This window comes from Parasphingomonas zepuensis, assembly GCF_036663735.1.
Lineage (GTDB): Bacteria > Pseudomonadota > Alphaproteobacteria > Sphingomonadales > Sphingomonadaceae > Sphingomonas.
Map to the genome: position 1 here is coordinate 166,825 of NZ_JAXOJO010000002.1, position 57,671 is coordinate 224,495.

Here is a 57,671-nt window from a genome sequence, read left to right on the forward strand (position 1 = left end):
GCGCTTGCCGCCGGAAGCTTGCGCCGCCGCGGGCGGCAGGCTGGATCCGGTATCGCGGCCACGGTTGTTGCTGTTGAATATCGCCATCAGATCACGCCCCCAGTTTCGATTCCCGCGAATCGACTGATACTTATCATAAGTTACAGATGCGACGCAGTATCGATCGCCCGATTTTCATCGATCTCCCAATGCCCGACATGGCGTTGAGGACGGGTTAAGAACGCGGCGGTTGCGTGCTGGCCCCGGCTGTGTTCCATTGTCGGACAACGACAAACGCCCGGTAAGGCAGGGGAAAGGGGAGAGGATGGCGACAGCCGCGGTCGTGCGGCCGGCGATTTGCGCCGGTGCATGGCCCGCCCGTGATCGGGCATCCTCTTCGTGGCCCCGTCCAAAATGCCGGCACCCAGCAGGAAAGGAGCAGCATGATGGCCGACAAGAAGAGCAGCACAGACAAGAGCACGGGTGAAAAAGTGAAGGATGCGATCGACGAGAAGATCGTCGATCCGGCGAAAAAGGCCGGCGATGCGATGCGCGCCGCGGGCGCCAGGGTCGCCGAGGGCGGCTCGACCGTCAGCACGAAGCTGATCGACCAGGCAGAAAACAACGCCCGCCAGGCCTTTGCCGCGCTCCGTGCAGCGGCCGCTGCCAAGGACTTGTCCGAGGTGATGAAGGTGCAGGGCGATTATCTGCGCGAGCAGGGCTCCCGCAGCATGAGCCAGGCCCGGGAGATCGGCGAACTGATCATGCAGATCGGCCGCGAGGCGGTGCAGCCGCTGAAAGGCAAGGACTGAGGATCGCGCCCCCGGCGTCCGGCTGGCTATTGGTCGCCGGGCGCGCGGTGCGGCGTCGTCACGCGCGCGACATCATGGGCCAGGATCGCCAGGTCATGAGTCCTGCCGTCGGCGTCGCGGACATGGTCCTTGAGCAGGGCCTCGGCGCGGAAGCCCAGGCTCTCGAACAGCATCACTGAACCGATCTGGTCGGGCGTCATCTGCGCTATCAGTTTCTCCACGTCGCGCTCGACCGCCACGGAATAGATCGCTTCCAGCAGATCGCGGCCGATCCCGCCGCCGCGCTTGCCCGGCGCCACGAGCAGCCGGATCTCGCCGACATGCGCGCTCCAGCCGAGCGGATCGCGCACCAAAGCCGCGGTGCCGACGAAGCGCCCCTCATCCTCCGCGATCAGGCTGTCGATCCAGCCATCCTCGATCGCTGCCTGCCACGCTTCGATGACGCGTGGATGGCGCAGGTCGCGGCCCAGGAAAAGCAGGTCATGCTCCGGCAGGGTGTTGGCGAAGGCGAGCATCGCGTCGCGGTCGCCCGGCACGAACCGCCGGATGTGATGGCTCATGTCGACCGCTCTCCCCACCGTCCGACCCGTTCCGGCAAAAAGCGCGGGCGCTGGTCGTCACGCAACCGTCATCCTTGACTGGCCGGGGCCTCCCGTCAAGCAAGCGCCGTACGGCGATCAGTCGGTGGTCGTAGGCCGCGGCCCCGCCGCCGTGGCGTCGAGCGTCGCATCGCCGCCCAGCACGCGGTATAGAGTGACGAGGTTGGTCGCCGCCGTCAGCCGCGTCGAGACCAGCTGCTGCCGGGCCGAATAGAGCGAGCGCTGTGCATCGAGGCTCTGCAGGAAGGTCGCGAGCCCGCCGCGATATAGCGCATCCGACAGGCGGTAATTGTCCGCCGCCGCGTCGGTCAACGCCACGGTGGCGCGTGTCTGCTCATTGATCGTCCCACGCCGTGCGAGCGCATCGGAGACTTCGCGGAACGCGGTCTGGATCGCCCGTTCATATGTCGCGAGACTGGCGTCGCGCTGCGCCTCGGATAGGCGCACATTGGCGCGGGCTGCCCCGGCGTTGAAGATCGAATAGCTGGCGTTCGCGCCGGTCGAATAATTGAACGCGCCGTCGCTGAACAGATTGCCCAGCGCCGTGCTGGCCAGGCCGAGCACCGCGGTCAGCGAGATGCGCGGGAACAGCGCCGCCCGCGCCGCGCCGATCTCGGCATTGGCGCTGCGCAGTTGATATTCGGCCTGCACCACATCGGGACGGCGCAGCAGGATCCCGGAATCGAGCCCCGCCGGCAGTTCAGCGATCGTCTTGCCGGCCTCGTCGATCGAGCCGGGCAGCAGCGCCGGGTCGATCGGCGCGCCTACCAGCAGCCGCAAGGCGTTCACGTCCTGCGCCAGGCTGGTCGTCTGCTGGGCCAGATCGGCCTGCGCGCCGGCGAGCACGGTCTCGGCCTGGCGCAGATCGGTCCGCGGCGCGATCCCGCCCTCGAGCCGCGCCCTGGTCAAAGTTACGCTACGCTGCGCATTCGCCGCGGTATCCTGCGCGATGACGAGCAGGCTCCTGTCCGCCGCATAGGTCAGCCAGCCCGTCGCGATATCGCCGACCAGCGTCAGCCGCGTCGCACGCGCCGCGGCCTCGGTTGCGAAATAGCTGTTCTGCGCGGCGGTGCTCAGCGACCGGAGCCGTCCGAACAGGTCGAGCTCGAACGCCGTGATGCCGCCATCCACCGAGTAACTGGTCCGCGCGCCCGTATCATTGCCATTGTCGGAACGGGTGACGCCCGCCGACGTGCCGATCTCCGGCAGCAGTTCGGCGCGCTGGATGCGATATTGCGCCCGGGCGGCGGCGATGTTGGCGGCGGCGATGCGCAGGTCGCGATTGTTGACCAGCGCCTGTTCGATCAGCGCCTGCAGCCGCGGATCGCGGAAGATGTCGCGATAGGTGACGCTGGGCAGCGCCGCTTCGCTCTGCCGCAGATAGGCGTCGCCGGCGGGCCAGGACGGCGGCACCGGCAGCTCGGGCCGGACATAGGTCGGCGCCATCGAACAGGCGCCGAGCGAGGTAATGGCCAGAAGGGCCGTAAGCTTCCACTTCCCCGTTCGTCCTGAACTTGTCGAACGACCGTTCTTCTTTTCGACGCTGGAAGAGAAGTGCAGGGCTTCGACGAGCTCGGCCCGAACGGATTGTAGAACGCGCATCAGGCGGTGCCCCCTTCGGGTTGCGCGGGGGGTGCCGGATGCTCGTGATGCAGCCGCGCCAGCACGTCGCGCGTGCCGCGGCGGACTAGGACGAAGAACAGCGGGATGTAGAAGATCGCCAGGATCGTCGCGGTCAGCATCCCGCCGATCACGGCGGTGCCGATCGCCACGCGGCTGTTCGCGCCGGCGCCGGTCGAGATGGCCAGCGGCAGCACGCCGAAGATGAAGGCAAGGCTGGTCATCAGGATCGGGCGAAGCCGGATCCGCGCTGCCTCCAGCGCTGCGTCGATCACGCGCTTGCCCTTTTTCTCGGCCTGCTCGGCGAATTCGATCATCAGGATCGCGTTCTTCGCCGCCAGCCCCATCGTCGTCAGCAGCCCGATCTGCAAATACACGTCATTCTCCAGCCCGCGCAGCGTCACCGCGAACACCGCGCCGACCAGGCCGAGCGGGATGACCAGCAGCACCGCGATCGGGATCGTCCAGCTTTCGTACAGCGCCGCCAGGCACAGGAACACGACCAGCAGCGAGAGCGCGTAGAGATAGGGCGCCTGGCCGGAGGACAGCCGCTCCTGGAAGGACAGGCCTGCCCAGGCCACGCTGGTTCCCGGATATTGCGCGGCCAGCGCTTCCATCCGCGCCATTGCCTCGCCCGAGCTGACGCCCGGCGCCGCCTGGCCCTGCAGCTCATAGGAGGAGAAACCGCCGAACCGGGCGAGCGACGACGGCGCCGTGCCCCAGGTGATGTTGGCGAAGGACGAGAAGGGCGTCATCTGCCCGCTCGATCCTCGCACGAACCACTCCGCGATATTGTCCGGCGAGGCGCGATATGGCGCGTCGCCCTGGACATAGACGCGTTTCACGCGGCCGCGATCGTTGAAATCGTTGACGTAGCGCCCGCCCCACGCAGTCGAGAGCGTGGTGTTGACGTCGGCCTGGTTGAGCCCGAGCGTGCTCAGCTTCTGCGGATCGACATCGACCTTCAGCGTCGGCTGGTCCTGCAAATCGGTCGGTCGTACCGCCTGCAGCATCGGGTCGGCCCGCGCCGCAGCGAGCAGCTTGTCGCGCGCTGCCTTGAAGTCGGGGCGGCTCAGCCCGCCGCTGTTCTGCAGCTCCATCTGGAAGCCGGCCGACTGGCCGAGCCCGCGCACCGCGGAGGGAACGGTCGAATAGAATTCGACGTCGCGCAGGCCGCTCAGTGCCTGGGTCGCGCGTCGCGCGATCGCCTGCGCGCTGCTGTCCTTACCCTTGCGTTCCGACCAGTCCTTCAACGCGACGAAGCCGCGCCCGGTATTCTGGCCACCGCCGCCGCCGCCGGCGACGACCATCAGCGCCGACGTGTCCGCGCCTTCGGTCGTCATGAAATATTTCTCGATCTGGCGCTGCGCGATCTGGGTCTTCCCGATCGTCGCGCCCGGGGCGAGGTTGTACTGGATGCTCGTCGTGCCCTGGTCCTCGGTCGGCAGGAAGCCTGTCGGCAATTTCACGAACAGGATCGCCAGGATCGCGACCGTCAGGGCGTAGATGAGCAGGAACAGCAGCTTGCGATCGACCACGCGGGACACCGCATGCTGATATTTGTCCAGGCCGCGTTCGAAATTGGTGTTGAACCAGATCTTGGCCTCTTCCAGCCGCTGCTGGATCCACCGGATCCAGCCATGTCGACTCTCGCGGTGTTCTTCCCTGCGCTTGAGCATCGTCGATGTCAGCGCTGGCGTCAGGACCAGCGCGACCACCACGGACAGCACCATCGCGGAGACGATCGTGATCGAGAACTGGCGGTAGATCACGCCGGTCGATCCGCCGAAGAACGCCATCGGCAGGAACACCGCCGACAGCACCAGCGCGATCGCGATCAGCGCGACGGTGATCTCGTTCATCGATTCGATCGTGGCGTCGCGCGGGCTCATGCCGGGATTCTCGTCCATCAGCCGCTCGACATTCTCGACCACGACGATCGCGTCGTCGACCAGCAGGCCGATGGCGAGCACCAGGCCGAACAGGGTCAGCGTGTTGATGGTGAAGCCGGCGATGGCGAAGATCGCGACGGTACCGAGCAGCACCACCGGCACGGCGATCGTCGGGATCAGCGTCGCGCGCCAGCTCTGCAGGAACACGAACATGACGATGACGACGAGGATGATCGCCTCGACCAGCGTCTTCACCACTTCCTCGACGGAAAGCTTGATGAACTCCGTCACGTCCTGCGGGAAATCGAAGGCGAAGCCGGCGGGAAATTTCTTCGCCTGGCGCGCGATCTCGGCCTTGACCAGCTCGGCCGTCTTCAGCGCGTCCGCGCCGGGCGCCAGGCTGACCGCGATGCCGGCGCCGGGATGGCCGTTGATCCGGCTGATCATGCCGTAATTCTCGGCACCCAGTTCCACGCGCGCGACGTCGCGCAGGTGCACCGCCGATCCGTCGGGCTGGGTCTTCACCACGATATCGGCGAACTGGGTCGGGGTCGACAGGCGGCTCTGCGCCGTCACGGTGGCGTTCAGCGCCTGTTCGGGGTTGTTCGGCACGCCGCCGATCTCGCCCGCCGCCACTTCGGTGTTCTGCGCCTGGATCGCGCTGATCACATCGCTCGGCATCAGGCTGTAGCTCGAAAGCCGCTCCGGATTCAGCCACACCCGCATCGCATATTGCGATCCGAACACGTTGATGTCGCCCACGCCCTCCAGCCGGCCGATCGGCTCCTGCAGGGTGGAGACGAGATAGTCGGATACGTCCTGGTTGGTGCGCGTGTCGGTCGTGTCGTAGATCGCCGCGACCATCAGGAAGTCCGGATTGGACTTGGTCACGGTCAGGCCCTGCTGCTGCACCTGGGCTGGCAGGCGGGGCAGCGCCTGCTGGACCTTGTTCTGCACCTGCACCTGCGCGATGTCGGGGTCCGTGCCCTTGGCGAAGGTCGCGCTGATGTTCACGCCGCCGCGCGAATTCGAATTGGAACTGAAATAGAGCAACCCGTCGATGCCGGTCAGCTGTTGCTCGATCACCTGCGTGACGCTGTTCTCGAGCGTTTCGGAGGAGGCGCCGGGATAATTGGCGCGCACGTTGACGTTCGGCGGCGCCACGTCCGGGAACTGCTCGATCGGCAGGGTGAACATCGCGCCCAGGCCGGCCAGCATGATGATGATGGCGATGACCCAGGCGAAGATCGGCCGGTCGATGAAGATGCGGGAAATCACGAGTCGGTCAATCGCGCTTCTGGCCGGTGCCTTGCGGCGCGCCGATGCGCTCCGGCTGGCTCGCCGGCACCGGCCGTACGACCTGATTGGGCAAGGTCTTGCCCACGCCCTGCACGATCACCTTGTCGCCGCGCGAAAGGCCGGAGGTCACGACCCAGTTGGTGCCGATCGGCCGGGTCGCGGTCACGCTGCGCTGGATCGCCTTGTTGTCCGGCCCGACGACGAACACGGTCGCATTGCCCTTGGGATCGCGCGACACCGCCGGCTGCGGGATCAGGAAGGCATTGTTGTCGATCGATTGGGCAAAGGCCGCCCGCACGAACATGCCCGGCATCAGCAGCCCCTGCGGATTGGGGAAGCGCGCGCGCAGGGTGACGGTGCCGGTCGTCTGGCTGACCACCACTTCGGAGAATTCGATCGTGCCGGTCAGGCCGTAATCGCTGCCGTCCTCCAGCTTCAGGCGCACCTGCGCATTGGCCGGCGTATGCCCGCCCGAGGCAAGCTGGCGGCGCAGCTTGAGCAGGTCGGCGCTCGATTGCTGGATATCGACATAGATCGGATCGAGCCGCTGGATCGTGGTGAGCGGATCTGCCTGGTTGGTCGTCACCAGCGCACCGACGGTGAACAGCGATCGGCCGATCCGCCCGCTGATCGGCGCGGGAACGGTGGTGAAGCGCAAATTGATCCGCGCGGTGTCCAGCGCGGCGCGGTTCTGCGCGACGGCGGCCTCGGCCTGGCGCGCCTGGGCGACGGCGTCGGTATAATCCTGCTTGGCCACGGCCTCGATCTCGGCGAGCGGCTTGAAGCGCTCGGCCCGGATGCGGCTTGCCTCGGCGCTGGCGGTCGCGCTGGCCAGGTTGGCCTGTGCCTGGTTGGCCGATGCACGATAGAGGCTCGGATCGATCTGGTAGAGCGGCTGCCCCTGCTTGACGAGCGTGCCCTCGGTGAAGAACCGCCGGTAGATCACGCCCGACACCTGCGGGCGGACTTCGGAACTCTCATAGGCGGTGGTGCGCCCCGACAGCTCGGTCGTGATCGCCACACTGGTCGGCTGGATGACGAGATAGCCCACCTGGGGCGGGCCCTGCGGACCACGGCGACCGCGGCCGCCCTCCTGCGTCTCGCCCTTGCCGCAGCCGGCAAGCAGCGCCAGCACGGCAAGCGACGCCAGCGAGGAAATACGCGCAGAGTAAGGCGATAACACGGTCATTCGTTCTCCATCGCCTCAGCCCGCCTGCACCGCGCGCTGGTCCCCGCGCAACACTGCCAAACATCGCCTCAGCCTGTGGTACCTGTCCCGCGATCGGCGATCGGGGAAATGCTTTTTGGTAGGATCCTATATCCTATCTAAGTTTCGCGATGGAAAGCCCATCCGCCTTGGCGCGATCCTTGGTCGATTCCTCGCTGCGCTTCAGCGCCTTGGCGATCGCCTTCAGCGCCATGCCCTTCTTGGCGAGCGTGTGGAGCTTCTGGATCTCGTCGCTGGTCCAGGGCTGGCGGTGGCGTTCGAACCGGTCCTCGCTCATGCTGCCTGCGCCTTGCGCTTGAGGGTGACGAGCGCCTGGTCGAGCGCCGACAGGAACCGCGACCGATCGGTCTTCGCAAAGGGCGCCGGGCCGCCGATCGCGTCGCCGCCGGCGCGCAGATCGGCCATGATCGCCCGGGTCGCGACGGCGGCGCCGATCGAGCTGGTGGTAAAGGGGCGGCCAGTCGGCGCGATCACGGTGGCACCGGCCTTCAGGCACCGGTCCGCCAGCAGGATATCGGTGGTGACGACGACGGCGGACGCGTTGGCGCGCTCCGCGATCCAGTCGTCGGCAGCGTCGAATCCGTCGCTCACGATCACCCGCTCGACGAGCGGATGGACCGGGATGCGCATGATGCTGTTACTCACGATGGCCACTGGCACCTCATGGCGAAAGGCCACTTTATAGACCTCATCCTTTACGGGGCATGCGTCCGCATCGACAAGGATTCGGATTGTCGCAAAGTGTGTCAGCGCCGTTACTCCCGTTCATCTTCGCCGCGCGCGCGCTCGATCCCGACGATCTCGATCGCATCGCTCGTCCCGTTATAATCGATCGTGTCGCCGGCTTCGGCGCCCATCATCGCCTTCACCAGCGGCCCGGTGAAGGCGATGCGCCCGGCCGCCGGATCGGCCTCGTCGCTGCCGACGATTTGTATCGTACGCAGCGCACCGTTGAGGCGAAAGGTCACGCTGGTGCCGAACGCCACTTCGCCGCCGTCGGGCTCGGGCGCGACGATCGCCGTCGTCTGGCGCGTGTTCCAGTAACGCAGCTCGCGCTGCAGCACCGCGCGCGCCGTCTCGTCGGCTTCGGCTGCGATCGCCGCTTCAAGCGCCGCCACCTGCTTGTCCATAAGAGCCAGGCCGCGGCGCGTGACCAGGTTCGGCCCGGGCGGCAGCGGTAGCTCGAACTTCGGTTCCTTATGTTCCTCGTCGCTCTCGCGGCGGAATGCGACGCTCACGTCAGTCTCCCAGATTCAATGCGGCGGCCCCAGTGCGGCCGGTCGCTGAATCTTTCAACCATCCGAGCACGGCATCGATCCGGGCGAGCCGCCGCATGTCGCTGTGCGTCACCAGCCAGAAGCTGCGCAGGATGTTCACTTCGCCCGGAAAGATCATCGTCAGTCCGGGATCCTGATCGGCGATGAAGCTCGGCAGCACCCCGATTCCGGCGCCGCTCGCGATCGCGCGATATTGCACGTTGATGCTGGTCGACCGCAGCGTCGCATCGAGCCCCTGCGCCACTTCGCCAAGATAGTCGAGCTCGGGCGAATAGAGGAATTCGGGCACGTATCCGATCAGCGCATGGCCGCGCAGCGCCTCGATCTCCCCGATCGGGCCATGCGCGGAGAGATAGGATGTCGCGGCATAGAGCCGAAGCCGATAATCGGCGAGCTTGGCCGCGATCAGCCGCCCATGGCGCGGCCGCGCCATCATCACCGCGACGTCCGCCTCGCGCTTTGACGGATTGAGGAAGCCGGACGCGGTGACCAGGTCGAGCCGGATATCGGGATGCCGCGCGCGAAACGCGGGCAGGCGCGGCGCCAGCACCCAGGTGGCGAAGCCCTCGGCGACGCTCAGCCGGACATGCCCGGTCGCCTGGTTGGAATCCCCGCCGACTTCGCCCAGCGCATGCAGCGCCGTGCTCTCCATCGTCTCGGCATGCGCGAACAGCGCCTGGCCCTGCTCGGTCAGCCGCCGCTCGCCCGCCTCGATCTCGAACAATTCGGATTTGAGCGCCGCCGCCAGCCGCCGCAACCGCCGCCCGACCGTGGTCGCATCAAGCCCCAGCGCCCGCGCCGCCGGCGCCAGCTGCCGCGATCGCGCCACCGCCAGGAAAATCCGCAGGTCGTCCCAATCGAACATCCGTGATCCCGCCACCGATATGGGCATCCGCGCAAACCACCCGTCCGTCACCCCGGACTTGTTCCGGGGTCCACCGTGCCACGTACGCATAGCCCGAGCGTATGCGGCGCAGTGGACGCTGGAACGAATCCGGCGATGGCGACAGGTAACTCCAAACGACCGGCACCCTGCATAATTGCAGCGCCTCCATGCACCCTGAGCGTCTTACCTGCAAATTTCCGAGCTTGCCCCAAGCGAACCGCCATCCCTGACGCGATGCCTGGCGCACCTTCGAGATGGGTAGATCCCGCCACACCGTTCGGGCTGAGCGTGTCGAAGCCCTGTTCTTCTCGCCTAAGGCGCGCGCTCCGGTCCTTTTTGTGTTTTTTCTCAAAACGGTGATATCCGGGTGAAAGCGTCGTGCGGGGAGCGATAGTCGGGCGAACGAGTATCGTCGATCGAGCGCTTGATCGTCTCGTCGAGGCTGCGATCCGGGAGCGAGCCCAAGCCAAGGCGGATGCCGAGAGGGATGACCCGGTCGTCAAAGACAGGTGGTTCCGGGAATATGTCCGCGCCCGTGATCTTATGGCCTGGAACGTGAATACCAGGCGAAGCCATATCGCCGCCCGGATCTGGAAAGAAGAGGTTGGCCCACTGGAAGCCAGCTATCCCGAGTTCATTGCTGAATATGATCGGCGATCCAGCGACGCTGGCTCCCCATAAACGAGGCGTCCAATCTGCCCCATCGGCAGTTCCGCTGACAGTCCACTTAACTATCTCGTTTCAGCCCAGGCTCGCGGGGCTTGAGGATGCGGCCCGCCTCCCACCGAAACTCCAGGATCGACGGAACGGGAAAGCGACGCGCCTGCTCAGTCCGCTAATTCGCTGTCGGATGTCACGCCTCCGCTTGCAGCGCAGCACTGCCTGCCGCGACGCCGCGCCAGTAATCATTAGCGGCAGCGATCGTGGCGAACTCAACCGCAATGACGTGGCTCGCCGCGATCAGGCCGAACGGATCATGCGCATATTGCGACCGCCCGTTCTGCAACACCTCCAGCTGATGTTGCATTGCGTGAACCGAGTGTCGGGCGAGCATCATTGCCAAGGCCCGTCCTTCCTCGGGTGAGGACGTCAGCAATGAGTTTCCGGGAACCAGCGGCGTCGTGGGGACCTCGGTCATGGTGTATCCTTTGCTGAAGGTGGCGTTTGGGGAACAAGCATCAATTTTCCCGGGGGAGCGGTGCCCGTTTCGATCATGGCGTGGGCACGGCGTGCGTCCGGCAAGCCGAGCACCTCTCCGATACGGGTCTGCAGATCGCCGGTGGAGAAAAGGTCGGCGAGCTGGACAAGCTTGTGGGTCGTGACCGCGACGAGCATGAACTGCGCCCGCACCTTATGGCGCCGCGCAAGCTCTCGATCCGGCTCCCCGACCGAAGAGACGAGCACGCCGCCGACGCGCAACCATTCGAAAGCACTCTCCAGCGCGACGCCGCCGACCGTATCGATTACCGCGTCGATCTGGCCCATGAATCGCGCGGGTATGCCAGCGCCCGCGTCAACTGCGATCGCCCCGGCCGCGGTTATGCTTGCCAGCTCCTGCGTGCGGCCGGTCGCCACGACTTCCGCGCCGGCCAAAATGGCCAGCTGGACCGCATAAGCGCCGACATTCCCCGCGCCGCCGATCACCAGCACGGTCTGGCCGGCCTCTACTCCGGCATGCTCGAACAACATCTGCAGCGCAGTGCAGCCGATAACCGGCACGGACGCTGCTTCAATCTCGCTAAGCTGGTTGGGGCGCGCGGCGATCATGCCGGCGTCGGCCAGCGCATAGTCCGCATAGGCGCCGGTAAATCGGGAATTGGTCACGCCATAGATCGGCGTGCCGAGCGCAAAGCCGGTTACCCCCTCTCCGATAGCCTCGACGGTACCTGAAAGGTCCGCGCCCAGCGTCAGCGGCAGAGGCTGCGGAAGAACGCTGCGTCCCGATCGCACCCATATGTCCCAGGGGCCGACGCCGGCTGCGGCGACCCTCACGAGCACCTGGCCCGCCTCCGGAACAGGTCGTGGCACCTCTTCGTAAATCATCGCATCCAGCCCGCCGAACGCGTGCACCCGGACGGCCTTCATCGCGGAGACCCCGCATTATCGCGAACCGATACCGGCCGTCCTTCCAAGATGCTTGTCATCCAAATCTCCTCGGCGAAGCTGGATTGTAGATCGGCGCCCAGGCTTCTTCTTTGCCGGGACTGCGTTCCTTTATTCCCAAATTGCTGAGTTTGCGGACGACCCAAAGAGCAGATGCGTCGCTTCCACTTTGCTGTCAGGATGACGGCCGCGATGAATCTCTATGATCATGGTCAACAGAAATACGGCGCGGGCGTGCTCGACACGGCGTTGGGATGTGCCTGGTCCGGGGTCGGTGCCGAATTGCGGCACCACCCCGCCGGAGATATCGCGGCCTTCGACCTCGCTCAGACCGAGATTGGCATCGCCATCGACAGTCATCCCAATGCAGTGGTTGCGCGCTGTGGCAATGGCGTCCGGCAGCGAACGGTCGTGACCCGCGGCACGATCTGGACCTGCCCGGCCGGCGTGCGCGAAGAGGAAATCTCTCTGTACGAATGGCACGACTGCCTCCACATATACCTCCCATCCTCGCGCTTCGACGATGTATCCCAACTGGTGGGCGGCGCAGCAATTCGTGCCGATCACATCCGGTATCTGGCGGACATTGACGACAATCTGATCCGGCAGGTTGGAAAGACCCTTCTGGCCGAGTTACGGGCACCCACCGCAGCCGGACGGGTGCTGGCGGAGTCGCTTGCCCTTTCGCTCACGGCGCGTCTGGTACAGGCATATTCGGATCCCGGCATTGGTCGGCTTGATCGGCTGCGGACCAGTCACGGTCTCGACGATCGGCGCCTGCGCCGGGTCCTCGAATATATGGCCGCGCATCTGGAAGAGGAACTGGGCATCGAGGATCTTGCTGGCGTGGCTTGCCTCAGCCCGTTTCATTTCATCCGGATGTTCCGCAATCGCGTCGGCACGACGCCGAGCCGCTATCTCGGCCTGATGCGCCTTGAGCATGCGAAGACGTTGCTGACGACCGGCGATAGGGCGCTCTTCGATGTGGCCCTGTCATGCTGCTTCTCGTCCCAGACCAATTTCACCCGAGCATTTCGGCGCGCGACTGGCATGACTCCGCAGGAATACAGACGGTCATATTCCTGAGCAGTTGCGCGACAACATCGATGCTTGCCTCCTCATGTGATTCACGGCTGATCGGGGTACAATGCGTAGTCGCCATCCTCGAAGAACACCGTCTCGCGACGGTTGTCTGGCTGCGCCGCATGGTACGGGATGCCAGGGGCGATGCGCCGGAGGTCGGTCATTTGCAGATGCTAACCGCGCGCACCGCAAGTAAAGGGGGTGATACACAGTCACCGTTATGCGAAGATCTGGATGACAATCCAATATCTTGAAGCTGGTATTAACCAAAGTAAATAACAATTAAATGGACACAAAGTTATTATTTGCTTTTGGAATATCGCAGTAACATTCTGCAAACATCGCTCTGTTTGATGCGCTGAAATACTGAAGCGCGACGGTGAGCGAGGCGGAAGGGTGGTGTAGATGCGAATAGCCAGCAATCGAGATTTGATTCCCGCGCGATCGCCGCAGCACCCGATCTTGATCTGCCTATCGGGCGATTCAAAAATAGCAAAATCGCTCCTTGGCCGGTCGGCGATTGCCCGCAGGCTCTGGGTCATGTCGGCGGTGGCAAGTCTGTCGCTTGGAGCCGGCGCCTGCGGTAGCGGCGGCGTGAACAATGTGGGCGCGGCCGTCACACCCGAAATTGCGGTCGACGCGCCTCCCGGACCACCGCCTGCCTTGCCGCTTCAGGTCATCGCTGGAGACCCGCCGTTCCCGGTTTCGGCGCGCTATGCCACGGCCCGATCCATCGCTGCAGATGCCCGAGTGGATCTAAAAATGTTCGCGCAAGCGCAACATTGCTGGCCATCGGTGCGACCGGATCCGACACTGGACAAGCAGTTCGCCGCCTCCATTTTGGCCAGTGCGTCCGAGCCATCGTCGCCCAGGTGCCTTGCGGAACCGGCGGCGGTGAAGCGCTTTGCCGAGCAGGTAAGGCAAAATGCCTTCGATCGCGGGCCCACTGCTCCGCCCTCGATTTTCGAGGCGTTTGTATGGGGATCTTCCTACGGAAAGATCGCGGGCGAGGCCTGTGCCGGGAAGCTGCCCGCCGCGCCCGTAGCCGAATTCAAACGCCGCTGGGAATCGGATGTTCGTATCCAGCGCACCGGCGACCCGACGATTGATGGCGCCTTCGCGACCATTCTCGAAGACCCGCGCTTCGTCGATGCCATGGGATCGATCAGGGTCGTGTTGGTGCAGTCGAACGCCAACGTCATGATCGTCTATGATCTGGATACGGCTTGTACCGGCGATAAGCCGGTCTGCTCCGTCCCCGCTCCGCTGCACGGCTGTCCTCGCGGAACAGAAGCCGATGCGCGCGAAGGGCTCGCCCGTACGGTTACTAATGGTAAGACGGGATATTTCCCCAACGCGAATGACTTCTATACCGACTATCCAATCGGCCTGGAAACGCCCGGGTTCACGGTCGGCGATGAGCGGCGGATCACCGGCGCCATTTGTCACGGCTTTGGGCGCGTACGCGAAACTAGGGCAAAACAACCTTGGAGGCTCGAGCAAGCTCGGGCTGCCGCCTGTTTGTTGCGGGTGCTAGGGATTGCGGGTACCCGCGAACGCTTCGAATTCACCGATATGTCGGCCGCTGATTTCAAGCGCCGTATTCCGCGACTGATCGACTTCAATGTCGAGCGGGCGGCTATTTCGCGTCGAGCATTCGACGTCCTCCGTTCAATCTACGCCACCAAGAAAGGAGGCTAGCGATGACGCGGGCGGATGGATTTCCCGTGACAGTCGACCCAACTCATCCGTTTCGGCCCAGGCTTGAGCAGATGGAGGATGCGGCCGGTTTCCCGTTCTAGCCCGGCGATAAAGGCGCGCGCCCCCCAACCGGCCGCCTTTTCGAAGGCCGACGCGCCATCTGCGGCGTGCCACATCTGTGGCACAGCCTATGGCGCGTCGCCCCTTCGCGTTCAGGCCGTGCCCCAAACCTCCGCGGCGACATCCATCACCAGGCGCATCTTCGCCGCCTGCTGGTCAAATGCGATGTCGTTACCATGGACGGTCGATGAAAAGCCGCATTGCGGCGAGAGCGCCAACTGGTCCAGCGGGACGAAACTGGCCGCTTCCTCGATCCGGCGCAGGATATCGTCGCGGGATTCGAGCGACCCCAATTTGGTCGTGACCAGGCCCAGCACCACCGTCTTGCCCTTGGGCACGAAGCGGAGCGGCGCGAAATCGCCTGAGCGGACATCGTCATATTCGAGGAAGAAGGCGTCGATATTCAGTTCGTTGAACATGATCTCCGCGACCGGCTCATAACCGCCCTCTGCGGCCCAGCTGGACCGGAAATTGCCACGACAGAGATGCACCGCGGTGAACATGCCGTCGGCAGCCCCCGCCAGCGCATCGTTGATCATGCCGGCATAGTGGCGCGGGAGGGAATCGGGATCGAGCCCGCGCCGACGCGCATTCTCGCGCTGCGTATCATCGCACAGATACGCCAGGTTCGTATCGTCGAGCTGGAGGTAGCGGCAGCCCGCATCGGAAAGATCGGCGATCTCGGCGCGATAGGCGGTCGCCACATCCGCGAAGAACTCCGCCATGTCGGGATAGGCCGTCTCGCTGATTCCTTCCCGGCCCGCCCGAAAGTGCAGCATCGTCGGCGACGGAATGGTGACCTTGGCCGTTTCGCTGGTCGCGCCGGCCAGGAACTCGAAATCGGCGCGCTGGATCGGCTTTGCATGAGCGACCTTGCCCGTCACGACCATGCGCGGCGGGGCGAAGTTGATGGCCTTGCCGGCGGCATGCTGGAAACTCACTTCCATGCCGCCCTCCTGTTCGATGCCGTCGAGCTGCAGCAGGAAATCGGTGTGGAAGAAGGTGCGCCGATATTCGCCGTCGGTGATCCCCTTCAGGCCCAGACCTTCCTGAAAGGCCACCACGTCGCGGATCGCAGCGTCCTCGACCTCACGCAAAGCGGCGGCGTCGATCTCGCCGGCGGCGAAGCGATCGCGTGCGGCGATCAGAGCGACGGGACGGAGAAAACTGCCGACATGATCGGCACGGAACGGAGGATTGGACGACATCGAGAGCCTCTTGTTGTGTGAGATAACGAATGCCGGGTGCCTTTGGCAGCTTACCGATAAGCTCGTCAACAGTGATATAAAGATATCTTTATATCTTTAATAGACCATAATCGGCGCGAGCGGCGCGCGGCTGCCCGATCGTCCGGCGGTGCTCGTACGTGCAAGCGCAATGATGATGGCGGCTCACTATCCCGACGCCGGTCCCAAACCCCGCACGTCCTGCATAATTGCAGCCCCGAGCTGCACCCTCCACACCTTGCCTGCAAAATTCCCAAGCGTAAGGGAGAAGCACAAAAGTTTTGGGAAAATTGGATATGCGCCTCATCGATCATCACGTCGCGGGCCTCTCGGGTGGCGGTTCGGGCCGCACCGGCGATGTGTTCAATCCCAATACCGGCCAGGTCCAGGCGACCGTCAATCTCGGCGACCAGGCCGTGCTCGATGCCGCCATCGCCGCCGCGCAGCAGGCGCAACCCGCCTGGGCCGCGACCAACCCGCAGCGCCGCGCCCGCGTGATGTTCAACTTCAAGGCGCTGGTCGAACAGAACATGGACGCGCTCGCCGAGCTGCTCTCGTCCGAACACGGCAAGGTCGTCGCGGATTCGAAGGGCGATATCCAGCGCGGGCTCGAGGTGATCGAATTCTGCTGCGGCATCCCGCACGTGCTGAAGGGCGAATATACCCAGGGCGCCGGCCCCGGCATCGACGTCTATTCGATGCGCCAGCCGCTCGGCATCGGCGCCGGCATCACCCCGTTCAACTTCCCCGCGATGATCCCCCTGTGGATGTCGGGCGTGGCCATCGCCACCGGCAACGCCTTCATCCTGAAGCCGAGCGAGCGCGATCCGAGCGTGCCGGTGCGGCTCGGCGAGCTGTTCCGAGAGGCCGGCCTGCCCGAGGGCATCTTCCAGGTCGTTCACGGCGACAAGGAAATGGTCGATGCGATCCTCGATCATCCCGCCATCGCGGCGGTGAGCTTCGTCGGCTCCTCGGATATCGCGCACTATGTCTACAGCCGCGGCGTCGCGGCGGGCAAGCGCGTCCAGGCGATGGGCGGCGCCAAGAACCACGGCATCGTCATGCCCGATGCCGATCTCGACCAGGTCGTCGCCGATCTGTCGGGCGCTGCCTTCGGCTCGGCTGGCGAGCGCTGCATGGCGCTGCCGGTGGTCGTACCGGTCGGCGAGAAGACGGCTGTCGCTCTGCGCGAGAAGCTGATCCCGGCGATCGCAGCACTGCGCGTTGGCGTGTCGACCGACAAGGATGCGCATTACGGCCCGGTGGTCAACGCCGCGCACAAGCAGCGCATCGAAAACTGGATCCAGACCGGCGTCGATGAAGGCGCCGAGCTGGTGGTCGACGGCCGCGGCTTCGAATTGCAGGGGCATGAGAAGGGCTTCTTTATCGGCCCGTCGCTGTTCGATCACGTCACGCCCGACATGCAGGCCTACAAGGAAGAGATTTTCGGTCCCGTGCTGCAGATCGTCCGCGCCGACGATTTCGAACATGCGCTCCGCCTGCCGAGCGAGCATCAGTACGGCAACGGCGTCGCCATCTTCACGCGCAACGGCCACGCCGCGCGCGAATTCGCTGCGCGCGTCAATGTCGGCATGGTCGGCATCAACGTGCCGATCCCGGTGCCGGTCGCCTATCACACCTTTGGCGGCTGGAAGCGCTCGGCGTTCGGCGACACCAACCAGCACGGCATGGAAGGCGTGAAGTTCTGGACCAAGGTCAAGACGGTCACGCAGCGCTGGCCCGACGGTGGGGTTGGCGATGCCGCCAATGCCTTCGTCATCCCGACCATGGGGTGAGGCATTTGCTCGGCTGCCTCGATTTCTATTGCCACGGACCCGTCGGGATCCGTGGCGATAAGGGTCAGGCGGTGGCCGGGCTGCCTTCCACCGAATTGCGCCCCGCCACACTCTCGAACCGCGCATGATATTTCGGATGCTCGGTGCCCATCCACCGGTCCCACCAGGTGAAGTAGAGCCCGAAATTATAACGGCCCTCGCTGTGGTGCAGGTCGTGGTGCGTGGTCGTCGTCAGCCAGCCGGTCCACGGCGACCGGGTGAAGCCCGACCAGGCGAGTTCATGCCCGGAATGCCCGATCGCGTTGCGCGCGATCTGGTGGCCCATGAAAATGAACGCGGCGAGCGGATAGACCGGCCCGAACCGCGACAGGAGCAGCAGGGCGATCGGGACATACAGTGCCTCGAACACGGCTTCGATCGGCGCAAAGGCATAGGATGCCCAGGAGGTCGGCGTGCGCGACTGGTGGTGCGCGGCATGCGCCCGGCGGAACATCGCCCGGAGATGGAGCCCGCGGTGCATCCAGTAGAACCAGGTGTCGTGCGCGATCGCCAGCGCGACGATCTGCACGGCGATGATGCCCGGATTGAAATCATGCGCGATGCCGATGACGCCGCCGGCGACCAGCGAGAAGGCGATCAGATCGACCACGCCGAAAACGGCGACGGTCTTCACCGACAACATCACCTCGCGCCGGCGGTCCGCCATGGTCGCAGTGCGTTGCTGGATACGGCGCGGGGCGATCCAGCGGCGCAACAGCCAATAGAGCAGCGCGATTCCGGCGGCCCCGATCAGGTATCGGATCATCTCTATGTTGAAGCTGTGCAGCCAGTGCGCGCCAATGGTTTGCAGGATTCCGATCACGCTGATGCTCCGTTCGATTGCGGTCTGTCAGGTGTCTATGCAGCCGCGGCCGGCGAGGCTGCGTCAGGGCAAAAAATGCCGATCGATTCCGGAATCGATCGCATCTTTTCAGTTCCGCACGATGTTCGCCCGGCGATATTCGCTCGGCGACTGGCCGACCGTTTCGCGGAACGCGCGGTTGAACGGGGCGAGCGAGCCGTAGCCCAGGTCCATCGCGATGGTCAGGATCGGCAGGTCCACATGAGTCGGATCGACCAGCAACGCCCTGGCTTCGCCGATGCGATGATGGTTGAGGAAGGCCGAGAAGTTGCGATAGCCAAGCCGCTGGTTGATCAGGCTGCGCAGCCGGTGCTCCGGCGTTTCCAGCAGCTCGGCCAGTGCGCCGATGCTGAGGCCCGGCTCGCGATAGACCGCCTGCGCGATCGCCGCTTCCAGCTTGCGATTGAGCACATGTTCGGATGGGCTGAAGCTCGGGGCGGGGGCGGTTTCCGGTTGTGCGGGGTCGAACAGCAGGTCGGGGTCGCTCTGCAGCAGGGCCACGCCCATCGCGGTCGTCGCGATCAGGATGGCGGCGGCCTGGGCGAGGGCGATGCCCGGGTCCGCACGGCGAAATCCGAACAGCATCTCCAGCACGATGACGACGAAGGCCAGCGTGCCCACCACGACCACGAACCCGACACGCAGCTGGCGGCGCTTCTCGATCAGATCGTCGCCCCGTTCGCGGATGGCGATCAGGATGGCATGGCCGGCCAGGACGAGGGAGGCACCACGCTGAACCCAGGCGATCTCCACCCGCAGGTCAAACCCGGCGATGCGAGCGAAGAAGAAGCAGGCCCAGCATCCGACGGTCACGATGATGCCCGCGATCAGGGCCCGGCGATCAATCGGCCGCTCGAACAGCAGGTGCGCGAAGATCCACAGCATCAGCGGCACCGATTGCGCGGCGAGCTGGATGAGCGCCCAGACTGCTCCCTCGGTGGGCCTGAACAGATAGGTCGCGAGCGTGAGGTAGCAGCTCACGCCGATCAGCAGCATCGCCGTCGCGATGCGGATTCGCCTCGGTGCCTGGCCACGCCCGATCACCATCGCGATCAGCAGCAGCTGGCCGATCGCCAGCACCCGCATCACCGTGTCCAGAAGCATCAGTTGCGCCATATCGCACCCGTTATGGCTTGGCCGCGAAACCCCGTCCATCGCGCCTGTGGGAAATCTCCAACAAGCACGATAGACATGCCTCCCGTGTACGGAAACTCCGCTTCGCCGGCCAGGCGATCCGGTTTTTTTCCTTCAGGAACATCCAGATGACCCAGCAATTCGACCTCACCGACGATCAGCGCGAGATCCAGGACCTTGCCCGGAAATTCACCGCCGATCGCATCACCCCTTTCGCCGCCGAATGGGACGAGAAGCACATCTTCCCACGCGACACGATCAAGGCCGCGGCCGAACTCGGCTTCGCGTCGATCTACGTCTCGGAGGAAAGCGGCGGGATCAATCTCGGCCGGCTGGAAGCGGCGCTGATCATGGAGTCGATGGCGTATGGCTGCGCCTCCACCTCGGCCTTCATCTCGATCCACAACATGGCGTCCTGGATGATCGACCGTTTCGGCAGCCAGGCGGTGAAGGACAAATATCTCCCCCGCCTCGTCACCATGGACGAGATCGCCAGCTATTGCCTGACAGAACCCGGCTCGGGCTCCGACGCCGCGGCGCTGAAGACCAGGGCGGTGAAGGACGGCGACGATTATGTCGTGACCGGTTCCAAGCAGTTCATCTCGGGCGGCGGCGAGAACGAGATCTACGTCACCATGGTCCGCACCGGAGAGGATGGCCCGAAGGGCATTTCCTGCCTGGTGATCGAGAAGGACATGCCCGGCGTGAGCTTCGGCGCGCAGGAGCGCAAGCTCGGCTGGCATTCGCAGCCGACCGCGCAAGTCATGTTCGACGGCGTCCGCGTGCCGAAGGAAAACCTCGTCGGCGCCGAAGGGGAGGGGTTCCGCATCGCGATGATGGGCCTCGACGGCGGCCGGCTCAACATCGGCGCCTGCTCGCTCGGGGGTGCGCAGCGCTGCCTCGACGAGGCAGTCAAATACACCAGGGAGCGCAAGCAGTTCGGCACCGCCATCGCCGATTTCCAGAACACCCAATTCATGCTTGCCGACATGGCGACCGAGCTCGAGGCAGCCCGCGCTTTGCTCTACATGGCCGCCGCGAAGGTGACCGCCAACGCCCCGGACAAGACCAAGTTCGCCGCCATGGCCAAGCGCCTCGCCACCGACACCGGATCGTCCGTCGCGGACCGCGCGTTGCAGCTCCATGGGGGCTATGGCTATCTGATGGACTATCCGATCGAACGCTTCTGGCGCGACCTGCGCGTCCATTCGATCCTCGAGGGCACCAACCAGGTCATGCGCATGATCGTCGGCCGGGAGCTGACACGGCAGTGAGCGATGTCCTCACCCCACGCGACGGCAAGGTCGCCCGCATCCGGCTGAACCGGCCCAAGGCGATCCATGCCCTCACCACGGCAATGTGCGCCACGATCCTCGATGCGCTGGAGGAATGGCGCACCGATCTCGATATCGAGGCAGTGCTGATCGACCATGCCGAGGGCCGCGGTTTCTGTGCCGGCGGCGACATCCGCATGCTCGCCGAAAGCGGCGCGAAGGACGGCGCCGAAGCGCGTGCCTTCTTCCACACCGAATATCGCATGAACCACCGCCTGTTCACTTATGCCAAGCCGGTCGCCGCCTTCATGGACGGCATCACCATGGGCGGGGGCGTCGGCCTGTCGCAGCCGGCGAAATACCGCGTCGCGACCGAGAACACCCGGCTCGCCATGCCGGAGACGGGCATCGGCCTGTTCCCCGATGTCGGCGGCGGCTGGTATCTGTCCCGCTTGCCGGGCCGCACCGGGCAATATCTCGCGCTGACCGGCCACCGGCTCGACGGCGCCGAATGCCTCGCGCTCGGCCTCGCCAGCCATTATCTGCCGGGCGACCGGCTTGACGACGCCAAGGCACGCATCACCGCGGAGCCCCAGCGGATCGCCGAGATCCTCGACGAGCTGTCGGTACCCGCCCCCGACGCCCGCATCCTGGGGCATCGCGACGCGATCGACCGCCTGTTCGCGTCCGACGTGCTAGAGGATATTGTCGCTGCGCTGGAGGCCGATCCGGGCGAATGGGCGCAGCAGCAGCTCGCCACCTTGCGCACCAAATCGCCGCAGACGATGAAGGTCTCGCTCCGCCTGCTCCACGAAGGCGCAATGATGCCGACCTTCGAGGACGAGATGCGTCAGGAATATGCCGTCGGCGCGCATGTCGTGCAGCGTCACGATTTCCTCGAAGGCGTCCGCGCCGTCATCGTCGACAAGGATAACGCGCCCCGATGGGATCCGCCCACGCCAGAGGGCGTGACCGATCACGTCATCGATCAGATCTTTTCCCCCTTGCCCGACGGCGAGGCCTGGACCCCCGCATAAGGACATAGCCATGGCAGACTACGAAACCCTCCTCGTCGAGCAGCGTGGCGCCGTCACGCTGATCACGCTCAACCGGCCCCAGGCGCTCAATGCGCTCAACAGCCAGGTGCTCGCCGATCTGATTGCCGCGACCGCCGCGTTCGACGCGGACGACAGCCAGGGCTGCGCGGTCCTCACCGGCAGCGAAAAGGCCTTCGCCGCAGGCGCCGACATCAAGGAGATGCAGGCCCAGGGCTTTGCCGACATGTACGGCCACAATTTCTTCGCCGGCTGGGAGAAGTTCACCGCGACGCGCAAGCCGATCATCGCCGCGGTCGCCGGCTTCGCGCTTGGCGGCGGATGCGAACTGGCGATGATGTGCGATTTCATCCTCGCCGCGGACACCGCAAAGTTCGGCCAGCCCGAGATCAAGCTCGCCGTCGCGCCCGGCATGGGCGGCTCGCAGCGGCTAACGCGCGCCGTGGGCAAGGCCAAGGCGATGGAGATGTGCCTTACCGGCCGGATGATGGGCGCCGAGGAAGCCGAACGCGCCGGCCTCGTCAGCCGCATCGTCCCCGCCGCAGATCTGGTCGAGGAAGCGCTGAAGACCGCCGCGACGATCGCCTCGATGGCGCCGCTTGCGGTCAAGGCGAACAAGGAAATGGTCAACGCGGCGTTCGAGACCGGGCTCGCGATGGGCGTGCAGTTCGAGCGGCGCCTGTTCCACGGCCTGTTCGGCACGGGCGACCAGAAGGAAGGCATGGCGGCGTTCGTCGAGAAACGCCCCGGTAACTGGACGGGGAAGTAACATGGCACGCGTCGGATTCATCGGTCTCGGCAACATGGGCGGTGGCATGGCCGCGAACCTCGCGAAGAAGGGGCATGACGTCCGCGCCTATGACCTTTCAGCCGAAGCGCTGGAGCGGGCCAGGGCCGCCGGATGCCTGACCGTCGCCAGCGCCGCCGAGGCCGCCGACGGCGCCGAGGCGATCATCACCATGCTGCCCGCGGGCAAGCATGTGGAGCAGGTCTATGGCGAAAGCCTGTTCGGCACAGCGCCTGCCTCCGCGATCCTGATCGACTGCTCGACGATCGATGTCGCCACGGCCAGGCGGATCGGTGAAGCGGCGCTCGCCAAGGGCCTGTCAGCGGTCGATGCGCCCGTTTCGGGGGGCATCGCCGCGGCCAATGCCGGCACGCTCACCTTCATGGTCGGCGGCAGCGCCGAAGCTTTCGATCGGGCCGAGCCCTTCCTGTCCGACATGGGCAAGGCCGTGATCCATGCCGGAGACAGCGGCACCGGACAGACCGCGAAGATCGCCAACAACATGCTGCTCGGCGCGACCATGGTCGCGACGTGCGAGGCGTTCCTGCTGGCGCAGAAGCTCGGCCTCGACCCGCAGAAATTCTTCGATATCGCCTCGGTCTCGTCCGGCCAGAGCTGGTCGATGACGAGCTATGCGCCGCTGCCCGGCGTCGGTCCGGATACGCCGGCCGATCACGATTATCAGGGCGGCTTCGCGACGGCGCTGATGCTCAAGGACCTGCGCCTCGCCATGGAGGCTGCGGCCGAAGCGCATGCCGACACCCCGATGGGCGCGAAGGCCGCCGAGCTCTACGAACGCTTCGCGGCGGAAGGGCAGGGCGGGCTGGATTTCTCCGCGATCATCCGCCTGCTGGACGGCGCGCACTGATCGACGGCCGATCGGCCCATCCGCCGCGCAAACGGCGGACGGGCCGCGCCCCCTTACAGCTTGATACGCAGGCCCATCGTGTAGGAACGGCCGATCGTATCGAACAGATAGGTGTTGGTCGGGATCGTCCCGAACACGAAGAAGGTGCCGCTCTGCCGCGGCGGCGCCTTGTCGAGCAGGTTGTTGACCGTGCCGAACAGCTCCCACTCATTGCCGCCCACGTTGAAGCGATAGCTCGCCGTAAGATCGGTATAGGCGACGGCCGGGATGCTGTTGTCGTCGATGTCCACGCCTTCGCGGAAGGTGGAATCATAGGTGCCCGATCCGATGATCCGCTCGTTGATGTTCACCCCGAACGGCCCGTTGCGGTAATTCAGGTCGATGTTGAAGTTCCAGCTGGGTATCCCGCCCGACAAGCCGGTCTGGCCGGCCCGGTCGACCACCGCCGCGCCCTGCACCTGAGTGGAGAGTTCGAACACGTGCGACGCGAGCACGCGCAGGCCGAGCGAACCCTGGCCCACCGCCGTGCGATAGCTCGCTTCGATGTCCAGTCCGCTGGTCTTGAGCTGGTTGATGTTGAGATAGCCGTTGTTCACCCGGAAGATCACGCCGTCGGCATCGCGCTCGATGCGGCTGCACAGGTCGGTCGCGCCGGCATAACACTGGTTGACGATATTCTGCGTGCCGAGCTGGCCGATCGCTCCTTCGATCGCGATGTCGTAATAATCGACCGAGAACTGGAAGCCGGGCACGAAGCTCGGCGTGAACACGCCGCCGATGGTGAAAGTGTCGGCCTTTTCCGGGACGAGATTGGTACTGCCGGTCGCCAGGCTGACGACCGTGGAGGCGGCATTGTTGCGTGTCGGATCGGTCACCGCGCCGGCGCCGGCCGGAGAGCTCGAATAAAGCTCCGTCAGGTTCGCGGCGCGGATATCCCGCGAGCGTGTGGCGCGAAAGCGCAGGTCGTCGATCGGGCGCCAGTTGAGGCCCAGCTTCCAGGTCGTCACCCCGCCGCTCAGGCTGTAATCGGTGTATCGGATGGCCGCGTTCAGATCGAGTTCCTGAAGGAGCGTCGCGTCGCGCGCGAGCGGCACCAGGATTTCCCCGAAAGTCTCCCAAAGGTCGTAACCGCCGACGATCGGCTGCTGGTTGCTGAAGAAATAAGCCCCGACCGGCCGCGCCAGATAGCTCGACGGAACGCCGCGCGGGATCGGATAGGGATTGGCGCAGTTCGGGTTGACCTGAAGGCAGGAGATCTTCGGGCCGTTGGAGCCCGGATCCACTTTGCGGTCGACCGCTTCGCGACGATAGCCGCCGCCGAACGCCACGCCGAACGGGCCGGCCCAGGTCTCGAACGGATGGCCGCGCACCACGACTTCGACGACATCCTCCTTGGTGCGCTCCTTGGTCCAGGAACCGTCGCCGCCCGGGCCATTGCGCACGAAATCCACGGCCTGCTGCGATGCCGAATTGGGGCCGAAGATATTGTACGGGGTGCAGGCATGGTTCGGATTGGCGAGCTGGGTGCGGCAAACGACCTGCCCGTTGGCTGGATTCACCACCGCATCGACCGCGTCGAACACATGGGCGATCGTCACATTGCCATGGCCCCGGATGGTCTGGAGATTGGTGCCGTGTTCGTAATAGCCGTCCACCGTCCACTCGCCGAGCTTCGCGTTGAAACCCGCCGTGTAGCGCTGGGTATCGCTGATGCCTTCATTCTCGAGGAACCCTACCGCCGGCATCGACGTGCCGACGGTGATCGACTGCAGGTTCCGGTCGATCATCTGCTGGCGCGTGGCCTGGGGCAGGAAGGCATTGTCCTGAAAGATGGTGAGCGCGGTCGAGCCGTAGAACTGCATCAGCGTGCCGCGATATTCCGCCCGGCTGTGCGCCACCAGGGCGTCGGCGAAGAAGGTGAGCGTGTCGGACGGTTTCCAGGTGAGCTGTCCGAAGCCGGTTGCACGGCGCAGCGAGGGGAGCGGCTGGAAGTCGATGCCCTGATCCTCGCCCGTGCCGCCCAGCATCATCGTCCCGGTGCGCAGCGTGCCATATTGGAATGCCGCCGGAACGCCGCCCTCGAGGAACTGGGTGCCCGCAAGCGGGCCCGCGGTAATGAGGCCGCCCGCGGCCATTTGCGTCGTTGCGGCGCCGCAGACCTGCACGCGCGCCGGCGGCCCGGCGGGGTTGAGCAGAGCGGCGCAGGACTGGAACCAGTCGCGCTTGCGGTAATCGCGGATGCCATTGGTGTTGTAGAAGCTGCCGCTGGCCACGAGGTGCAGGGTGTCGGTGATCGGCGTGCCATAGGTCAGCGACACCTTCTCGCTGAGATTGTCGCCACGCTCTGTCACGCCACCCTGGATAAGGCCCTTCAGCCCCTTGAAGTCCGAATCGAGGATGAAGTTGACCACACCCGCGACCGCGTCGGACCCATAGGCCGCCGAAGCGCCGCCGGTGACGATCTCGACCCGCTTGACCAGTTCTTCCGGCAGCGTCGCGATATCGACTGCGCCCGATGCGGTCGATGGATTCACGCGCCGGCCGTTGAGCAGGATCAGGCCGCGCTGGGCACCGAGCGAGCGCAGGTTGAGCTGTGTGGCGGCACCGCTTTCGGGCGCGAACTGGGCACTGCTGGGGCGGATCGAATTGGCGAACTGGGGCAGCTTGTTCAGGCCCTCGCCGATCGTCGTTGGCGTCGTCGTCAGCAACTGCTCGCCCGATACCACCGTCACCGGCGTCGGTGCTGAGAAGCCGTTGCTGATCAGCCGCGATCCGGTCACCACGATATCGCGCTCGGTGTCCTCGGCCTGGGCCTGCTCGGCGGCGGGTGGCGCGGTCTGCGCCAGGGCGGCGGCGGGCATCAGGATCGCGGTGGCGAGCGCGGCGAGCGCCGAGCCGGCGAACATATGGCGGCGGGACGTGAAGGTGCTGGCGATGGTCATGATATCTCTCTCCCCTGTTTCGGCGGCTTTGCCGCTCAATCGTCCGGTACGATCGGTGGTCGGCGCCGGGGGAGCCCGCTCCCCCCGCGCTTCATTGCGGTCGGGTTATTCGGGCCGGTCCCAGATGTCGGAGCGCATCTTGTAGGGAACGGTGTCGATCACGGCCTCGACCTGGTCGATCTTGCCGCTGTCGATCTGGAAGATCTCGGCGATGCTGAAGGTCAGCGGTGCCTTGATCGGCGACGGTACGATCATGCCGTTGGTCAGCTTCATGTCGCCCACCGCCCCGGTGTGATCGAAGAAGCCGAACGCCATCACGATGCCGCGCTCGCGGTCCACGATCGGGAAGCGCCGGTTCCGGATGCTCGTCACGAACGGATAGAATCCGCTCAGCTGCTGCTTCTCGCAATCGAGCATCAGCACGTCGAACGCTTCGCGGCCCGGTCGCGGCGTCTTCAGGTTGGTGGTCTGCCCGCCATTTTCGAGCCGCTGGCAGGTCTTGGCGAACGGTGCCGAGGATTTGCCGGTGCTCGCCTGGAGGTTGGCGAAATAGGCATCCGCCACCCGAGTCAGGTCGGCCCGGCTCATCCGCGCAGAGGCTGGCACGGTGCGCAGGAATTGCGGGCGCGGCGTGCCCAGCTTGTCCATCGTCTCGCCGGGCGTGGCGCGGCCGGGGCCGCCAAAGCCGCTGCCGCGCGCCGAAAGCACTTCGATCTCGTCGATCTTCTGGTCGGAAACGCGAACGCGGATCGCGATATAGATCGGCTTGCCGCCCTCGATCACCGTGGCGAACGCCCCGGCCTGGCCCGATTCCGGATCGATGACGTCGAGCCGATAGGCGCCAAGGGCCTTCACCGTCTGCCAGATGCCGTCATAGAGCGGCAGCGCCACGCCGTTCTGGGTGGCGCGGACATGGTTCGCCAGCGGCAGCGTGCCGATATCGTTGCTGGCCATCGCGTTCAGCACCGCGGTGAGCACCCCGGTCAGGCAGGCACGGTCGCAGTCGACCGGCACGGCGAGGTTGGTGGGATTCTGCTGGGCCGGGCCGGCCATCACGGGCGGGCCGACAAGCAGCGCGGCTCCGGCGGCAAGCCGGAAAACCAGTCGAGCGATCATTGATATTCCCCCTTCGACAGTGACGGCACGGCTCGACGCACGCAGCGATCCCGCGCGAAGCGGAAGGTTGCGAAGCAGCTTGAAAGGGGGAGGGGGCGCGTCGCCCGGCGCAACAGCTGCGTCCAGCCTGCGCATCTGCGGTGCAGCCTTATCGGCTCGGTTCCGCGCATGGCGAAACCACATGCCACATCCATGCTGGCATCCTTCCCCTGTGGCGCATTCCCTATGGTGGAACTTCGCCTTGGCCTGTTCACCTATCAGTGATAGGTGTTTGCGTCAAGCAACGTCGCGAGACAGGTCGGCCCCTTTTTTTATGGAGGTGACCGGGTCGGCGGCGCGGCTGGGAACGATAAAAGGAGAGGATCGGAATGAGATATCTCGTCGCCGGGCTGATGCCGACCATAGCCCTGATGTGCGCGCCGATGCCGGTTCTGGCCAAGGACGCCTGCACCCGCGAAAGCCTGAAGGCTGCGATTGACAGCTACATCGCGGCCCAACGGTCCGGGCGGCCCGCCGCCATGCCGCTCGCCGCCTCGGTCGCTTATGTCGAGAACATGCAGAAGGCTGTGTTGTCGGGCGGCATTCTCAGCACGCCGCAGAAGATCGATTTTCATCGCAGTCTGCTGGACACGCAGAATTGTGAGACCTTCACTGAAGTCGTGATCACCGATCCGGCGCATCCTTATGTACTTGGCACGCGACTGAAACTGGCCGACGGCAAGGTCGCCGAGATCGAGACATTGGTCACGGACAGCGACGATTGGCTGTTCAAGGCGTCGATCACGTACAAATATGCGTCGGCCGAGGATTGGGGGGTAATTCCCGCGTCCGATCGCAGCAGCCGCGCGACGCTGATCGCGGCCGCCAATGCCTATTTCGACCTGTTCATGGATCCAAAGACCGTGGTTCCCTGGGGCAGCCCGTGCGCGCGGCTTGAAGGCGGCATCTACACCGGCAAGGGCCGCCCGGACGATACGTGCAACGTGGGCGTGCCGTCGGGCGTGAAGATCGTCGAGCGGCGCTTCATCGTCGATGAGGATGTCGGCGGCGTGGTGGGGCTGGTCGTGTTTGGGCAGAACCGCCTGCCGGACAGCCACATGTTCCGGGTGGAGCGTGACAAGATCCGCTACGTCCACACCATCACGGTCTGCAAGACGTTCAATTGCGGCTATCCCGTCCCGGCGCAGTTGCGCGCGCAGGAATAGCCGAAACGACGAGGAGCCGGGGCGCATCGCGTTCCCGGCTCCCTTCGGTATCGGGAACGGCGCGTCAGGCCTGCGCCAGTTCCAGCCTGGCGATGGTCCAGCCCTTGTCGGATTTCACATAGTCGGCGCTGAGCACGCGGCGCTCGGTGGACCGCACGAAGCCGCTACCTTGGGCATGCGCCATCATCGCCAGCGTGCAATCCCGCGCCAGCTCGGTCTCGAGCTCGACGATGCAATCGAGCTTTGCAGTGGCGCGGGCGCCATTTTCCGCGACCTCGATGCCGAGCGGTTCGGCCGCATGGTCCGCGACGATGCTCCGCAGGCCGTCATCGAGCACGATCTTGCGGCGGCCGCCGACCAGCCGGGCCGCCTCGTCGACTGCGCCGGCATTGAAGCGGCGCAGCCAGCTCTGCTGAAGTTCGCGGATCGCGCCTTCGTCCTCCAGGCGAGCGAGACGTTCCCGCTGTCCGTCGCTGGCCATGGCTACGACAGGCACCGCCGCTGCGAACGGCGTGGCCATGATCGCACCGACCTTCAGGAACGATCGGCGCGTTGCTGTGCTGTTGTTGCTCATCTCGTCCTCCTTCACGCCGAAACCTGCGAGAACCGCTTCACGTCGAACCGTCCGGCGTGCCGCGAATGCGCGCCGACCTGTCCGAGGCTCAGCCCCTTCTCGTCGCAATGATAACCGATGCCGACATCGTGCATGGTGCGCATGTTGATCAGGATGGTGCCCAGGGTCCCGTTGCACGCTTCTTCCAGCCAATAGGCGAAATACTGGTCGTCGCGGATCTTCACGAAGCGGCCGGATCCGCTCCAGGTCGTGCCGCCATGGCCGCTCTCCGTGAAGATGATCCAGCTGACCGTGTGCGGCGTCGAATAGAGATGCATCGAGGTGAGCCCGGGGGAGTAGTTCCAGGTCAGCGCCCGGCCGACCAGCTCGTCGGTGAACTGGTGGCGGCGATGGGACGGCGGGATGATGCCGGCCATCTCGATCACGCCGAAATAGGTCTTCGCGCCGGCTTCGTTGGCGATGTACGGCGTGTTGAGATGGCCGTTGAAACAGGTCGCCAGGCCATGATCGAAATCGACGACGACCATATGGCCATCATGGTTCTCCGTGCCTTCCAGCAAATGGCCGAACAGGAGCACGCCGGGCATCGACTCCCACGCATTGTAGCGCGCCTTGATCCATGCGCTGGAGCCTTCCTTGCGCCAAGACAGCGTATCGGCGCTCTCGAACTTATATTCCATCACCGGGCCGTCATCATAACGCAGCGTCATCGCCTTGCCGGCCAGCCAGTCGGTCGGGTCCGATCCGTTGCCCGCCATCGACGTGCGCTTTTCGAAGACCTTCGGCTTCCGCGCCGCCTCCGCGGTCTGCGCCTTTGACAGTTTCTGCATGGTTTGAAGCGGACGATAGACCCGGCGCTGGCCCTTGCCCGGTGTCGGCACGGGTACGGGATTGCCGCTGGTGTCACCGAACTTCTCGAAGGTCGCGATCTGGCCCAGGCACTCGCCCTTGCCGCGGAAGACATAATATTCGAGCTTGTCGGTCGCGTCGAAGCCAAGCCGCACGCCCACTTGCTCGATCCGGTTGAGATCCAGCACATACAGGGTGAAGACGCCCGAGAACTCGCATTCGGTGCGGGTGTAGATATAGAGTTCGTCGTTGATCTTGATGTAATCGGAAGGGCCGCAATAGCCCAGCTCGCCGCCCAGCCGCGTCAGCTCGACAAAATGCGAATAGCTGGCCGAGGGGTAGAATTCGAGCGTCTCGATCCCATTGTCCTGCTTCCACTTGAAGGCCTTGCCTTCAATGCGGTTGGTTGGTGCGTGGCGCGCCCTGGGCGCTTCCTTGCCGGGTTGCTCGACATAGCCGTGATAGATTTCGCGCATCACCTCGCGCTTGTCCTGATAGCCGCTGAACCACAGCTCGAATACCGTGGCCAGGTTCGTCTGCTGGTCGATCACCACGCTGTAACCGCGCTGCGTGCCGGGAATCAGGTGCGTGAAAAACGTGACGTGATCGAGCGTCAGGGCGCCATATCCGGCAGTCACCGCACCCGCGCCGCTCTGGGCGACCGACAGACGGTTCGCGCCGGTGAAACGGTAAGTAAGAGTAGGGCCCTTGTCCGTGACGATGCGGAGGGACTTGCCCGCCAGGGTGGTCGACAGCGGCGAAGCACTGGTCGGGCCGCTAGCTGCGACTGGCCTCAACGCGCTCAGAATCTGGCTTTCCGACAGCTTCGTATAAGCGAAGCGATGCATCGGCTCCTTGGGATAGGGCGTTCCCAGCATGCGTGATCCTCTCCTGTTGGTCTCGCATTCGTCCGGTCTACGGCGACGACAGCCACCTCGCCCGGCGAATGTTCTGCCGCCAGTCTATCAGTGATAGGTTGGCTCGCAAGCCCCTTTATGGAAGCTATTCAACTTGGTCGGGGAAGGGGGGCACTCAGTCCGGGCGGCGAGCCGCAGCCGCTTCGGCTGCCTCCTCCAGCAACCGCGCTTCGGCACCCCTGACGATGGTCCGCAGGCCGAAATCGAAGCCATGCTCGCTCAGGTCTGAAGGGCGGTCCGCGCCCCGGCTATGGGCGACCTGCTCATCGGCAGCCCAGCCGATCGTGAAGCGGATGACGGTGAAGATCACGAAGCGCGTGTCCCCACGGGAAAAGCCCACGCGCATCATCGGCGCGTAGAGCATGTCCACCGTCTCTTTCTCGAGATCCACCGGCGGAGAGGCGCCTGCATAGATCAGCGCGCCGTCTGGATAAGCCAGGATCCGGCTGCGCAGCCGCAGCCCGAGATCGACCAGCCAATCCTGCCAGCGCTCCTCCGGCCCGGGCGGGCGCCAGGCGGGACGGACCATCACGTCGGCCACATGATCGAGCAACTGCTGCTTGTTCTTGAAGTGATAATAGAGGCTGGCGCTCTTTATGCCGAAATGCTCCGCCAGCTTGCGCGTCGAGAGATTCTGCAGTCCGCCCTCCGCCAGCAGCGTCAACCCACCCTCGGCAATCTTGCGCTTGTTCAGCTTCAATCTTCGATCCTCACCTGATCCTGTTACGTAACAGCCATTCCTTGACCGATAAACCTATCACCGATAGGTTTCTGATTAGTGGTGAATAACGCCGCGAAAACGATCGGAGAGGATCATGACAAAACCCGTTGAGGCGCCCTTCAGGCGCGTGGTGCCGGTGCGTGCGCTTGCCTCGGTTGTGGCGATTGGAATGGCATTCGCGGCAGCGCCCGCTTTCGCCGCGGCACCGGTTCCCGTTGCAGCTCAGGCCAATGCCGCTGCGTGTGACGTGGCTTGCCTCAGGGCGGCGCTCGATCGCTTCATGATTGCCTTCGCGGCGCGCAAACCCGGCGATGCGCTGCTCGCCGCTGGCGCGCGCTATTCCGAGAACGGAGTAGAGCTGCCGTTCGGTCAGGGTCTGTGGCGGACGATCGACAGCTTCGGCAGCTATCGCAACAGCTTTTACGATGCGCGGGCCGGGCAGGCCGGGCTGTTTGCGACGATCGTCGAAAATGGCGTGCCGCAATTGCTCGCGCTGCGCGTAAAGCTGGTGAACGGGCGGATCGCCGAGGCGGAGGTGCTGATCCAGCGTCGCCAGGCGTCGCGGTTCCTCAACACTCAGGGTCTCACGCTCAAGCCGGTCTGGGCGGAGATCGTCCCGCCGGAAAAACGGGTCTCGCGCGATCGGCTCGCGGAGATCGCCAATGCCTATCTGAGCGCGCTCAGCACCGGCAGCGGCAAGGCCGTGCCGTTCGCCGATGAATGCGAGCGGCACGAGAACGGCATCCAGACCGCCGGGGCGCGTCGCACTCTGCCGCCCGCGGGCGCGACTCCCTCGGGCGGGTCCGAGATCCAGCTGATGCGATGCGCGCAGCAATTCGATTCGGGCTCGACCGTGTACATCCAGTCAGTCGATCCGCGGCGAGTCGCGGTGATCGACGAGGCACGTGGCCTCGTCTTCGGCATCTTCTATTTCCAGCATCCCGGCGACATCGTTACCATCAGGAATCCGGACGGCACCACCCGCGCAATGCCGGAGGCCGCGATCCGGCCATTCACCGTGCCGGCGGCCGAGATGTTCAAGGTCGTGGACGGCAAGATCGTGGCGATCGAAGCTGTCGCCGTCACCGTGCCCTATGGTTCGCCATCGCCCTGGAAATGACCGGGGGCAACGCGCTCAGGAATAGGTCATCTTGCGCAGGAGAGCGTCGGCCCAGGCGAGGAAATCGTCGACGCTCTTGTGCATCTCGCGGGCCGATGCGCGATATTCCACCAGCGCCTGATCGAGCAGGACTGCGGGCCATTTCGTCTGGTGCATCGCGATCCGGCTGCGCATCTGGGCAAAACGCTGACGGAACTCTTCGGCGACGGCTTCGGCGGTCGGCAGGCGCGACGCGGCGACTTCGGGCGGCCCGACCTGTTCGAGCGTGTGCATCGCGGTGGCGAGTTCCCGCCGCAGATCGACCAGGGCCCTTCGGCTGTCGCCGGTTTCGATTGCGGCGAGTGACGTTAATTGACCGTGAAGATTCCGGAATTTGGTGATCGCCTTGGGAAGATCATCTTTCACGCTTAGCTCTCCGGATCATTATGCGGCACATCCTTCGGTTCCTGCCCGATACCCGGCCGACAACTGGTCGCGAATGTCCGGCAGGCGATGGTCGATCCGTAGCGCGGACCGGTTAACAAAATCGCTTTGCCGGCCGACCTTGCGCATCGGACGCGCGTCGATATCGGCGCCTATTCGTTCGGCGCGGCGAAGATCCGTCTGCGTCAGGGCTGGTCGACGATGTCGATCCAGACGGGATTGCTGAACGCCTGCGCTCCTGCGCCGTCCGTGACCGTCAACGCATACCAGCCAGCCCGCGCGGGCCAGGCAAAGTCGGCGCGCGCCTCGCGCGGCAGCCCGGTAAAGCTGCGCGTCTCGGCAACAATACCGTTGACGACCAGGCTCGCCGATCGCAGGCCGCCGATCGCGCTCAGCCGGAACCCCGCCGCCACGCTGCTGCCCGACGATCGGCGTACGGTCGTGCCGAACATCCGGTCGGGCAGGATCAGCGGGCCGCGCGTGACATAGGATGCGCCGGCAAGCAGTGCCGCGACATAGCTGTCGGCACTCACCGCGCCGGCGGGATGGGCATAGACCCGCACCGATCCGCTCACGCCTGCCCAGACGTCGTGGGTGTCGGAGCCGCCCGTCAGATAATAGCGATGCCCGCCGTTCCACAGTCGCCATGCCAGCGCGAGCGTCTTTGCGTCGGCCGCGCGACCAGTCTCGGTTTCGCCGCTGCCGTTCAGCTCGAGCAGGTCGAAGCGCGGATCGAATCCGCCTGGCGCGAGCCCGGCCGCGACATTGTTGATATAGCCTTCTCCGCCGCCGAACGGATGGTTGAGCTGCACGGCCGTTGCCCCCAGCCGGCGCGCTTCGTCCAGCACGGCGCCCACCTTGGCCTGACTCATGTCGATCGAGACCCGGCCGTCGGGGTGGATCGGATAGGCGTTGAAATGGCCCCAGGAGGTGGTCAGCTCTACTCCGGGCAAGCACGCCGCTCCCGCCCGCGCCGCGATCGCACAGAGCGGCGCGGCATTCCGCATGTCGTCATGATCGCTGATGAAGAGCGGGTTCAGGCCCGCGGCGAGCTGCGACCGGGTCAGATCAGCGATCGGCGTGACGGCTTCCGCCTGATCTGCGTGGTGATGGATATCCGCGCCGAACCAACCGCTTGCTGCCGGATCGAAGGGGCGGGGCAGGGCGACCCGCACGACCATGTCCTGCCCCGATTGTACCGTTACCCGCTCGACGCGCGGCGTGCTTAGAAACCCGCCGCCGTGGCTGACGGAGAAGGCATAATGGCCCGGCGCCAGCGTCACGACGCTGCGGCCGGTCTTGTCCAGGTCAGTGAAGAAGACGTGCCGGCCGAGATATTCGACCACAGGGCGTTCGCCTTCCAGCACCGCGATCCGCGCAGGAATCGGCGCGTGCGTGGCGGCGTCGCTGATCTCGAAGCGCACCCGCCCCGGCGGCCGGAGCGTGGCGAAATCCTGCTTCAGCCTGGCCCCTGCGGCGATCCCGATGGGGACTTTTTCGGTCGAGGCAAAGCCCGCGCCGGTCGCATACAGGGCGTAATCGCCAACCGGCAGCGACAGGGCATAGCGGCCGCCTTCCGATCGCGCCCAGGCATAAGCGACATTGTTCTTTTCGACGATGACCGTCCCGTCGGCAACCGCGCCTCCAGCAAGCGCGGCGATGGCGCCGTCGACCGTGCCTGACGGGACGGCGCGGCGCGCGATTTCTGCCCGAACGGCTGGCGCAAGGTCACCCGATGGCGTTGCCTGCAGCCACCCGGCAAGGCTCGTCCGGCCACCGGGCGGAAGATCGATGCGGCGGTAGAGATCCTTCTGCTCATAACCGACTCGGTCCGCATAGGGCGCGTGCAGGGTGATAGCCCAGTCCCGGTCATAGGCGCTGACGCGGTCGGCCAGCGCCCCGGTCGTTGCCCCGGAATCGAGGGCCTTGCCGTTGGCGCCGACCAGGCCGGGCATCGCAAAGAACGCACCGCCCTTTGCCCATAAGGTCAAACCCGATGAAAGGCCGCGATGATCGATCGTGCCGCGGTTCGTCAGCTCGACCAGGATGCCGATCTGGTCGGCGCCGTCGGCGAGGCGATAGGTGGTGCGGACCTCGACGCCCTGCCAGACGCGCGTGACGCGCACCACCGCCTCGGGGCCGCCCGGCGAGACGATCTCGACCTCCGGCCGGACCCCGGTCCACGGGCTCCAGCTGTTGGGCAGGAAATCGGCAAAGGCGATATGGTCGCGGCCGATCACGCCGCGCTCGACCGTGGCGACATCGATGATCGCACCGCTCGGCGCGCCCCATGGCGGGGTCGAGCCGATGGCGATGCCGACCGCCATCCGATCGTTGACGAGCGTCAGGTCGTCAGCCGCGACCGCTTCGCCGCCGACGATCGGCGTCGGCCCGTGCACGATGCGCACCTCGGCCCGGGCGGCATTGCCGAACGCCAGGCACGCGACAATGAACAGAGCGCCCGTCGACCACCCCTGAAACCGGCGGATCAGCGTTCCGCGCCGAAATGCACGGTGCCGGTCACGCCCCAGGTCCGCGGCTTGGCGTAGACGCCCGCCACGGTGCCGTCGAACAGCGTATTGTCATAGCCATAGACGCGATACTTCTCGGCGAAGATGTTGTTCACGAAGAACGCTGCCTCCCAGACATTGCCCGGCGATACGTAACCGATCCGGGCATTGGCGACGTCATAGGCGCCCTCCCGCTCTACCGGCGCGCACAGCACGGTGAAGCAGAATTTGTCGCTATGCTGGAAATCGCCCTGCAGGGACGCCATGCCGCCCAGGAAGGCGAATTCGTATCGGGCGAGCGCATTGCCGGAAAAGCCCGGCGCCTGCGGCAGGTTATGCGTCTCGATCGTGGCAAGATCCGGCAGCGCGACGTTGCGGACCTGGGTGTGCAGAACCGAACCGCTTGCCTGAAGCGTGAGGCCGCGAAGCGGTCGTGTGGAGAATTCGACTTCCACGCCCTGCGATTTCCCCGGCAGGTTCACCACCGTCTGCACCGCGCCATATTGGGCGAAGGCCTGATAGTTGTGATATTCGTAATGGAAGGCCGCGATGTTCAGCGTGGTGCCGGGCGCCAGCGTCGCCTTTGCACCGAGCTCATAGGCGTCGAGCTTCTCCGGGCGATAGGGAATGCCGTTGAGCGTGGCGACCTCAGCGCCCGGGAACGGCGTCCCGGTCGAGAAAGTGAAACCGCCGCTCTTCGATCCGCGATTATAGCTCGCGTAGAGCAGCAGCTGTTCGACCGGCTTGTAATCGATCTCGGCCCGCGCGGTGAGGCCGCTGAACTTGGGCGTGGCATCGGCCGGCGTCGTCAGCACACCGGTCGATGGCTGAGTCACCCCGAACGATCCGTAGGACACTTCGCGCGGATTGAAGGTGATCGATACGCCCGTGCTCGGCTCGGCGCCGAAATAGCTGCCGCGGCGCGAATCATGCCAGTAACGCAGGCCGCCGATCAGCTTGACCTTGTCGGTGACGGCCCATTCGTCCTGCGCGAAAAAGGCGAAGGATTCGGTCCGCTGCGAAAAGGCGACCAGCGGATCATAGCCATAGAACAGGTCGGCATATTTGCCTGTGTAATGGCCGTCCACGATCAGGCCATAGGCCCCGACCGTCAGTTCGTTGGCGCCGAGATGCGCCTGCAGCCGCACTTCCTGCGATCCCTGGTCGATTTTCGATCCCTGGTAGAAGAACACCCCGTCGGCCGGCGACGCGTCCCCGTCCTCGACGTAGAATTTGGTGCCGTGCTGGTAGTCGGTGATCGAGACGAGATCGAGCCCGTCGCCGAGGCTGGCCTCGATGCGCAGGGTCGCGCCGAACAGCTTGCGGTCGACATAGCTCGGGTCGGTCGCTGCGGTCTTGTAGGGATCGCCGCCACGCGTCGGGTTGATCGCGTCGTTGCGATAGCCGGCGCCCGTCTCGCCCGGGCCCGATCCCCAATAGGCGCAGCTCTCGTTTGCGCCGAGCACTTCGCCCTGGAACTGCGCGTTCGGGCAGCTCGCGACCAGCGAATAGAGGCCCGCCTGGCGTTCGCGCGGCGCGCGCAGATAGCGCAGCGTCAGTCGGGTCGAGATATCCGGCGTGGGCTGCCACGCCACGATGCCGCGCAGCGCCCAGTGATTGTTCGCGCCGCGTGCCGGCATGCCGGGGTTGATATTCTCGATATAGCCCTTGTCCCGGTCGCGGATGCCGGCGAGGCGGACTTGCAGCGTATCGGTTATCGGGCCGGAGATCGCGCCCTCGGTAACGAGCTGGCCATAGCGGCCGACCGTGACCGAGGCGTAGCCGCCGAATTCCCGGGTCGGCTGGTTCGAGATGAACTGCACCGCGCCGCCGGTGGCGTTGCGCCCGAACAGCGTGCCCTGTGGTCCGCGCAACACTTCCACACGGGCCAGATCGAAGGTCGGGAAGCTCGCCAGGTTGATCGAGCTGGAATAGCTGTCGTCCTGATAGACCGCGACCGGCGGCTCCTGCTGGTCGCCATAATCGTTCTGCGACACGCCGCGGATGTTGAACACCACCTGCGCGGAGGAATAGGCATTCATCTTGAGCGTCGGCACCGCGCGCGTCAGGTCGGTCGCGTTGGTGATGTTGAATTGCTGCAGCGTCTCGCCCGACAGGGCGGTGATCGCGATGCCGACATCCTGCAGCTTCTGCTCGCGCCGCTGCGCCGTGACGACGATGTCGGTGGGGTCGTCCGCGGCGGCGGTGGCGGTCTGCGCCGCCGCTCCGTCGGGGACCATCGACAGCATCCCGGCGACCGCCGCGCCCGTCAGCCAGGCCTTGCGCAAACCCGTTCGTCCCATTGCCATAGCGAGTCCCCTTCGCCGGATTATGTCTCTCCGCTGTCGCCCGGCAGCCGTGTCTTTATTGCACAACTGTCCATTTCGATTGGGTAACGACCATTCGGCGATGGTCCACACAAGTTATTCTTATCGAAGCCGCGCCTCGGCCGGCCTGCGCCTGGCGAGCAGCAACGCCGTGGCTACTGCCGCCAGCATCAGCACCAGGAAGACGAGGAAGATCGCGAGATTATAATAGACCATCGCCGCCAGCGCGACGATCGACAGCGCCAGCGCGAAGCCCGGCGCCAGCGGATAGAGCGGCGCGCGATACGGCCGGTCGAGCGCCGGCTCGGTCCGGCGCAGGCGGAACAGGCTCGCCATGCTCATCAGGTACATCACCAGCGCCCCGAACACGGAGATGGTGACGATGCTCGCGGTCAGCGACTGGCCCGCGATCCCGATCAGGCTGTCGCTGTAGATCGCCGCGACCCCGATCAGCCCGCCTGCGACCGTGGCGATATGCGGCGTGCGGAAACGCGGGTGCAGCCGCGCGAAGACCGCGGGCAGATAGCCGGCGCGGGAGAGCGCGAAGATCTGGCGCGCATAGCCCATGATGATCCCGTGGAACGACGCGACCAGCCCGAACAGGCCAAGCCACACCAGCATGTGCAGCCACCCGCTCGACGCACCGACCACGGTCTTCATGGCCTGCGGCAACGGATCGTTGAGGTTCGACAGCGCCTTCCAGTCGCCCGAGCCGCCGGCGAAGATCATCACGCCGAACGCCAGCGCCGTCAGCGTCAGGATGCCGGTGACATAGGCGATCGGGATGGTGCGGCGCGGATCGCGCGCTTCCTCCGCCGCCATCGCCACGCCTTCGATCGCCAGGAAGAACCAGATCGCGAACGGAATCGCCGCGAAGATGCCGCCGATCGACCCGATGGCGAAGTGCGAGGCGCCGCCCCAGCCGTCCGCCGCGAACTGCGACCAGTTGAAGGCGGGCGCGACCACGCCCATAAACACCAGCAGCTCGCCCACCGCGAGCAACGTGACGAACAGCTCGAAGGTCGCCGCGATGCGCACGCCCGCGATGTTGAGCAGCACGAACACGACGTATGCGCCAAGCGCGGCATGCTTCGGGTCGAGCCCGGGGAATTGCACGTTGAGATAGGCGCCGATCGCCAGCGCGATCGCGGGCGGCGCGAAGACGAATTCGATCAGCGTGGCAAAGCCGGCGATCGCCCCGCCCACCGGCCCGAACGCGCGGTGGCTATAGGCGAAGGGCCCGCCCGCCTGAGGGATCGCGGTCGTCAGTTCGGTGAAGCTGAAGATGAAGGCGACGTACATCGCCGCCACCACGATCGTCGTCACCAGGAAGCCCAGCGTCCCGGCGGTCGCCCAGCCATAGCTCCAGCCGAAATATTCGCCCGAGATGACCAGCCCGACGGCAATGCCCCAGAGATGGAAGGCATTCAGATTCCTGGCGAGCGTGACGTGCTGATGGCCCTGCATCGATGTCCCCCCGTCCCCGCCAGGCGCCGTGCCATACGGCGCGGCCGCGGATCCGCCGAGCACTGAGTATCACCCCGTCGCCCGGCTCTGGAAAGACCCGTTGTGCGACGCAGCGAAATAAAGCGTTCAGGGGTGGACGTTGCGCCGGAGCGTGATCGACAAATCCGGGTTGAGCGGCTGCCGGCAGGCCCAGCGCAATGGGTGGCGCACGCCCTTGATCTCGATCTCGGCCTTGAGCCGCAGGCCCTCCCACGCGCTGCCCGGCGGCAGCATCAGCATCGCCTGGCGAATGCCGGTCGGACGGGGATAGCCGGCATCGACGCAGCCGCCGGCAAGGATGCGGCCCTGCTCGTCCTGCACGTTGAGGCGCAGTACGCCCGGTACGGCTGCCACCCCGGCATTGGCCAGCCCGATCACCAGGCCGGCCTGGCCGTCCCGTTCGAACGCCCAGACGAAGGACGGATAGACCCGGTACCCGATCCGCCGCGCCGCCTCGTCGATCGGCCCGGGGAAACGGTCGTAATAGCTCAGCACATTGGCCGCCGCCTCATTGTGCCAGTTCCACACCGACCAGTAATTGGCGCCGACCGCCAGCACGTGATCGATGATCCTTTCGTTCAGCGTAATGCCCTGATCGAGCCCGAGCTGCGACGGCTCGCCCGTCGTCATGCCGACTTCGCTGATCGCCGCGGTCCAGGGCGGGCGGTTGCTCAGTGCCTCGATCTGGGTGTTCTCGATGAAGATCGTGTCGCTGCGGATCCAGTTGCCGCTGCGCACCGTGCGGTCCAGCATGTCGGCATTGCCGACAGTGTTGAAATCCGGCTGGGTGTTGGTGACGAGGGGCGTCCTGCTCCAGGCCGCGATCTGGATTTCCAGCATCTGCCGCCATGTCTGCTCGGCGATGATGTCGCTGGGGAAAACATGCCCTTCGAACGGCCAGCTGTGGCCTTCGCCCCAGAAGCCGTACATCATTGTGTCCATATATTCGATCGCGGGGCTGCCGTTCAGCGCGTCTGCAAGCAACGCGTTCAGCTCCGCGAACGCGGCCAGATAGGCCGGGTGGTCATAGCGGGGCAGGGCATGCCGCTTGCTGTGCCGGATCTGGCTGTTATCGCCCGGCCAGCTCCCCTTCAGACGCAGATACGGCACTTTCTCCATCAGGAAGGCCGGCATGCCCGGCTCGGCGAAATCCGGGTTCTCCAGCATGATGCGGAACCCGATCTGCTTTCCATGGCGCCGCGCCAGATCGAAGGTGATCTGCCACCAGTCGGGCAGGTCGAGGCGGCCCGGGCGCTGCTGCACTTCGCGCCAGTTGGGGCGCAGATAGACTTTCTGGACGAAGGGAAGCTGGATCAGATCCTCGATCGACCGTTCCAGTGACTGGCCGGGGATGCGCGGCGGCCCCGTATCGCCCGAGACATAGACGGTCAGGCCCATGCCGACATTCGGCACGATATCGCGCGAGGCGGTCGTGACCATCACCACCTCGCTGCCGGGCACGACCGCACCGGCGCCATATTGCGGAAACGGCCCCTGGTGGAGGCGGTCCGATACGGGTGGACCATTGCCCCAGTCGAACCCGCTCCAGAGATGTTCCGGCATGCGGGCGGTGGCCGGGCGGGGGGCGGCAAGCCCGATCCCCCCGGCGGCCCCCGCCGCCAGCACCGTCCGCCGGCTGACCCCGCCGGTCACCGGCCCCCCGCCGCTCACAGCCGGCCGCGAATTCCGAAGAAGAAGGAGCGGCCCGAATATTCGTAGAAATTCGGCACGTTGCGATAGGTGTTGTAGCGCTTGATCGCCGATCCGAGCAGGTTGGAACCCTGCACATAGACCGATACGTTGCTCGTCACGTCATAGGACAGGCTGGCCGACATTTCGTGATAGGCGTCTTCCTTGACTGGAAGATAGCCGAGATTGCCGGCCTGGGCATACGTGTAGCGCGACTGGAAGCTGTACGAAACCTGCGCGCCGATGCCGTGATTCTCGTAGAACAGCTTGGTGTTGGCGGAGAAGGGGATCGCCCCCGGCAGGCCGGTCGTGACATCGCCCGAGGTCGCGCGGGAATGATTGTAGGTCAGGTTGGCCTGGACGCCGAAGCCATTGTCCAGGAAATATTGCCCGCCAACCTCGACGCCGTAGACCTTGGCGCTGTCGCCGTTCGAAACCTGATATTCGACGAAGTTGAAATTCTGCTGCTGGTTCGCCGGCTGGTTGGTCGGCGTGATGACCACGTCGACCGGCATGGTGGAGACGAAATTGGTGATGTGCTTGTAAAAGGCCGCCGCGGTCAGCGCGAGGCGGTTCGACGGATAATATTCGAACGAGACGTCGAACTGGTCCGCTTCGGTCGGCTTCAGGTTCGGGTTGCCGGCATCGTAGATGATGTAGGTGCCCGATTGCGCCGAAGTCGCGTCCTTCGCCGGAGACAATTCGCCGAAGCTCGGCCGGGAGATCGCCTGCGACGCGGCGAGCCGGACGCGGAAACCGTCGGCGATATCATAGGCGAAGTTCGCCGCCGGCAGGAGGCGCAGATAATCGCCGCCGCCGTTGATCGCGTCGACCGGGTTGAAATCGACGTCATTGTCCTGCGTCCCGACGCGCGGGATGATGCTCGCGATGCTGGCGCCATATCCGGTCGAGGAAACCTTGGTCGATACCAGGCGTGCGCCGATATCGGCCCGCCAGCGCGCGCCGGCCAGGTTGAACTGCACATATCCGGCCCAGGTCCGCTCCTTGATCAGATAGGATGCCGGAAGGTCCGGGATGATCGACTGGGCCGAATATCCCGCCGGATAGGGCGACAGGGCGCAGCCGGGGATCGGCGTGCCCGTATCGTCCAGGCAGCTGTTGGGATCGAGGATCGCCGGGTTGTTGTCCGCGCGGGGAAGGGCGGCCAGATAGGTGTCGATGTCGAATTGGGGGAAGTTGCGGGGGAAATTGCCGGATAGCTTCGGCAGGATATTCCCCTCGATTCCCGGCCGGACGACCGACGCGCCAAGCTGACCGAAGGTGAACGGATAGCCGCAATAATTGCACGATGTCGTGTACTGGTTGTCGATCGTCTCCACGGTCTTCTTGCGGTCGGTCCAGGAACCACCGAAGGTGATCGACTTGAACAGGCCGTTGTCGACATCATAGGTCGCGTCGAGCTTGGTGCCCTGGGTGCGGTCGGAGATATTCTGGCCCTGGATGCCGATATAATGGGCGCGGAAATCGTCGTTGGTCGCCTGGTCGAGCGTCCGGCCGCCCGGGATCGTGATGGCCAGGTCCGGTATCCCGCCGTTGCGGGTCGCGAACACGGCGGAGGCGCCCGTGATGCCGGCCACGACGAACCGGTTCTGCCCGCCGGTATCGTCACTTGCCTTGCCGTAATAGCCGTCGACCGCGACCTTCAGGCGCTCGCTCGCCTGCCAGTCGATATGGCCGCCGAACTGATAGGTCTGGCTCTTGCGCGGCTCGTCGGTGGTCAGCACTTCCGAAACAAGGTCGTTGAGGGCGAAGCCGGTCACGACATGGTTTGAATCGACCTTGATCGAGGCCGGGTCCCAGCGCAGCGATCCGTCATCGCCCAGCGGGTTGAGATAGTTGGATGAACGGTAATTGTGCTGCGAGACGTTGTAGCGGCTGTAGATCCCGTCGATCGTCAGCTCGAAGCTGCTCGACGGCTTCCACTGGAAGGCGCCGGCCGATCCGATCCGCTCGCGCTCACCCAGTACATAGCCGACGCTGTAATAATCCGGCCAGATGAAGGCCGGGCCGTTCTCGTCCGGGTTGATCTGCCCGTTGCGGTCGAAATCGACGCCGTACGCCGCCTCGGTGCCGTCGGTGATTGAATATTCGCCGAGATTGTCGGTCCTGAACTTGTACTTGTTGTAGCTCGCGCCGATCAGGATACCCATCGTGTCGTTGGCGAAGGTCGCGCTGACCACACCAGTCACCTTGTATCCGCCCTTGTCGGCGAAATCATTATACTGGCCCTCGACAGCGGCCGACGCGTGCAGCCCCGTGCGGTCGAGCGGGCGGGCGGTGCGCAAGTTGATGTTGCCGCCGATGCTGCCCTCCAGCTCGGAGGCGCGCACGGCCTTCTGCACTTCGGCGCCGGAGATGATCTCGGACGGCAGCACGTCGAAGGCGAAGGAACGATCCGGCCCGTCGGTCGGCAGGATGCGCCCGTTGAGCGTCGTGATCGCGAAATTCTCGCCCAGGCCGCGAATGGTGACCGAACGGCCTTCGCCACGGCCATCACGCCCGACGGTCACGCCGGGAATGTTGGCCAGTGCCTCGGCGACGTTGCGGTTGGGAAACTTGCCGAGTTCCTCGGACGAGATCGCATCGACGATGGTGTCGGCGTTGCGCTTGGCCTGGATGGATCGCAACAGGCTCCCGCGGACGCCGCGCACGACGATGTCGGCCGTGTCTTCCGCCCCGGCGGAGTCGTCATTCGTCTGAAGCGTCGCCGGATCGGGCTCGGCGGTCGCGGGGACGGCGTTGGTCTGCGCTGCCGCGTTTGACCCGGCCAGTAAGGCCGCCGCGCTGACCCCGGTAAGCACCACATCCCGCCAAGTGCGTAGTCGCGTCATCGCAATTCCCCTTTGAGCTGCCGCGCGGTCGCGTTGTCTCGTTAGACTCGTGCGGTTTATTTCGTTTTGGTATCGCGATCGTAGCGAAACTGTCAAACAGAAATGAAACGAAACTTTCCATTTTGTTGTGCGCGCGATTTTTGGCTGATAAGCATCCAGCAACAGGAGGATGTCCATGCCCGTCACCCGGGATACCAGCGGTCGGCGACAGCAGATCAGCGCAATGGTGCGCGAACGCGGCAGTGTGCAGGTCGTGCCGCTCGCCGAACGCTTCGGCGTGTCGATGCAGACGATCCGCAAGGACCTGCACTATCTGGCGAAGCGCGGGATCGCCGAGCGCTCCTATGGCGGCGCCATCTCGACCGATGCGGTGAATGTCGTGGCCGAGCCCCCGGTCGAGGCCAAGCGCGCGATCAACATCGGTGAGAAGGCACGGATCGGCGCACTGGCGGCGAAAATGGTGATGCCTGGCGATTCCGTGGTGCTCGATTCAGGCACCACCGCGCTGCAGATCGCGCTGCACCTGCCGGATATGGACGACATCACGGTGCTGACCAACGATCTCGATATCCTGTGCGTGCTCGCCGCCAAGGAACGGATCAACGTCGTGTTCCTGGGCGGCGCGCTGCGGCGGCGCAATCGCGCCTTTTACGGCGCGCAGACGGAGGGCGCGCTCGACGATCTCCATGTCGACAAGCTGTTCCTGGGCGTTGACGGCTTCGATCTCGATCGCGGCATCACCACGCATTACGAGCCCGAGGCAGTGCTCAACCGCAAGATGGCCAGGGCGGCGGGGCAGGTGATCGTCGTGACCGACCGGTCGAAGTTCGGCCGCGTCTGCCTCCACCGCATCCTGAACGTCGGCGAGATCGACGATCTGGTCACGGACGCCGTGGAGGCTGACGGCATGCAGGCCGCGGCCGGCCGGCTGGGCTTCCGGCTCCACGTCGCCTGAGGGGGATTCCCCCGGCTATTTCGCCAGCTTGAAGAAGCGCTGGGCGTTCTTCCAGTAGATCTTGTCGATCACCGGGCGGGGCAGGGCCAGGCCCGGTGCATCGGCCCCGATCGCATCGACGCGCTGGCTCAGCGGCGTCGCCAGATAGCGCCAGTCGGCACGCCACACCTGGTCGGCCTCTTTCGGGAAGTCATTGGTCGCAGGCGGATTCTGCGCGCGCGCGGCGGGATCGGGCGGGCTGTCGGTCAGGTCGGTGCCGTACAGGATCCGGTCCTGATATTTGATGAAGAAGGCGCGCACCTTGGCGCGATCGGCGTTCGACTGGACCTGCAGGTTGGACATGCGCGCCGCCAGGTCGACCACCGCATTGGGATGGCGATCGAAGAAGCGGGCGAGCTCGTCTACGCTCCACTCCAGGCTCGCCATGTGCGCCCCGTCAAAGGCCAGCTTCGGGTGACGGGCGACGAAGCGGTCGCGCGCCGCCATCAGCGCCTCGTAGCTCGGCTCTTCGGGGTGGAGGTACATGTAATATTCGGGATGCTCGCGGAAATAGCTGCGGTCGTTCTCCGTCGTCATCTGATCGAGCGGCAGCCAGCAATTCTTCGGCTCGGCCTGGTGCGCGATCAGCGGAATGCCACGCTGCTCGAGATGCGCCATCACGCCGTCGAAGCGAGGATCGTCGAGGAAAACGCGTTTACCCGCGGCATCGGTCGCAACCATGCCGATATTCTTCCAAACCTTCACTGCCACCGCACCGCGGGCGAAGGCGTCGTCGAGCGCCCGGTTGGTGCGGGCCGTCCAGTCCGGCGTGCCGAAGCCCTGCATGGAAAAGGTGGTGGCGAAGCGGAAGCGGCGGGGGTCTTTCGCGCGCATCTCGTGCGCGACCGTCGCCTGATCGCGAAGCGCCGGGAAATCGGGATAGTCGACATTGATCGACAGTAGCTCGAAGCCATCGCGGCGCGCCACGTCAAGGAATCTCGGATCGCTGACATTGGCGTGGACGTGCGCGTCGAACTTGGCGACGTGCGCGAAATCCGCCTCGCTATAGAGCGGCGTTGGGTCGGCGGCGCCGATCAGCAGCGCCGAAACCGTCAGAAGCGCGATGTTTGGCAGCAACCGCATCCCATACTCCCCTCAATGCAAACGAAACGAAACAAAACGATCACGTAAATTGCGATTTTGGTTTGCGCCGTCGCTGCGGTTGGGGCAAGACCTTTTGTATCAATGGCCGCTCGTCGCGAGATCCGGCCGGTCTGGAGGGGTGCCCGCCACCATGCTGTCCGATTCAATCAGCCGCCGCGCCGCGCTTGGACGCCTGATGGCGAGCGCCGCGCTCGTCGCCGCGCCGGTGGGTGCGGGGCGGGCTTGGGCCGCTGCGCCGACAGGCGTGCGGCTTTCCGACGGAACCCTGACGATCGATTTCGATGCGATGATGCAGTCCCGCGTGTCGCACGGTGGGAAGGCCATCACGCCGATGGCGGCCGGGGAGGCGCTGTTTCTCGCCGATCATCGCGCGGTCGATCGCTTCCTCCTGCTCGACCACCGGGAGAATGCGGTGGCGGGGCCGCATGGCCCGGGTCGCCGGCATCAGCTGCGGGCCACCGCCGGCGGGGCCGTGGAGCAGCAACTCGCCATCACCTTCTTCGATCGCTATCCCGGCTTCGCCCTCTATGAAATGGGCTATCGCAACACTGGCACCGAGCCGCTGGCGATTGCCGGGTGGCGCGTCGCGACTCACGATCTGCTCGCGCATCCCGATGGCGCCTGGAGCTTCGCCGGCGCTTCCTATCCCGATCGGCGGGATTGGGTGCAGAAGGTCGCGCCCGGCTTCGAGCAGCGAAATTTCATGGGGATGAACGGCTCCGATTATGGCGGCGGCACGCCAGTCGCCGTGGTGTGGCGCCGCGACGTCGGCCTTGCGGTCGGCCATGTCGAAACGGTCCCGCGGCTGGTCTCGCTGCCCGTCGCGGCCCAGCCGGACGGCACCCGCCTCGGCCTGTCCGGAGACGAGCCGACGCTGCTGGCCCCGGGCGCGACCGTGACTCTGCCCGCTGCCTTCCTGATGGCGCACACGGGCGACCATTTCCGTCCGCTCGACACCTATCGTCGCCTGATGGGCGAGCGGGGCCTTGCTGCGCCGGTCATTCCGGAATCGAGCTATGGGCCGGTGTGGTGCGCCTGGGGCTATGAGCGCAACTTCACCACCGAACAGGTGTACGGCACCTTGCCCAAGGCGAAGGCGCTCGGCTTCGAATGGGCGGTGCTCGACGATGGCTGGCAGACGTCCGAAGGCGATTGGAAAGTGGATCGCACGAAGTTCCCGCGCGGCGATGCCGACATGAAGGCCTTTGCCGATCGCATCAAGGCGGATGGCATGCGCCCGCGGCTGTGGCTGGCCCCGCTTGCGGTCGATCCCGGCACCGATCTCCTGCGCGATCATGCCGACATGCTGATCCTCGATCGCGACGGGTCTGCGCAGAATGTCAGCTGGTGGAATGCCTTCACGATGTGCCCGGCCTATCCGCCGACGGTCGATTTCTTCCGCGCGCAGGTGCGCCGGATCATCGGCGAATGGGGGTTCGAAGGGCTCAAGCTCGACGGCCAGCATCTGAACGGCGTCGCGCCCTGCCACAATCCCGCGCACAACCACGCCCGGCCAGAGGAATCGTTCGAGAAGCTGCAGGATTTCTGGAAGGCCATTTATGACGAGGCGATGGCGATAAACCCGCAGGCCATCATCGAGATCTGCCCGTGCGGCGACAGCTTCGCCTTTCACAACATCCCGGCAATGAACAACACGCCCGCCTCCGATCCCACTTCATCGTGGCAGATCCGCTCGAAGGGCAAGACGTTCAAGGCGCTGATGGGCCCGTCGGCGCCCTATTCCGGCGATCATGTCGAGCTGAGCGACGGGGGAGACGATTTCGCCTCCACCTACGGGATCGGGGCGATCCCATCGACCAAATTCACCTGGCCCAGGGATACGCCTGACCCGACCGACAAGCTACCGCCCGGCGGGTTCGTGCTGACGGCGCAGAAGGAAGCGCTCTGGCGCAAATGGATCGATCTGTACCGCGCCAATATGCTGGCCAGGGGCAGCTATCTCGGCGGGCTCTACGATATCGGGTTCGACAAGCCGGAGGCGCATGCGATCGATCGGGACGGCGTGCTCCATTACGCCTTTTTCGCTGATGCATGGGATGGCCCGCTCGTCCTGCGCGGCCTCGGCGCGGGGCGCTACACGCTGACCGACAGCTTCAGCGGAAAATCCCTCGGCACTGCGACCGGCGCGCGCAATAGCGTCCCGGCGAAGTTCGCGCGCTTCCAGCTGATCACGGCGATACCGGCCCGGGGAGTTCAGGCATGACGGCGATCGCAGCGGCCGCGCCGTCGAGCCGTGCCTGGCTCGTCAACGCGCTGGTCACCGTCGTGCTGTGGGGCGTATGGGGCGCCTTTTCCGGCCTGTCGGTGCAGCGCGGCTTTCCCGAGACGTTGGTCTATTGCGTCTGGGCGCTCACGATGATTCCGCCGGCGCTCGTGGTGCTGGCGCAAACCGGCTGGCGGCTCGATCGGTCGCCCCGCGCGATCGGCTATGGGTTGGCGATCGGGTTGCTCGGCGCTGGTGGGCAGATGGTGTTGTTCTACGCCGTCGCGCGCGGGCCCGCCTATCTGATCTTTCCGATCATCTCGCTGTCGCCGATCGTGACGATCGCGCTGTCGTTCGTGCTGATGCGCGAACGGACCGGGCGGCTGGGCGCGATCGGCATCCTGCTCGCGCTGCTTGCCTTGCCGACGTTCGATTTCGCGCCCGGCAGCGGCGGCGGCGCATCGGCGGCCTGGCTGGTGCCGGCGCTGGTGGTGATGCTGTGTTGGGGCGTGCAGGCCTATTTCATGAAAGCGGCCAACCACATCATGTCGGCCGAGAGCATCTTCGTTTACATGATGCTGGCCGGGCTGATGCTGGTCCCCGTGGCCTGGGCGATGACCGATTTCGGCAAGCCGATCAACTGGGGGCTGGACGGCCCCGGGCTGGCCGCCCTGATTCAGGTGCTGAACGCGATCGGCGCGCTGACTCTGGTCTTCGCGTTTCGCTACGGCAAGGCGATCATCGTCGCGCCGCTGGCCAATGCCGGTGCGCCGCTCGCCACGGCGTTGCTCTCGCTGGTCATCCTGGGGGTGGTGCCGGGGCCGCTCAAGACCGTCGGAATCCTGCTCGCCCTAGTCGCCTCGATGCTGCTCGCGATCGAGCCTGATGCCGAGGATGAAGAAGCGATCCTCGAAGCGAAATAGTTTCGTTTTATTTCGCTTTGTTGTGTTTGCGATGTTGATCGGTTAGGATCTTTCCGAAAGGAGCCGATGTGCAGGCGATTCTCGATATGGTGCTGCGGCACAAGGCCGGTGAACGGATCGGCGTGACGTCCGTCTGTTCGGCGCATCCACTCGTGATCGAGGCGACGCTGCGGCATGCGCTGCGGACGGGGCAGGAAATCGCGCTGATCGAGGCCACCTCCAACCAGGTGAACCAGGACGGCGGCTATACCGGCATGCTCCCGGCCGACTTCCGCGACTTCGTCCATGCCATCGCCGACCGGGTCGGCTTTCCGCTCGGCCGGCTGGTGCTCGGCGGCGATCATCTCGGCCCCAATGCCTGGACTGCGGCGCCGGCCGCCGAGGCGATGGACAAGGCCGATGTGATGGTGGCGGACTATGTCCGTGCCGGTTTCCGCAAGATCCATCTCGATTGCTCGATGAGCTGTGCCGACGATCCGGTCCCGCTCCCGGAACGGACGATCGCCGAACGTGCTGCCCGCCTGTGCCGCGCGGCCGAGGATGCCTTTACCGGCTCCGCCGCCGACGCGCCGGTATATGTGATCGGTACTGAGGTCCCGGTGCCCGGCGGCGCGGCGGAAGACCTGGAGGAACTCGCGGTGACGACGCCGGAGGCGGCGGTCGCCACCGTCGCGATGCACCGGAATCTGTTTCGCGACCAGGGCCTCGGTAGTGCGTGGGAACGTGTGATCGCCACCGTCGTGCAACCCGGCGTCGAATTCGATCATGACAAGGTGGTCGATTACCGTCCGGAACGGGCGGTCGCGCTCAGCCGCGCGATCGAGCCGGTCGACCATCTCGTGTTCGAGGCGCATTCGACGGATTATCAGACGCCGGCCGCGCTCGCTGCTCTGGTCCGCGATCATTTCGCGATCCTGAAGGTCGGGCCGGGCGTCACCTTCGCGCTGCGGGAGGCGCTGTGGGCGCTCGATACGATCGAGGCGGAGACGATCTCAGCTCCGGATCGCGCGGGGCTACGCGCGGTTGCGCTGGCACGCATGCAGGCCGAACCGAAGCATTGGCGCAAATATTATCATGCAACCGGCGACGCTCTCGACCTCCAGCTCGAATACAGCCTGTCGGATCGCATCCGCTATTACTGGCCGGATGCCGTGATCGCTGCCGCGCAGGAACGGCTATTCGCCAATCTGCGCGAAACGCCGCCGCCGCTGCCGTTGGTCAGCCAGTATCTGCCGCTCGCTTATGCCGCGGTGCGTGCCGGGCAGGCCACGCTCGATCCCGCCGATCTGGCCATGGCGCATATCGGCGCCACCCTCGATGCCTATCATGGAGCTTCCCACCCCAATGCCTGAGACCGTGCTCATCCCCGAGACCGAGGGCCGCGCCACCGTGCCCTGGACCCGCCTGGAGATTGAACAGCAACCCGATACGCTGCAGGCCACCCAGGCGCTGCTGCGCGATCACAAGGCGGCGATCGAGCGCTTCGTGGCACTGCTGCTGGCCCGCCCCGACCTGCGCATCGTGCTCACGGGCGCCGGCACATCGGCGTTCATCGGCGAATGCCTGGCGCCGTGGCTGTCCGGGCTGCTCGGCCGGCCGGTAGAGGCGATCGCGACGACGGATATCGTCAGTTCCCCATCCCTGTACCTGCGGCGCGACGCACCGACCCTGCTCGTCTCCTTCGGGCGGTCCGGCAGCAGCCCGGAAAGCGTCGCCGCCGTCGATCTGGTCGATGCGGCCGTTGCCGATGCGCATCACCTGATCGTGACGTGCAATGCCGATGGTGCGCTGGGCCGGCGCAGCAACACGAACACCCATGTCGTGGTGCTGCCGGAGCAGACTCACGATCGCGGCTTCGCCATGACCTCCAGCTTCAGCGCGATGATGCTGGCGGCGCTGTCGATCCTCGGCGGCATCGACTCGCTCGATGCGCGCGTGCCGGCCATCGCCGCGGCGGTGAGCAAGGTGCTCGCACGCTCCGAACCGGTGGTCGCCGATCTGGCTGCCCGTGGGTTCAAGCGTGTGGTGTATCTCGGCAGCGGGGTCTTCAAGGGCCTGGCGCGTGAGGCGGCGCTGAAGCTGATGGAACTGAGCGACGGCGCGGTGGTGACGGCGTTCGATACCGCCATGGGCTTTCGGCATGGGCCGAAGACGATCATCAATGCCGAGACATTGGTCGTGGTGTTCGTGTCGAACGATCCGCTCACGCGGCGCTACGATCTCGACATTGTCGAGGAATTGCGCAGTGACGGGCATTGCGGGGCGATGGCGGTGATTTCGGCGCAGCCGCTCGAAAGCGCGGAGATCATGGTCGAGGGCATGGCGGATGCGGCCGATGCCGATCTGCTCTTCCCCTTCATCGTGCCGGCGCAGTTGTTCGGCCTGCATGTCTCGCTCGCCCTCGGCCTCACGCCGGATCGCCCCAATGCGAGCGGAACCGTGAACCGGGTGGTGCAGGGCGTGCGGATCTACGCGGCAGGCGCATGAACGACGGTGCGTTTTTCCTGGGCGTCGACGGGGGCGGCACCAAGACGGCGTTCGTCTGCATCGATTGCGCTGGCGCGGTGGTCGCGAGCGCCGTGACGGGAACGACCTATCATCTCGAGGTGGGGGCTGACGAAGTCGTGTCGCGCCTCGATCAGGGGATCGCCGATATCTGCGGCCAGCTCGGCATTGGGCGGGATGCGCTCGGCTTCGTGTTTTTCGGCCTGCCCGCTTATGGCGAGGACAGCGCGGTCGATCCGCAGCTTGATGCGGCATGCGCTCGGCTGCTGGGGCACGATCGCTACCTGTGCGGCAACGACATGGTGTGCGGCTGGGCCGGATCGCTTGGCGGCAAGGACGGCATCAACATCGTCGCCGGCACTGGGTCGATCGGATACGGCGAGCGCTTGGGCAATTCGGCCCGCATCGGCGGCTGGGGCGAGGTGTTCGGTGACGAGGGCTCGGCCTATTGGATCGCGATCCAGGGGCTCGCCCTGTTTTCGCGGATGAGCGATGGCCGCGCGCCCCGGGGCGTGCTGTACGACCATATCGTCGAGGCGCTGTCGCTGAGCACCGATCTAGATCTGTGCCGGCGCATCATGGGCCAGGATGCGATGAGTCGCGGCGAGATCGCCGGGCTGGCGAACCTCGTGTCGCGCGCGGCCGCGGATGGGGACGGCGGGGCGCACGCGCTCCTGCTGTCGGCCGCGCGGGAGCTGGCGGCACTGGCGACCGGCCTGCGCACGGTGCTGGGCTTCGCGCCGGGCGAGCGGGTGCCGGTCTCCTGGTCGGGCGGCGTCCTGCTCAACCAGCCGCTGGTCCGCGACAGCTTTGCCGGCATTCTTGCTGATTCGGGGCTCTTCGAGCCTTCTGAGCCGCTCTATTCACCGGGATACGGCGCCGCCCTTTACGCCCGGAAACGCGCTCAGCGGGGCTGAACGCGCCGCGCTTAGCGAAGCGCGTCGCGTTGCAGTTTCAGCGCGTCGAGTTCCTGCTGCTGCTCGGCGATCCGGTCCGAAGCCCGCTCCTCGTCATTGCCACCGGAATAGGCGGCCGCCTGCTCGACCAGGTCGCGCAGATTATCCTCGATGATCGCGATTCTCTCGTCGAGTTCGGCAAGCGTCGCGTTGGTGTCGGGCAAGATATGATCTCCTTCGGGCAATCGTCTCCCGTCTGCCTTGCGCAGTCAAGCATCTCCACCGGCTTCCGCTCGACGGAGCGTCGGGCTGGCGGCGGGGCGACAGGTCCGTTCCTGAGCGACGGATATCAATTACAACAGGATCGGATTGTTCTCCGGTCCGACGCTATTGATCGGCGCTTAGTGCCTGCTAAAAGTTCATCGGTGATCAATTCAAAGTAACGAGTCGTTTCGGCGTTAGTCGAAAGAAGTTGGTCGTCATGAACTCATGGCGATCGTTTCTGTGCGCTCGTCAATACTGCGTTAACCATTTAGAAAAGTAAATATATCAATAGGATAGCGGGAAATCTGAGGCAGATAACTATTCGAAGACTCTAAGTACCGCAAATTCAATTGAATTTTGCCATTGTAAAGTCGTGCGTATCCGAGATTTTGTGGGATTTCTGCCTGAGCATTTCCCATTTTTCACGACCTTAAATAGATAGAATGGCGAAGATCGATGGTCGGATTTACCCGGTATAACAATGCGCTATATCTTCCGACCGCAGATATTGGCGATGTCGCGCAAGCGCGGATCGGCTTTCTTTTCCAGGATGCTGCGCGCACCGATCCAACCTTCGATCTGACTCAGGCATCCTGGACCGATCCGGCGCAGCAGGGCTATTTCTTCTTCTTCCTGCCTTCCGCCCAGCGCGACTGGAGCCTGTTCGCCGGCAAGGTATGGACTCTGTTCGGCCAGACCGCCCAGGCGCAATTCGCCTGGATCGTGGAGCAGGGCACCGGCTCGTCGCTGACGCTCACCGCGGCAACGCTGATTCAGGTGACCAATCAGGGCACGGCCAGTCCCTCGCCGAGCGGCCCCTTTACCTTCGCTTTCGCCACCAACATCGCGCTGACCGTTCCGTCCAGTCCGTTCCTGCCGTCGGTGATCAGCTTCGACGATGCCGGCGGCCAGTTCCTGTTTCCGAACCAGAACAGTTCCAACCCCGTGCTTCTGACCGCGCAGCCGCCCAGCGGTGCGCAGCAGAGCTTCCCCGCCACGTCGGCCGCGCTGGCACTGTCGATGAACGGCGGCGGCGATCCGAACGGCGGCAGCGTCAACGCGACCTTCGCGTTCGCAGTCGCCGATCTCGCCGCATTCGAGGCCGGGATGATGTATTTCGATCCCGGCGCGAACGATCTGCTGGGCGCTTTCAGCTTCCCCGTGGTGCGGGCGCCGGGTGGCGCGGCGTCGCCGTTGCAGTTCTCCGCCTGGCTCGACGTGCTCTCGCCGCTCGACGGGGTCCGCTCCTATTTCCGCTACACCGACAGCCTCGTCGGCAGCTATTTCGCGACCGCCAACGGCAAGGCGATCGCGCTGACCACGACCGCGGGCGCCGATCTGTCGCAGGCCAGCCGCCTGGTCTTCGCCAACCGCCCCGTGCACGCGGCGAGCGACACCAGCACCTATTATCTGACGATCGCCGGCACCTTCGGCCTGGGCCTCGACGGCAGTGTGTCATCGTCAGCGCCCGTCGCCCTGCTGTGCGGCACCGCAGGCACTGAATTCCTTAGCATAAATGTCGCAGCCGAGGCCGCCGATTCACTCGTTTTCGTGCCCGGAAACCCCGCCTTCCAGAAGACCACGCCGCCCACGACGCCGGGCGCTCCGCCGCAGTTCCTCGATTCGATGGACGGCAACGTCACGACCTCCTGGGCGCAGCTGAAGACTGCCGCGGGCGGCTATGTGTCGCAGCCCCAGGATTCGCCGCTCTATCAGCAATCCGGATCGGTCAGCGCCAGCGCGGCCGATGCGAATGCCGCGCTGGACGTCTATCTGCTCGATTTCCTGGCGCTCCCCAGCTGGAGCGCGGCCCATGCCGCGCCCCAGGCCGCCAGCGGCGCCACATCCAGCCCGCTGGTGCCGATCGTTCCCTTTGCCGGCCTGTTCTTCTCTACCCCCGATGAATCTGCGCCCTATCTCCAGATCGAGTCGACGGCGCTCAATCCAACGCGGAAGAACAGCTTCACCCAGGCCGCTGCAACCGTTTCGGCGAGCCGTCGCGCAAAGGGTCTGTCGCTGGCGGCCAGCGCCGATGCCGATCTCACCTATGCCATGACCCCGCCGGGGCTGCTCGCCGGCCTGAGCGGCTCGGGCGCCGACCAGCTGTGGGAGACGACCCGGATCGCGATCAGTCCGCCGCTCGTCACTGGAGATCCGTCGATCTACCTGCAGTTCACCGCGATGGAGGATCAGATCCGCGCGGCGCTCCAGCAAAACCAGATCTTCCTGGTCATCAGCACGCTGACCAACCCCAATCCGCCGGGCAACACGCTGTTCGGCTTTGCCGGCACCGATCAGCAGATCAACATCGCCGGCTGGCCCTTCAGCCTCTCCCCGACCGGCACGCCCTCCGCCGACGGCATTCCGCCGATCGTGATGATGAAATTCTATCCCGGCCAGTCGATCAAGGATCTCGTCGCCGATACCAGCCTCTGGTCGCAGGCCGACACCTTCAACGGCAGCGGCTTCACCGCCGAGCAGGCCCAGGCCTATCTCACTCAGCTGATCGAGGACGCGGAGGCCGCCGTCGACAAGGATGGCCCGTCGTCGCTCTATTATAATTTCTATCAGGTGGTGACTGATCCGGCCTGGAGCGGGCTGTTGGCGGTCAACGCCAACATGCAGCTCAACAACCTGCCGACCGCGATCAAGGCCGTCACCGGCGGGATGACCTATCCCGGCGACGACGGCAAGCCGGTCAGCAATATCGACGCGTTCCGGGTCCATCATGTCGGCGTGTCGATCAACGACACCGATCCATCCGGCACGACGCCGATGCTGTCGCAGAGCTCGCTGTTCGGCCTGGTCGACTACGAGAAGCCGGCGTCGCCGTCCGCGGCACGGCTGGCCGCGAGCCAGCTCGATACCTTCTATAATTTCGAGGTCGAATATCTTCGCGCGCTGTTCACCAATTCAGCGCTCGAGAGCTTTTCCTGCAAGATCAATCTCACGATCAACAATCTTTTCGGCACCGACGTTACGGGGGATTCCGCGCCGCCCGCTTCCGGTTCCGCTGCCGCGGACGATGCCAACATCATCGTCATCAGCGGTTCCTATCAGGCGCATTCGACGAGCGGTGACGACAGCAGCTCGGGCGAGGGTGTCTATTCCTTCGTCTCGGAAGCGCCCTTCAAATATTCTTTCGGCACCAACCCGTATCTCGACACGATCACGCTCAACAAGGTGCAGTTTTCCTTCCTGCAGGAAACCGACACCGTCGGCAGCGACACCTCCAATATCCAGGCGTCGTTCGGCATCTGGGGCAGCCTCGTCTTCAAGCAGTTCGAGGTCCTGGATATCTTCGCGTTCAAGGATCTGGTGTTCAACGATCTCGGCATTTCGGTCAGCTTCGACCTGACCGTGCCGGCGACGGGCTCGCCCTATACGGCCAATACGCAACTCGCCTTCAACCCTGGCAATCTGCGCCTCGATCTCGCCGCGAGCGAGCCGCGCGAGGGCGATACGAGCTTGCTCAGGCTGTTGCCGTTCAAGCTGACATCCTTCCTCTACAATCAATATCCGGACGACCAGACGGTCGAGAGCCTGGGCTATTTCTCGCTGTCGGACGCGCCGCTGGATCCCGGCTTCACCCTCACCAACAAATTCAACTACGGGCTGATCTTCGAGCTTGATCTTGGCGGACTGGGCGCGCTGGTCGGTTCGCTCGAAGCTTTCAAGTTCGGCTTCCTGATCGGCTGGGCAGTCGATAATGGCGCCGAGGCCGGGGGCATCGCCTTCGGGGTTCAGATACCGCAGGCCAATGGCAAGCTGCAGATCAAGATCCAGGGCGTGCTCGATCTGCTGATCGAGCAGTTCATCCTGCGCTATGAAAAGCCCGCCGATGGCGGCCCGGCATTCCTGGTCGTCGCGCTCCACAATAGCTCGCTGACCGTGCTGGGCGTGCGCTTGCCGCCTGGCGAAGCCCAGATCGATGTCGCGCTGTTCGCGCCGATCGGGGATTCGGCGCACATCGGCTGGATCGCGGCGTACAACAACACCGCGCCGCCACCGCCCCCACCGCCATCGCCGCCGCTGCGGGTCGCATCGCCATACGCGCCTGGCGTGACGATCGAAAATGGTGGTGGCGTCGCCTCCTCGCTCGCCCTGGCCGATGAAGGCGAGGGTGGAGCGTTCGAGCTGGTCTATCTCGGCCTTGGCCAGCGGGTCGGTCCGGGTCCCGAGGACACGCCGACGACCTTCGCCGAATTCATGACGTTCATGACCACCGATTTCTGGGATGCGATCGAAAACAACGAATATGACAAGGTCTATCATCCCGACGGCCAATGGCTGGCGCTGACCAATTTCAAGCTGCTGAAGATCATCGAAGTCGGGTTCGTGTTCTACGACACGACGCCGTTCTACAGCCT

General features: G+C 65.1%; 43 protein-coding genes and 1 pseudogene (2 of these 44 only partly in view). 17 read left to right on the forward strand and 27 right to left on the reverse strand.

What is annotated here, in order from left to right; genetic code table 11:
• Positions 1-87, reverse strand: the 5' portion of a protein-coding gene (locus U1769_RS07330) for a bactofilin family protein (protein WP_332714204.1). The gene continues 396 nt to the left of window position 1, outside the view; the window shows 87 of its 483 coding nt (coding positions 1-87); the start codon lies at positions 85-87; the stop codon falls past the left edge of the window.
• A 338-nt stretch (positions 88-425) separates the two neighbouring features.
• On the opposite strand from U1769_RS07330, the gene U1769_RS07335 reads away from it, so the two are divergent.
• On the forward strand, positions 426-791 hold the full coding sequence (locus U1769_RS07335) for a phasin family protein (protein WP_332714208.1): 366 nt from the start codon (positions 426-428) through the stop codon (positions 789-791).
• Positions 792-817: 26 nt separating this feature from the next.
• Here the strand turns inward: U1769_RS07335 and U1769_RS07340 are convergent, their stop codons facing one another.
• The 10 genes from U1769_RS07340 to U1769_RS07385 all read right to left on the reverse strand — a co-directional run bounded on the left by U1769_RS07340 (position 818) and on the right by U1769_RS07385 (position 11,677).
• Complete coding sequence (locus U1769_RS07340; protein ID WP_332714210.1) at positions 818-1,351, reverse strand: GNAT family N-acetyltransferase; 534 nt, start codon at positions 1,349-1,351, stop codon at positions 818-820.
• A 117-nt stretch (positions 1,352-1,468) separates the two neighbouring features.
• Positions 1,469-2,992, reverse strand: coding sequence for an efflux transporter outer membrane subunit (locus tag U1769_RS07345; RefSeq protein ID WP_332714213.1), 1,524 nt, complete (start codon positions 2,990-2,992; stop codon positions 1,469-1,471).
• On the reverse strand, positions 2,992-6,180 hold the full coding sequence (locus tag U1769_RS07350; RefSeq protein WP_332714216.1) for an efflux RND transporter permease subunit: 3,189 nt from the start codon (positions 6,178-6,180) through the stop codon (positions 2,992-2,994). Before U1769_RS07350 ends, U1769_RS07345 begins: the two co-directional genes overlap by 1 nt.
• A gap of 7 nt (positions 6,181-6,187) precedes the next feature.
• A complete protein-coding gene (locus U1769_RS07355; protein ID WP_332714219.1) occupies positions 6,188-7,390 on the reverse strand; it encodes an efflux RND transporter periplasmic adaptor subunit in 1,203 nt (400 codons plus the stop codon).
• Positions 7,391-7,523: 133 nt separating this feature from the next.
• The gene (locus U1769_RS07360) at positions 7,524-7,706 is read right to left on the reverse strand and encodes a hypothetical protein (RefSeq protein ID WP_299908929.1); all 183 of its coding nucleotides are present in this window, start codon (positions 7,704-7,706) and stop codon (positions 7,524-7,526) included.
• Positions 7,703-8,161 carry a YaiI/YqxD family protein gene (locus U1769_RS07365; RefSeq protein WP_332715752.1) on the reverse strand — a complete coding sequence of 153 codons (459 nt, stop codon included), beginning with the start codon at positions 8,159-8,161 and terminating at the stop codon, positions 7,703-7,705. Before U1769_RS07365 ends, U1769_RS07360 begins: the two co-directional genes overlap by 4 nt.
• Before the next feature lie 23 nt (positions 8,162-8,184).
• Positions 8,185-8,667, reverse strand: a complete 483-nt coding sequence (locus tag U1769_RS07370) for a GreA/GreB family elongation factor (RefSeq protein WP_332714226.1) — start codon at positions 8,665-8,667, stop codon at positions 8,185-8,187.
• 1 nt (position 8,668) lies between these two features.
• Positions 8,669-9,571, reverse strand: a complete 903-nt coding sequence (locus tag U1769_RS07375; RefSeq protein ID WP_332714229.1) for a LysR family transcriptional regulator — start codon at positions 9,569-9,571, stop codon at positions 8,669-8,671.
• An 874-nt stretch (positions 9,572-10,445) separates the two neighbouring features.
• Positions 10,446-10,730, reverse strand: coding sequence for a hexameric tyrosine-coordinated heme protein (locus U1769_RS07380; RefSeq protein WP_332714232.1), 285 nt, complete (start codon positions 10,728-10,730; stop codon positions 10,446-10,448).
• Positions 10,727-11,677: an NADP-dependent oxidoreductase gene (locus U1769_RS07385; RefSeq protein ID WP_332714235.1), complete on the reverse strand. Its 951-nt coding sequence runs from the start codon at positions 11,675-11,677 to the stop codon at positions 10,727-10,729. The genes U1769_RS07380 and U1769_RS07385 overlap by 4 nt, the downstream gene beginning before the upstream one ends.
• Before the next feature lie 171 nt (positions 11,678-11,848).
• Between U1769_RS07385 and U1769_RS07390 the strand changes: the two genes are divergently transcribed.
• Together U1769_RS07390 and U1769_RS07395 are read left to right on the forward strand one after the other, a co-directional pair.
• Positions 11,849-12,781 carry a helix-turn-helix domain-containing protein gene (locus tag U1769_RS07390; protein WP_332714238.1) on the forward strand — a complete coding sequence of 311 codons (933 nt, stop codon included), beginning with the start codon at positions 11,849-11,851 and terminating at the stop codon, positions 12,779-12,781.
• Between the two features lie 402 nt (positions 12,782-13,183).
• The gene (locus U1769_RS07395) at positions 13,184-14,479 is read left to right on the forward strand and encodes a hypothetical protein (RefSeq protein WP_332714240.1); all 1,296 of its coding nucleotides are present in this window, start codon (positions 13,184-13,186) and stop codon (positions 14,477-14,479) included.
• Between the two features lie 212 nt (positions 14,480-14,691).
• On the opposite strand, the gene U1769_RS07400 is transcribed toward U1769_RS07395, so the two are convergent.
• Positions 14,692-15,807, reverse strand: coding sequence for a 5-methyltetrahydropteroyltriglutamate--homocysteine S-methyltransferase (locus tag U1769_RS07400; RefSeq protein ID WP_332714243.1), 1,116 nt, complete (start codon positions 15,805-15,807; stop codon positions 14,692-14,694).
• Positions 15,808-16,121: 314 nt separating this feature from the next.
• Here U1769_RS07400 and U1769_RS07405 point away from each other — a divergent pair, with 314 nt between their 5' ends.
• A complete protein-coding gene (locus U1769_RS07405) occupies positions 16,122-17,621 on the forward strand; it encodes a CoA-acylating methylmalonate-semialdehyde dehydrogenase (protein ID WP_332714246.1) in 1,500 nt (499 codons plus the stop codon).
• Positions 17,622-17,685: 64 nt separating this feature from the next.
• Here U1769_RS07405 and U1769_RS07410 read toward each other — a convergent pair whose 3' ends face one another.
• Together U1769_RS07410 and U1769_RS07415 are read right to left on the reverse strand one after the other, a co-directional pair.
• On the reverse strand, positions 17,686-18,483 hold the full coding sequence (locus U1769_RS07410) for a sterol desaturase family protein (protein WP_332714249.1): 798 nt from the start codon (positions 18,481-18,483) through the stop codon (positions 17,686-17,688).
• A 108-nt stretch (positions 18,484-18,591) separates the two neighbouring features.
• Positions 18,592-19,626 carry an AraC family transcriptional regulator gene (locus tag U1769_RS07415; RefSeq protein ID WP_332714252.1) on the reverse strand — a complete coding sequence of 345 codons (1,035 nt, stop codon included), beginning with the start codon at positions 19,624-19,626 and terminating at the stop codon, positions 18,592-18,594.
• A 158-nt stretch (positions 19,627-19,784) separates the two neighbouring features.
• On the opposite strand from U1769_RS07415, the gene U1769_RS07420 reads away from it, so the two are divergent.
• The 4 genes and pseudogenes from U1769_RS07420 to mmsB all read left to right on the forward strand — a co-directional run.
• Complete coding sequence (locus tag U1769_RS07420; protein WP_332714255.1) at positions 19,785-20,930, forward strand: acyl-CoA dehydrogenase family protein; 1,146 nt, start codon at positions 19,785-19,787, stop codon at positions 20,928-20,930.
• Positions 20,927-21,967, forward strand: coding sequence for an enoyl-CoA hydratase/isomerase family protein (locus U1769_RS07425; RefSeq protein WP_332714257.1), 1,041 nt, complete (start codon positions 20,927-20,929; stop codon positions 21,965-21,967). Before U1769_RS07420 ends, U1769_RS07425 begins: the two co-directional genes overlap by 4 nt.
• Positions 21,968-21,977: 10 nt before the next feature.
• Positions 21,978-22,754 (forward strand): enoyl-CoA hydratase, encoded by a 777-nt coding sequence (locus U1769_RS07430; RefSeq protein WP_332714260.1) that lies wholly within the window; start codon positions 21,978-21,980, stop codon positions 22,752-22,754.
• A pseudogene (gene mmsB / locus U1769_RS07435) lies at positions 22,744-23,640 on the forward strand (3-hydroxyisobutyrate dehydrogenase); the annotation flags it as partial. The gene U1769_RS07430 and the pseudogene mmsB, both read left to right, overlap by 11 nt.
• Before the next feature lie 53 nt (positions 23,641-23,693).
• On the opposite strand, the gene U1769_RS07440 reads toward mmsB, so the two are convergent.
• Both U1769_RS07440 and U1769_RS07445 read right to left on the reverse strand, forming a co-directional pair.
• The gene (locus U1769_RS07440) at positions 23,694-26,582 is read right to left on the reverse strand and encodes a TonB-dependent receptor domain-containing protein (RefSeq protein WP_332714263.1); all 2,889 of its coding nucleotides are present in this window, start codon (positions 26,580-26,582) and stop codon (positions 23,694-23,696) included.
• A 105-nt stretch (positions 26,583-26,687) separates the two neighbouring features.
• Positions 26,688-27,698, reverse strand: a complete 1,011-nt coding sequence (locus U1769_RS07445; protein ID WP_332714268.1) for a DUF8021 domain-containing protein — start codon at positions 27,696-27,698, stop codon at positions 26,688-26,690.
• A 368-nt stretch (positions 27,699-28,066) separates the two neighbouring features.
• Between U1769_RS07445 and U1769_RS07450 the strand changes: the two genes are divergently transcribed.
• The gene (locus U1769_RS07450) at positions 28,067-28,903 is read left to right on the forward strand and encodes a DUF8021 domain-containing protein (RefSeq protein WP_332714271.1); all 837 of its coding nucleotides are present in this window, start codon (positions 28,067-28,069) and stop codon (positions 28,901-28,903) included.
• A 64-nt stretch (positions 28,904-28,967) separates the two neighbouring features.
• Here the strand turns inward: U1769_RS07450 and U1769_RS07455 are convergent, their stop codons facing one another.
• From U1769_RS07455 to U1769_RS07465, 3 genes are all read right to left on the reverse strand, one after another.
• A complete protein-coding gene (locus U1769_RS07455; RefSeq protein WP_332714274.1) occupies positions 28,968-29,477 on the reverse strand; it encodes a hypothetical protein in 510 nt (169 codons plus the stop codon).
• Between the two features lie 11 nt (positions 29,478-29,488).
• Entirely contained in the window at positions 29,489-31,204 is a 1,716-nt protein-coding gene (locus U1769_RS07460) for a MoaF N-terminal domain-containing protein (protein ID WP_332714277.1), read from the reverse strand.
• Between the two features lie 154 nt (positions 31,205-31,358).
• Complete coding sequence (locus tag U1769_RS07465; protein WP_332714280.1) at positions 31,359-31,943, reverse strand: TetR family transcriptional regulator; 585 nt, start codon at positions 31,941-31,943, stop codon at positions 31,359-31,361.
• Between the two features lie 115 nt (positions 31,944-32,058).
• On the opposite strand from U1769_RS07465, the gene U1769_RS07470 reads away from it, so the two are divergent.
• Complete coding sequence (locus U1769_RS07470) at positions 32,059-33,084, forward strand: DUF8021 domain-containing protein (RefSeq protein ID WP_332714283.1); 1,026 nt, start codon at positions 32,059-32,061, stop codon at positions 33,082-33,084.
• Between the two features lie 15 nt (positions 33,085-33,099).
• On the opposite strand, the gene U1769_RS07475 is transcribed toward U1769_RS07470, so the two are convergent.
• From U1769_RS07475 to U1769_RS07500, 6 genes are all read right to left on the reverse strand, one after another.
• A complete protein-coding gene (locus U1769_RS07475) occupies positions 33,100-33,489 on the reverse strand; it encodes a hypothetical protein (protein WP_332714286.1) in 390 nt (129 codons plus the stop codon).
• 203 nt (positions 33,490-33,692) lie between these two features.
• Positions 33,693-35,906, reverse strand: a complete 2,214-nt coding sequence (locus U1769_RS07480) for a CehA/McbA family metallohydrolase (protein WP_332714289.1) — start codon at positions 35,904-35,906, stop codon at positions 33,693-33,695.
• Between the two features lie 89 nt (positions 35,907-35,995).
• Positions 35,996-38,326: a TonB-dependent receptor gene (locus U1769_RS07485; RefSeq protein WP_332714292.1), complete on the reverse strand. Its 2,331-nt coding sequence runs from the start codon at positions 38,324-38,326 to the stop codon at positions 35,996-35,998.
• A 120-nt stretch (positions 38,327-38,446) separates the two neighbouring features.
• Positions 38,447-39,811: an ethanolamine permease gene (gene eat, locus U1769_RS07490; RefSeq protein WP_332714295.1), complete on the reverse strand. Its 1,365-nt coding sequence runs from the start codon at positions 39,809-39,811 to the stop codon at positions 38,447-38,449.
• Positions 39,812-39,937: 126 nt separating this feature from the next.
• On the reverse strand, positions 39,938-41,503 hold the full coding sequence (locus U1769_RS07495; RefSeq protein WP_332714299.1) for a hypothetical protein: 1,566 nt from the start codon (positions 41,501-41,503) through the stop codon (positions 39,938-39,940).
• Positions 41,504-41,517: 14 nt separating this feature from the next.
• Positions 41,518-44,391, reverse strand: coding sequence for a TonB-dependent receptor (locus U1769_RS07500; protein WP_332714302.1), 2,874 nt, complete (start codon positions 44,389-44,391; stop codon positions 41,518-41,520).
• Positions 44,392-44,566: 175 nt separating this feature from the next.
• Here U1769_RS07500 and agaR point away from each other — a divergent pair, with 175 nt between their 5' ends.
• Positions 44,567-45,346 (forward strand): transcriptional repressor AgaR, encoded by a 780-nt coding sequence (gene agaR, locus U1769_RS07505; protein WP_332714305.1) that lies wholly within the window; start codon positions 44,567-44,569, stop codon positions 45,344-45,346.
• A 15-nt stretch (positions 45,347-45,361) separates the two neighbouring features.
• Here agaR and U1769_RS07510 read toward each other — a convergent pair whose 3' ends face one another.
• Positions 45,362-46,468 carry an amidohydrolase family protein gene (locus U1769_RS07510; RefSeq protein WP_332714308.1) on the reverse strand — a complete coding sequence of 369 codons (1,107 nt, stop codon included), beginning with the start codon at positions 46,466-46,468 and terminating at the stop codon, positions 45,362-45,364.
• Positions 46,469-46,619: 151 nt separating this feature from the next.
• Here U1769_RS07510 and U1769_RS07515 point away from each other — a divergent pair, with 151 nt between their 5' ends.
• The 5 genes from U1769_RS07515 to U1769_RS07535 all read left to right on the forward strand — a co-directional run bounded on the left by U1769_RS07515 (position 46,620) and on the right by U1769_RS07535 (position 53,058).
• The gene (locus tag U1769_RS07515; protein WP_332714311.1) at positions 46,620-48,713 is read left to right on the forward strand and encodes a glycoside hydrolase family 36 protein; all 2,094 of its coding nucleotides are present in this window, start codon (positions 46,620-46,622) and stop codon (positions 48,711-48,713) included.
• Positions 48,710-49,636 carry an EamA family transporter gene (locus U1769_RS07520; protein WP_332714314.1) on the forward strand — a complete coding sequence of 309 codons (927 nt, stop codon included), beginning with the start codon at positions 48,710-48,712 and terminating at the stop codon, positions 49,634-49,636. The genes U1769_RS07515 and U1769_RS07520 overlap by 4 nt, the downstream gene beginning before the upstream one ends.
• A gap of 68 nt (positions 49,637-49,704) precedes the next feature.
• Positions 49,705-50,988: a D-tagatose-bisphosphate aldolase, class II, non-catalytic subunit gene (locus tag U1769_RS07525; RefSeq protein ID WP_332714317.1), complete on the forward strand. Its 1,284-nt coding sequence runs from the start codon at positions 49,705-49,707 to the stop codon at positions 50,986-50,988.
• Positions 50,981-52,123 carry an SIS domain-containing protein gene (locus U1769_RS07530; RefSeq protein WP_332714319.1) on the forward strand — a complete coding sequence of 381 codons (1,143 nt, stop codon included), beginning with the start codon at positions 50,981-50,983 and terminating at the stop codon, positions 52,121-52,123. The genes U1769_RS07525 and U1769_RS07530 overlap by 8 nt, the downstream gene beginning before the upstream one ends.
• Entirely contained in the window at positions 52,120-53,058 is a 939-nt protein-coding gene (locus tag U1769_RS07535; RefSeq protein WP_332714321.1) for an N-acetylglucosamine kinase, read from the forward strand. The genes U1769_RS07530 and U1769_RS07535 overlap by 4 nt, the downstream gene beginning before the upstream one ends.
• Before the next feature lie 11 nt (positions 53,059-53,069).
• Here the strand turns inward: U1769_RS07535 and U1769_RS07540 are convergent, their stop codons facing one another.
• Entirely contained in the window at positions 53,070-53,261 is a 192-nt protein-coding gene (locus tag U1769_RS07540) for a hypothetical protein (protein ID WP_332714323.1), read from the reverse strand.
• A gap of 496 nt (positions 53,262-53,757) precedes the next feature.
• Here U1769_RS07540 and U1769_RS07545 point away from each other — a divergent pair, with 496 nt between their 5' ends.
• On the forward strand, positions 53,758-57,671 hold the 5' end (the start) of the coding sequence (locus tag U1769_RS07545; protein WP_332714325.1) for a hypothetical protein. It continues 6,256 nt past the right edge of the window; only the first 3,914 of its 10,170 coding nucleotides appear in the window; it begins with the start codon at positions 53,758-53,760; its stop codon lies beyond the right edge, outside the window.

Excerpts from the sequence above, each read along its gene's own strand:
- U1769_RS07420 (WP_332714255.1), top strand. The coding sequence starts at position 19,785 with ATGACCCAGCAATTCGACCTCACCGACGATCAGCGCGAGATCCAGGAC.
- U1769_RS07500 (WP_332714302.1), bottom strand. The coding sequence starts at position 44,391 with ATGACGCGACTACGCACTTGGCGGGATGTGGTGCTTACCGGGGTCAGC.
- U1769_RS07340 (WP_332714210.1), bottom strand. The coding sequence starts at position 1,351 with ATGAGCCATCACATCCGGCGGTTCGTGCCGGGCGACCGCGACGCGATG.
- U1769_RS07395 (WP_332714240.1), top strand. The coding sequence starts at position 13,184 with ATGCGAATAGCCAGCAATCGAGATTTGATTCCCGCGCGATCGCCGCAG.
- U1769_RS07345 (WP_332714213.1), bottom strand. The coding sequence starts at position 2,992 with ATGCGCGTTCTACAATCCGTTCGGGCCGAGCTCGTCGAAGCCCTGCAC.
- U1769_RS07430 (WP_332714260.1), top strand. The coding sequence starts at position 21,978 with ATGGCAGACTACGAAACCCTCCTCGTCGAGCAGCGTGGCGCCGTCACG.
- U1769_RS07415 (WP_332714252.1), bottom strand. The coding sequence starts at position 19,626 with ATGCTTCTGGACACGGTGATGCGGGTGCTGGCGATCGGCCAGCTGCTG.
- U1769_RS07460 (WP_332714277.1), bottom strand. The coding sequence starts at position 31,204 with ATGCTGGGAACGCCCTATCCCAAGGAGCCGATGCATCGCTTCGCTTAT.
- eat (WP_332714295.1), bottom strand. The coding sequence starts at position 39,811 with ATGCAGGGCCATCAGCACGTCACGCTCGCCAGGAATCTGAATGCCTTC.
- U1769_RS07335 (WP_332714208.1), top strand. The coding sequence starts at position 426 with ATGGCCGACAAGAAGAGCAGCACAGACAAGAGCACGGGTGAAAAAGTG.
- U1769_RS07400 (WP_332714243.1), bottom strand. The coding sequence starts at position 15,807 with ATGTCGTCCAATCCTCCGTTCCGTGCCGATCATGTCGGCAGTTTTCTC.
- U1769_RS07440 (WP_332714263.1), bottom strand. The coding sequence starts at position 26,582 with ATGACCATCGCCAGCACCTTCACGTCCCGCCGCCATATGTTCGCCGGC.
- U1769_RS07535 (WP_332714321.1), top strand. The coding sequence starts at position 52,120 with ATGAACGACGGTGCGTTTTTCCTGGGCGTCGACGGGGGCGGCACCAAG.
- U1769_RS07455 (WP_332714274.1), bottom strand. The coding sequence starts at position 29,477 with ATGAGCAACAACAGCACAGCAACGCGCCGATCGTTCCTGAAGGTCGGT.
- U1769_RS07470 (WP_332714283.1), top strand. The coding sequence starts at position 32,059 with ATGACAAAACCCGTTGAGGCGCCCTTCAGGCGCGTGGTGCCGGTGCGT.
- U1769_RS07405 (WP_332714246.1), top strand. The coding sequence starts at position 16,122 with ATGCGCCTCATCGATCATCACGTCGCGGGCCTCTCGGGTGGCGGTTCG.
- U1769_RS07375 (WP_332714229.1), bottom strand. The coding sequence starts at position 9,571 with ATGTTCGATTGGGACGACCTGCGGATTTTCCTGGCGGTGGCGCGATCG.
- U1769_RS07520 (WP_332714314.1), top strand. The coding sequence starts at position 48,710 with ATGACGGCGATCGCAGCGGCCGCGCCGTCGAGCCGTGCCTGGCTCGTC.
- U1769_RS07510 (WP_332714308.1), bottom strand. The coding sequence starts at position 46,468 with ATGCGGTTGCTGCCAAACATCGCGCTTCTGACGGTTTCGGCGCTGCTG.
- U1769_RS07360 (WP_299908929.1), bottom strand. The coding sequence starts at position 7,706 with ATGAGCGAGGACCGGTTCGAACGCCACCGCCAGCCCTGGACCAGCGAC.
- U1769_RS07445 (WP_332714268.1), bottom strand. The coding sequence starts at position 27,698 with ATGATCGCTCGACTGGTTTTCCGGCTTGCCGCCGGAGCCGCGCTGCTT.
- agaR (WP_332714305.1), top strand. The coding sequence starts at position 44,567 with ATGCCCGTCACCCGGGATACCAGCGGTCGGCGACAGCAGATCAGCGCA.
- U1769_RS07530 (WP_332714319.1), top strand. The coding sequence starts at position 50,981 with ATGCCTGAGACCGTGCTCATCCCCGAGACCGAGGGCCGCGCCACCGTG.
- U1769_RS07380 (WP_332714232.1), bottom strand. The coding sequence starts at position 10,730 with ATGACCGAGGTCCCCACGACGCCGCTGGTTCCCGGAAACTCATTGCTG.
- U1769_RS07485 (WP_332714292.1), bottom strand. The coding sequence starts at position 38,326 with ATGGCAATGGGACGAACGGGTTTGCGCAAGGCCTGGCTGACGGGCGCG.
- U1769_RS07390 (WP_332714238.1), top strand. The coding sequence starts at position 11,849 with ATGCGTCGCTTCCACTTTGCTGTCAGGATGACGGCCGCGATGAATCTC.
- U1769_RS07385 (WP_332714235.1), bottom strand. The coding sequence starts at position 11,677 with ATGAAGGCCGTCCGGGTGCACGCGTTCGGCGGGCTGGATGCGATGATT.
- U1769_RS07355 (WP_332714219.1), bottom strand. The coding sequence starts at position 7,390 with ATGACCGTGTTATCGCCTTACTCTGCGCGTATTTCCTCGCTGGCGTCG.
- U1769_RS07450 (WP_332714271.1), top strand. The coding sequence starts at position 28,067 with ATGAGATATCTCGTCGCCGGGCTGATGCCGACCATAGCCCTGATGTGC.
- U1769_RS07515 (WP_332714311.1), top strand. The coding sequence starts at position 46,620 with ATGCTGTCCGATTCAATCAGCCGCCGCGCCGCGCTTGGACGCCTGATG.